The organism is Lentilactobacillus sp. TOM.63 (assembly GCF_030361045.1).
In the GTDB taxonomy this organism is placed as follows: Bacteria; Bacillota; Bacilli; order Lactobacillales; family Lactobacillaceae; genus Lentilactobacillus; species Lentilactobacillus dabitei.
In genome coordinates, this window is sequence record NZ_JAUCAP010000013.1 from 1 (window position 1) to 47,089 (window position 47,089).

General features: G+C 42.1%; 44 protein-coding genes and 1 riboswitch. Of the genes, 8 read left to right on the top strand and 36 right to left on the bottom strand.

Annotated features, from left to right (window positions below):
- Nucleotides 1-138 precede the first annotated feature (138 nt).
- From QUF07_RS03895 to QUF07_RS03915, 5 genes are all read right to left on the bottom strand, one after another.
- On the bottom strand, nt 139-846 hold the full coding sequence (locus QUF07_RS03895; RefSeq protein ID WP_217161262.1) for a DnaD domain-containing protein: 708 nt from the start codon (nt 844-846) through the stop codon (nt 139-141).
- 36 nt (nt 847-882) lie between these two features.
- Nucleotides 883-2,178, bottom strand: a complete 1,296-nt coding sequence (gene asnS, locus QUF07_RS03900; protein WP_217161263.1) for an asparagine--tRNA ligase — start codon at nt 2,176-2,178, stop codon at nt 883-885.
- On the bottom strand, nt 2,165-3,385 hold the full coding sequence (locus QUF07_RS03905; RefSeq protein ID WP_217161264.1) for a pyridoxal phosphate-dependent aminotransferase: 1,221 nt from the start codon (nt 3,383-3,385) through the stop codon (nt 2,165-2,167). The genes asnS and QUF07_RS03905 overlap by 14 nt, the downstream gene beginning before the upstream one ends.
- Nucleotides 3,386-3,406: 21 nt before the next feature.
- Complete coding sequence (locus QUF07_RS03910) at nt 3,407-3,793, bottom strand: cell wall elongation regulator TseB-like domain-containing protein (RefSeq protein ID WP_289426833.1); 387 nt, start codon at nt 3,791-3,793, stop codon at nt 3,407-3,409.
- 185 nt (nt 3,794-3,978) lie between these two features.
- A complete protein-coding gene (locus QUF07_RS03915; protein ID WP_289426834.1) occupies nt 3,979-6,813 on the bottom strand; it encodes a helicase C-terminal domain-containing protein in 2,835 nt (944 codons plus the stop codon).
- Nucleotides 6,814-7,008: 195 nt separating this feature from the next.
- On the opposite strand from QUF07_RS03915, the gene mvk reads away from it, so the two are divergent.
- From mvk to fni, 4 genes are read left to right on the top strand one after another with little or no spacing between them, the layout of a single operon-like run.
- On the top strand, nt 7,009-7,986 hold the full coding sequence (gene mvk / locus QUF07_RS03920) for a mevalonate kinase (protein WP_217161266.1): 978 nt from the start codon (nt 7,009-7,011) through the stop codon (nt 7,984-7,986).
- Complete coding sequence (gene mvaD, locus QUF07_RS03925) at nt 7,967-8,953, top strand: diphosphomevalonate decarboxylase (protein WP_249778639.1); 987 nt, start codon at nt 7,967-7,969, stop codon at nt 8,951-8,953. Before mvk ends, mvaD begins: the two co-directional genes overlap by 20 nt.
- A 19-nt stretch (nt 8,954-8,972) precedes the next feature.
- Nucleotides 8,973-10,058: a phosphomevalonate kinase gene (locus QUF07_RS03930; RefSeq protein WP_249778390.1), complete on the top strand. Its 1,086-nt coding sequence runs from the start codon at nt 8,973-8,975 to the stop codon at nt 10,056-10,058.
- 3 nt (nt 10,059-10,061) lie between these two features.
- On the top strand, nt 10,062-11,096 hold the full coding sequence (gene fni, locus QUF07_RS03935; protein WP_217161267.1) for a type 2 isopentenyl-diphosphate Delta-isomerase: 1,035 nt from the start codon (nt 10,062-10,064) through the stop codon (nt 11,094-11,096).
- Nucleotides 11,097-11,298: 202 nt separating this feature from the next.
- Here fni and QUF07_RS03940 read toward each other — a convergent pair whose 3' ends face one another.
- Complete coding sequence (locus QUF07_RS03940; protein ID WP_217161268.1) at nt 11,299-12,663, bottom strand: RsmF rRNA methyltransferase first C-terminal domain-containing protein; 1,365 nt, start codon at nt 12,661-12,663, stop codon at nt 11,299-11,301.
- A gap of 78 nt (nt 12,664-12,741) precedes the next feature.
- Between QUF07_RS03940 and QUF07_RS03945 the strand changes: the two genes are divergently transcribed.
- Together QUF07_RS03945 and QUF07_RS03950 are read left to right on the top strand one after the other, a co-directional pair.
- Nucleotides 12,742-13,569: a Cof-type HAD-IIB family hydrolase gene (locus QUF07_RS03945; protein WP_217161269.1), complete on the top strand. Its 828-nt coding sequence runs from the start codon at nt 12,742-12,744 to the stop codon at nt 13,567-13,569.
- 473 nt (nt 13,570-14,042) lie between these two features.
- Complete coding sequence (locus QUF07_RS03950; protein ID WP_289426835.1) at nt 14,043-14,504, top strand: hypothetical protein; 462 nt, start codon at nt 14,043-14,045, stop codon at nt 14,502-14,504.
- Between the two features lie 223 nt (nt 14,505-14,727).
- On the opposite strand, the gene glpK is transcribed toward QUF07_RS03950, so the two are convergent.
- Together glpK and thmT are read right to left on the bottom strand one after the other, a co-directional pair.
- On the bottom strand, nt 14,728-16,236 hold the full coding sequence (glpK, locus tag QUF07_RS03955; protein ID WP_289426836.1) for a glycerol kinase GlpK: 1,509 nt from the start codon (nt 16,234-16,236) through the stop codon (nt 14,728-14,730).
- Between the two features lie 322 nt (nt 16,237-16,558).
- Nucleotides 16,559-16,747: a 2-hydroxymuconate tautomerase gene (gene thmT / locus QUF07_RS03960; RefSeq protein ID WP_054746629.1), complete on the bottom strand. Its 189-nt coding sequence runs from the start codon at nt 16,745-16,747 to the stop codon at nt 16,559-16,561.
- A gap of 157 nt (nt 16,748-16,904) precedes the next feature.
- Here thmT and QUF07_RS03965 point away from each other — a divergent pair, with 157 nt between their 5' ends.
- Complete coding sequence (locus tag QUF07_RS03965; protein WP_289426837.1) at nt 16,905-18,338, top strand: C69 family dipeptidase; 1,434 nt, start codon at nt 16,905-16,907, stop codon at nt 18,336-18,338.
- A 92-nt stretch (nt 18,339-18,430) separates the two neighbouring features.
- Here the strand turns inward: QUF07_RS03965 and QUF07_RS03970 are convergent, their stop codons facing one another.
- The 13 genes from QUF07_RS03970 to QUF07_RS04030 all read right to left on the bottom strand — a co-directional run bounded on the left by QUF07_RS03970 (nt 18,431) and on the right by QUF07_RS04030 (nt 32,193).
- Nucleotides 18,431-19,852, bottom strand: coding sequence for a C69 family dipeptidase (locus QUF07_RS03970; protein ID WP_217161274.1), 1,422 nt, complete (start codon nt 19,850-19,852; stop codon nt 18,431-18,433).
- A 172-nt stretch (nt 19,853-20,024) separates the two neighbouring features.
- Nucleotides 20,025-22,142: a type I DNA topoisomerase gene (gene topA / locus QUF07_RS03975; protein ID WP_056982765.1), complete on the bottom strand. Its 2,118-nt coding sequence runs from the start codon at nt 22,140-22,142 to the stop codon at nt 20,025-20,027.
- Between the two features lie 94 nt (nt 22,143-22,236).
- Nucleotides 22,237-23,112 carry a DNA-processing protein DprA gene (gene dprA / locus QUF07_RS03980; protein ID WP_217161277.1) on the bottom strand — a complete coding sequence of 292 codons (876 nt, stop codon included), beginning with the start codon at nt 23,110-23,112 and terminating at the stop codon, nt 22,237-22,239.
- A gap of 43 nt (nt 23,113-23,155) precedes the next feature.
- Entirely contained in the window at nt 23,156-23,917 is a 762-nt protein-coding gene (rnhB, locus tag QUF07_RS03985) for a ribonuclease HII (RefSeq protein ID WP_217341748.1), read from the bottom strand.
- Nucleotides 23,898-24,776: a ribosome biogenesis GTPase YlqF gene (gene ylqF, locus QUF07_RS03990; RefSeq protein ID WP_217161279.1), complete on the bottom strand. Its 879-nt coding sequence runs from the start codon at nt 24,774-24,776 to the stop codon at nt 23,898-23,900. Before ylqF ends, rnhB begins: the two co-directional genes overlap by 20 nt.
- Nucleotides 24,777-24,787: 11 nt before the next feature.
- Nucleotides 24,788-25,006 (bottom strand): YozE family protein, encoded by a 219-nt coding sequence (locus QUF07_RS03995; RefSeq protein WP_217161280.1) that lies wholly within the window; start codon nt 25,004-25,006, stop codon nt 24,788-24,790.
- Between the two features lie 13 nt (nt 25,007-25,019).
- Entirely contained in the window at nt 25,020-25,628 is a 609-nt protein-coding gene (locus QUF07_RS04000; protein ID WP_217161281.1) for a YpmS family protein, read from the bottom strand.
- 9 nt (nt 25,629-25,637) lie between these two features.
- Nucleotides 25,638-26,531: a GDSL-type esterase/lipase family protein gene (locus QUF07_RS04005; protein WP_289426838.1), complete on the bottom strand. Its 894-nt coding sequence runs from the start codon at nt 26,529-26,531 to the stop codon at nt 25,638-25,640.
- 97 nt (nt 26,532-26,628) lie between these two features.
- A complete protein-coding gene (locus QUF07_RS04010) occupies nt 26,629-27,477 on the bottom strand; it encodes a DegV family protein (RefSeq protein ID WP_289426839.1) in 849 nt (282 codons plus the stop codon).
- Nucleotides 27,478-27,576: 99 nt separating this feature from the next.
- Nucleotides 27,577-28,065 carry a dihydrofolate reductase gene (locus QUF07_RS04015; RefSeq protein ID WP_217161283.1) on the bottom strand — a complete coding sequence of 163 codons (489 nt, stop codon included), beginning with the start codon at nt 28,063-28,065 and terminating at the stop codon, nt 27,577-27,579.
- 12 nt (nt 28,066-28,077) lie between these two features.
- A complete protein-coding gene (locus tag QUF07_RS04020; protein ID WP_217161284.1) occupies nt 28,078-29,028 on the bottom strand; it encodes a thymidylate synthase in 951 nt (316 codons plus the stop codon).
- A 21-nt stretch (nt 29,029-29,049) separates the two neighbouring features.
- Nucleotides 29,050-30,969 carry an ABC-F family ATP-binding cassette domain-containing protein gene (locus tag QUF07_RS04025; protein ID WP_289426840.1) on the bottom strand — a complete coding sequence of 640 codons (1,920 nt, stop codon included), beginning with the start codon at nt 30,967-30,969 and terminating at the stop codon, nt 29,050-29,052.
- A 3-nt stretch (nt 30,970-30,972) separates the two neighbouring features.
- Nucleotides 30,973-32,193 (bottom strand): CCA tRNA nucleotidyltransferase, encoded by a 1,221-nt coding sequence (locus tag QUF07_RS04030; RefSeq protein ID WP_217161286.1) that lies wholly within the window; start codon nt 32,191-32,193, stop codon nt 30,973-30,975.
- A gap of 131 nt (nt 32,194-32,324) precedes the next feature.
- Between QUF07_RS04030 and QUF07_RS04035 the strand changes: the two genes are divergently transcribed.
- Nucleotides 32,325-33,209: a YitT family protein gene (locus QUF07_RS04035; RefSeq protein ID WP_217161287.1), complete on the top strand. Its 885-nt coding sequence runs from the start codon at nt 32,325-32,327 to the stop codon at nt 33,207-33,209.
- Between the two features lie 89 nt (nt 33,210-33,298).
- Here QUF07_RS04035 and QUF07_RS04040 read toward each other — a convergent pair whose 3' ends face one another.
- The 15 genes from QUF07_RS04040 to QUF07_RS04110 all read right to left on the bottom strand — a co-directional run bounded on the left by QUF07_RS04040 (nt 33,299) and on the right by QUF07_RS04110 (nt 46,915).
- A complete protein-coding gene (locus QUF07_RS04040; protein ID WP_217161288.1) occupies nt 33,299-34,561 on the bottom strand; it encodes a tetratricopeptide repeat protein in 1,263 nt (420 codons plus the stop codon).
- A gap of 69 nt (nt 34,562-34,630) precedes the next feature.
- Entirely contained in the window at nt 34,631-34,906 is a 276-nt protein-coding gene (gene hbs, locus QUF07_RS04045) for a non-specific DNA-binding protein Hbs (RefSeq protein WP_054746621.1), read from the bottom strand.
- 204 nt (nt 34,907-35,110) lie between these two features.
- Nucleotides 35,111-36,418 (bottom strand): ribosome biogenesis GTPase Der, encoded by a 1,308-nt coding sequence (gene der / locus QUF07_RS04050; protein WP_217341751.1) that lies wholly within the window; start codon nt 36,416-36,418, stop codon nt 35,111-35,113.
- Between the two features lie 115 nt (nt 36,419-36,533).
- Nucleotides 36,534-37,766, bottom strand: a complete 1,233-nt coding sequence (gene rpsA, locus QUF07_RS04055; protein ID WP_217341752.1) for a 30S ribosomal protein S1 — start codon at nt 37,764-37,766, stop codon at nt 36,534-36,536.
- A gap of 76 nt (nt 37,767-37,842) precedes the next feature.
- A complete protein-coding gene (gene cmk / locus QUF07_RS04060; protein ID WP_217161291.1) occupies nt 37,843-38,526 on the bottom strand; it encodes a (d)CMP kinase in 684 nt (227 codons plus the stop codon).
- A gap of 37 nt (nt 38,527-38,563) precedes the next feature.
- Complete coding sequence (locus tag QUF07_RS04065; RefSeq protein ID WP_217161292.1) at nt 38,564-39,238, bottom strand: SAG1386/EF1546 family surface-associated protein; 675 nt, start codon at nt 39,236-39,238, stop codon at nt 38,564-38,566.
- Between the two features lie 64 nt (nt 39,239-39,302).
- Entirely contained in the window at nt 39,303-40,751 is a 1,449-nt protein-coding gene (locus QUF07_RS04070; RefSeq protein ID WP_289426841.1) for a RecQ family ATP-dependent DNA helicase, read from the bottom strand.
- Entirely contained in the window at nt 40,744-41,799 is a 1,056-nt protein-coding gene (locus QUF07_RS04075) for a helix-turn-helix domain-containing protein (RefSeq protein WP_217341754.1), read from the bottom strand. The genes QUF07_RS04070 and QUF07_RS04075 overlap by 8 nt, the downstream gene beginning before the upstream one ends.
- Before the next feature lie 96 nt (nt 41,800-41,895).
- A complete protein-coding gene (locus tag QUF07_RS04080; protein WP_217161295.1) occupies nt 41,896-42,480 on the bottom strand; it encodes an ECF transporter S component in 585 nt (194 codons plus the stop codon).
- 82 nt (nt 42,481-42,562) lie between these two features.
- A riboswitch (FMN riboswitch) is annotated at nt 42,563-42,682 on the bottom strand.
- A gap of 47 nt (nt 42,683-42,729) precedes the next feature.
- Nucleotides 42,730-43,455: a pseudouridine synthase gene (locus QUF07_RS04085; RefSeq protein ID WP_217161296.1), complete on the bottom strand. Its 726-nt coding sequence runs from the start codon at nt 43,453-43,455 to the stop codon at nt 42,730-42,732.
- Nucleotides 43,452-44,051 (bottom strand): SMC-Scp complex subunit ScpB, encoded by a 600-nt coding sequence (gene scpB, locus QUF07_RS04090; RefSeq protein WP_217161297.1) that lies wholly within the window; start codon nt 44,049-44,051, stop codon nt 43,452-43,454. Before scpB ends, QUF07_RS04085 begins: the two co-directional genes overlap by 4 nt.
- Nucleotides 44,038-44,787, bottom strand: a complete 750-nt coding sequence (locus QUF07_RS04095) for a segregation and condensation protein A (protein ID WP_217161298.1) — start codon at nt 44,785-44,787, stop codon at nt 44,038-44,040. Before QUF07_RS04095 ends, scpB begins: the two co-directional genes overlap by 14 nt.
- Nucleotides 44,780-45,142, bottom strand: coding sequence for a reductase (locus QUF07_RS04100; protein WP_217161299.1), 363 nt, complete (start codon nt 45,140-45,142; stop codon nt 44,780-44,782). The genes QUF07_RS04095 and QUF07_RS04100 overlap by 8 nt, the downstream gene beginning before the upstream one ends.
- A 17-nt stretch (nt 45,143-45,159) precedes the next feature.
- Complete coding sequence (gene xerD / locus QUF07_RS04105; RefSeq protein WP_217341755.1) at nt 45,160-46,047, bottom strand: site-specific tyrosine recombinase XerD; 888 nt, start codon at nt 46,045-46,047, stop codon at nt 45,160-45,162.
- A gap of 7 nt (nt 46,048-46,054) precedes the next feature.
- Nucleotides 46,055-46,915: a CvfB family protein gene (locus tag QUF07_RS04110; RefSeq protein ID WP_217161301.1), complete on the bottom strand. Its 861-nt coding sequence runs from the start codon at nt 46,913-46,915 to the stop codon at nt 46,055-46,057.
- Nucleotides 46,916-47,089: the final 174 nt, after the last annotated feature.

Here is a 47,089-nt window from a genome sequence, read left to right on the forward strand (position 1 = left end):
TCTAACGAGAAACAAAAAATCTGTCATCAGTAATAGATAAAATCTATTACCAACAACAGATATTGTAGAACCTTTTTGGAATGCTTGTCCTTTTCATCAAATCGTAGAATATCTCGGTTTTAAAATTTAGCAAGCGAATTATTTTTGTTCAGGATTTCCAGACAAATCAATAAACGGAATCTTGGGGCCCTGATATCTGGCTGGGGCCTCATTATCAGCTGATTTACGTTGATGCTGATAGGCTTCTACCTGTTGAGGTGACCTCAGGTTCTTTTTCTCCCAGCTCACCAAAATTCTGTCCATATATTTCAGATTGTAAACCTGACTTAAAACCGCCTCTTTTAAAGCCAATTGAATGATTTCCGGGGTGTAATGGTCTATATCCAACCATTGACTAATCGTTTCCATCTCCAGGGGTGATAACGTTCGGCCAAACTCTTTCTCGATACTTTCAAAAACGGTCTGCCGCTCGCTTACTTTGACAGGTTGAGCGGATGGCTGATTTTGCCCATGTTCAGCTGACTTGAGAATCCCCAATTTGTCATACATCTGCGTAAAGTCATAAGCATCGACTTTTTGGCCTTCAATGCTCAATTGGGTAATAGCCGCCAACTTTTTCTCGATCATTTGGTGAAACAAGTTAAAAAGCTGCTGTTCACTCAACCCCGTCTGTCGTTGTAAATCACCAATTTCAGGCATTGGCACAATTAAGTCATGATTTCCCTTTATTAACAGATATATCAGTAGTTCTTCATTGCTAAGACCAATTCGGCGATAATTTTTTAACAGATCGTTATTAACGGTTGTTTGACCCTGGTTGAGAAGTTCGCGTGCGTAATCATCCAATCAAATTACCTCACTCTCAATTTAACAAATTCTAATTTATGGGTAAATCCGGTTCAACAATCTTGGGAATGGAATGGCTTCTCGAACATGATCCTCACCAGTTAACCAGGTCAGACAGCGTTCGAGACCAAGCCCGAATCCAGCGTGAGGAACACTTCCGTATTTTCGGAGGTCCAAATACCAGGAATACTCATTCGGATCAAGATCGTGTTTAACAATTTGATCATACAAATAATCATAATCGGTCGCCCGTTCTGAACCACCAATGATTTCACCATAGCCTTCAGGTGCTAATAAGTCGGCACAGATCACGACATCATCCCTGGTTGGATGCGGCTTCATATAAAACGCCTTAATGGCTTTAGGATAATTCAACACAAATACGGGTTGTTTAAATTGGTCGGCCAGATAAGTTTCTTCCGGTGATCCAAAGTCAACGCCCCATTCAAGGTCAAAACCACCCTTTTTGAGCATATCAATCGCCTCATCATAACTAATTCTTGGATAAGGAAGGACGGTATACTTCTTAAGGGTGTCGATATCACGATCAAGTGTTTGCAGCTCATGCTTGCAATTTTCGATCACTCGAGTAACCAAATAAGCAATGTATCGTTCTTGAATCTCCAAACTTTGTTCTTGATGCATAAAGGCCATTTCGGGTTCGATCATCCAGAATTCAATCAAATGACGACGTGTTTTCGATTTTTCAGCTCTAAAGGTAGGCCCAAATGAAAACACTTTACCAAATGCCTCAGCGCCGGCCTCTTCATATAACTGGCCACTCTGGGATAGATAAGCATCCCGATCAAAATACTCCGTATGGAATAAAGTTGTGGTGCCTTCAGGTGCGCTACCTGTCAAGATCGGCGCATCAATTTTGACAAAGCCCTCATTGTAGAAAAAGTCATAACTAGCCTTGATAACTTCATTTCGGATCCGCATCACAGCGCTTGGGCGGCTAGATCGTAACCAAAGATGACGATGATCCATCAAGAAGTCGACCCCGTGTTCCTTAGGCGTGATTGGATAATCATGGGTTTCAGAAACCACTTCAATCGTTTCAACCTCGATCTCGTAGCCAAACTTTGAGCGGCTATCTTCATGAATAATCCCAGTAATCCACATACTGGTTTCCTGCTTAACTTCCTTAGCTAATTCGAAAGTTTCAGGAGAAACGTTGTTCTTAACCACAACCCCTTGGAAAAACGCCGTTCCATCCCGCAACTGTAGAAAAGCAATTTTTCCACTGGATCGTTTATTGGTGAGCCAAACGCCCATCTTAACTTTTTCGTTTACATACTTGGGTGCATCGACCATACTAATCTGCTTCACTACTAATTCCTCCAGACAACTCTTTCTCTAAATATTGATCCATAAATACTTTAATTCTTGTAATGCCAATCTTTAAATCATTCAAGCTGGTTGCATAACTGATTCGTAAATAACCAGGCATTCCAAACGCAGAACCATCCACGACTGCAACGTGGGCCTCATTCAATAAACAAGCGACGAGTTGTTCGGAACTTGTCACCCCAACTAACCCCATGGCGTCAGTGACCTTTGGAAACAGATAAAAGGCTCCCTGTGGCTTTTCTGCAACTTCAAAGCCGGGGATTTCGTTGACTAATGGATACACGGTATTGAGGCGATCCTCAAATGATTGCCGCATGCTTTCAACATCTGCTTGATCTGATTGAAGCGCGGCGATTGCTGCATATTGACTAACCGTTGCAGGATTTCCTGTCATGTGGGATAACACGGAATTGACCCGTGAAATTAACTCAGTTGACCCGGCAATATAACCAATCCGCCAACCAGTCATTGAATAAGCCTTTGAAACCCCGTTCACTAAAATGGTTGATTGGGCAATCCGACCACCTAATTGGATTGGGGAATAAAACCGGTTATTATTATAAATTAATTTGCCATAAATATCATCAGAAATAATCACGATCCCGTGATTAACTGCCCAATTGCCGATGTCTTCAAGCTCGTTGCTCGAATAGATGGTTCCAGTAGGATTCTGCGGCGTGTTAATCACCAACAGCTTTGAATGGGCATTAACCACACAATCCAAAGTTTCTGGGGAAATTTTGAAATGATCGTTGGTTTCAACCATCACAGGCTTGCCACCAGCCAAAATAACTTGCTCTTGATAACTCACCCAGCTTGGTTTAGGCATCAAAACTTCATCGCCTGGATCCACCAATACCTGCATTAAAGCGTACAAAGCGGTTTTAGCACCACAAGTGATACTAATCTGGTCGGATGAATAGTCGGTCCCATAATCAATATTGGTCCGATCGGCGGCGGCTTGCTTGAGGTCATCTAATCCACTAGCCGGAGTATAAAAACTGGTTTTCCCAGTTCGAATGGCTTCGATTGCCTCATCAGTGATCACAGTGGGGGTTTTGAAGTCTGGTTCACCGATACTGAGATTGATCACATCGATCCCGTTTCGAACCATTTGTTTAGCCCGATTCGAGACCCCAATTGTTGCAGAGGGGGTGATGTGCTTGATCCGTTTTGAAAATTTCATATTAATTTCCCTTCAGTTAGTTTAGATGTTGTTAATTGATCGATAGACATTGCCGGTTTTGAAATTCAATGTGGCAAAGCACAAATTGTTGCTGGAATTCAAATAGCTGACCACCCAATATGGTTTGCCCTTGATAAGCGTCAGGCTAATACTATTGATTTTTTTCGGAGATTTTTTCTCTTGGACAACATTTCGAATCGCATCAACGGATAACCCGCTGCTCTGGTTGACCACAGTGATTGTTCCGCCTTTCTTGGCAATAATGGCATAAATCTTTTTGCCCTTATTGTCAGTCCCAGCGACCGAATAGTACGTTTTATTCAGATTAGACGAATAAAACGAGCTCACCGTCGTCAACCCGGCGTACTTCTTAGCCATCGATACCGTTTGGCTTCTCGCCGTCCTCATCGGTTTTTCAGCTTGGTGAAAAATAATAAAAACGGAGAAAAGCAGGACCAGAATAACGGATGTGACAATCCATGACACCTTTACTTTTGATTGTTTTTTAATGCGACGCTGCCTTTGCATAATGTTTTCCTTTCACATCAGTATTGTTATTTATTATAGCAAATAACCGCCCTATTTGAGACGTTCTAGGCCTTGCTTTCGAAAAATTTAACCATATCAGCAATACATTCATTAATATCGCCCCTCACAATTGGGATCTCATTGCGTAAATTGGCAAGAACAATACTGCCGTAGCGTTTCGTCAACAATCGTGGATCAAGGATAAAGATCGTCCCAAAATCATCCCTGGTACGCAGTAGTCGCCCCATCCCTTGTCGCAGTCGTAACGTCGCTTTTGGCAGCGTGATACTGTAAAATGGATTTTTACCTTTACTGCGTTCAATCGAATACAAAGCGTGGTTATAGGGATCTGCCGGTGTGTCAAATGGCAGTTGAGCCACCACCAAATTTTCCAGCAAATGCCTTGGAAAATCAACTCCCTGCCAGAAAGTATTTGCTCCAAGTAAGATTGCCGGTTCGTGATGAACAAATTGCTTGCTGATCTTAGTGGCAGTCCCATGAACCCCCTGGGCCAAGACAAAATGATTAGCTGTGAAGCCACTCTCTTGAAGCATTCGGTAAGTGCGTTCAATTGCATTCAACGAATTGAACAGTACAAGGGTTTGCCGGGGTCCTTTTCGATAAATTGCTTCAATATTGTTGGCAGTTTGCTGCAAATAGGTATCCGAGTTAGTCGCAAACTTCCCATCGTTCTCACCAGTGACCAAGTAAAGTCGTGCTTGGTCAGCCGGGTTAAAATCACTCTTTAACCGTTTAACTGCTGATTTTTTTCGGTCAATGCCCAACAAATCATAAATAAACTGGGAGCGTCGAGATGAGAAAATAGTTGCTCCCGTAAAGGTTGTGGGTTCAAACGAGGAATAAATGTGATCATTCAAATAGTCTTCAGTCTTTAAGATCCCTCGGTTCAAATTCAAACTGTTCACGTCTTTCGCATGGTTAATCGTAATCCAAGTGACATGCTGTTCAATGGAATGATCATCAACATCGATAATTCCTAACATCTCAGCGAGTCGATCATTAAAGTCATTATAATTCTCAAAGAACGAATAGATTGCCATAAAATTCTGATTGGTAAATGAATCTGAAGTATGATCAACTTCTCGATTGAGCTTAACCAACAAATCATCAGTATGATCTTTCAATCCCCGGAGCCGCTGAATCAATGCTTGATTGGCTTTAGTTGCATCCTTCATTTCAGTAATCGGAATTAATCGTTCAAAAAAATCAACATTGCGATGAAGCTTTTTGTGATTAACAACTTGATCATAAAAGGTACGAATGATCGCATTCACCAGTTCTTTAATTGCTTCAAGCTGACTTTCCAGTTGATTGGTCAAGTCACCCAAGATGGCATTGCCGGCAACGATATCGCGAATATTCTCGCCGTGACTTTGGTTAATGCTGGCAAGAATCTTATTGATTGCCGAAATTAACGATAAGGGTTTAATCTTTTCTTGATTATTTCGGATCGCCGTCTCAGCAAATTGCTGGGTCTCATCAATCAAAAGATACGGTTTAGCTGGTAAGGCTTTAAAATACTGCCAATTTTTAATCAAATACGTGTGGTTAACAATCATAAAATCAGCCATTTCGGCTCGGCGCAAATTGTAACGGAGAAAATCATCTTGATAAAAGGGTTCATTGGGATCCAACCACTTCACGCCGGTGTGCTGAATTTTCCAAACAAATGGCGTCTGGTCAACATTCAAATGTAATTCATCTAAATCGCCTGTTATGGTAATCGTCAGCCAAACGAGCATCTGGGCTTTGATAAACGGGGTTTGATTCGAATTATCCGGCACAAATAAGAGATTTCGGAATTTATAGAGATCCAAATAATGTCTGGACCCTTTCAAAGTGACGCTGCGAACGTTAAACGGCAATTCTTGGTTCAGCATTGGCAGTGTCTGGTTTTGCAATTGAAATTGTAAATAAGTGGTCGACGTACTGATCACAACCGGCTTCTTCGGGGTTGCAAGGTATGAAAATGGCAAACAATAGCCTAAACTTTTACCAATTCCAGTCGGGGCTTCGATCACCATTGTCTTAGCTGAATGATGCGCCTGGTCCGCGTAATTGTTGTAGATTAAGTTCATCATCTTGTTTTGCTCAAGCCGCGATTCCAATTGATCAGGCAATACTTTAGATTTAGCTTTGCGGGTTTTCGGGTATTTTGCCTCCGGCTGGCGAACATTGAGATTGTCAGCAACTTCCCGCCGGCGAATCACCAACCCGGATGACAATTTCAAGTATGCAGGCAGTTCCCGTTTTCGGGGGTTCTTTTGATTCACTTCGTTTGCGTCCAGAAAGACTTTCAGTGTATCCTGTGGCAATGACGGACTGACATTAACAATTTGTTCCAAAGTAATGCTTGGCAATTCTTTAATTTGCCGCAATAAAATGAGTAATAATTTGGCAGTTGCCAAAGCATCGCTATCAGCCGTGTGGGGATGGTCATGCTTAATATTGAAGTAGGCACTAAGGTCCTGCAGCCGATAACTTGCCAACGTTGGCAAGAGAATCTGGCTTAACGTAACCGTATCAATCGCTTCAATTTGAAGTTCGGGATATCCCACCCGCTGGAATTCAGCATTTAAAAATGGGAAATCAAAATTAACGTTATGCGCCACAAACACAGTCCCGCTCAGCAAGCCATAAAGTTTAGCAGCTACTTGATCAAACGTCGGGGCCTTTTTTAAGCGATCATTGTTAATTCCCGTTAACTGGACAATCCGGTTGGGAACCTCGCACTGCGGATTAATGTCAGTCACGAAGGTATCAATTATTTTATTGTCTGAAACCAAACAGCAGCTGAATTGGATGGTCCGGTTACCTGCTGCTAGGTCAGTCCCGGTCGTTTCAATGTCAACAACTGCAAAAGTTGTTTTTGAATTCATAGTGTTCACCAATCTCATGAATATCGTGATTTTTCTTAAAAGTTCACTAATGTTAATAATACTACAAGCTCATTGTGATAATCTACCATATAAAATGACTTCTAATTTTTATAAAACTCTAAAAATATGATGAAAAGCTTCTTCCAACGGTTAATTATGATAAAATTGGAATGTTTGAAAGTGAGAGGATAAAGATTGAAAGAAAAAGCAACCGGCACAAGTTACGCAAAAATTATTTTTTTCGGGGAACATAGTGTGGTTTATGGAAAGCCGGCCATTGCCATTCCCCTCTATTCGGTTGATGTAAATGTCGCCATCAGATTAACGGCCATCGGGCAAACAATCCATTGCCGATACTTCGATGGACCGATTTCCGAAATGAACGATAACCTCAAAGGCGTTGGCGTTTTAATTCAACGGCTATTAAGTCGATTTCATGCGCCTGATCTACCATTTGAGCTCTCAATCACCAGCAAAGTTCCCTCAGAACGAGGAATGGGCTCGTCTGCTGCTACTGCAGTTGCACTGGTTCGCGGCTTTTTTGACCTCTTTGAAAAGTCACTAACTCGAGCAAAACTACTGGAATTAGCTGATATTGAGGAAAAAATTACGCATGGCAACCCAAGTGGATTAGATGCTGCAACGGCTAGTTCAGAAGCACCCATTTGGTTTATTAAAAATCAAATTAATGAGCAAATCGAATTTCATAGTTCTGACCTGTGCCTGGTCATTGCCGATAGTGGCCTTAAAGGGAAGACCAGCGAGGCAGTTTCATTGGTTCATAACAACGTTGTTGAAGATGCCGAAATAGCCGTCCCAATGATCGATCAACTCGGACGAATTGCCAATACAGCCAGAGATGCGTTGGCCGATTCAGATGAAGACTTACTAGGAACATTAATGAATCATAGCCAGGTGAACCTTGCGCAATTGGGTGTTAGTACCAATACACTTGATAAATTTTGCCAAATTGCAGTCACTAATAAGGCTCTCGGTGCCAAGCTTACCGGCAGCGGCCTTGGCGGCTGTATGATCGCTTTGGCCCGCAATCAACGGGATGCCCAAGTAATTTCCACCAAGCTTCGCCAAGCCGGTGCAACTCAAACTTGGATCCAATCATTCAAAAATTACGAATTTTCTACGGGAGAACGTCATGACAACCTTGTCAAATGATCCAGTGAGTGCCTTAGCCCATACCAACATTGCTCTGATTAAATATTGGGGCAAAAAAGATGAGCGGCTCATCATTCCTTACACGAGCAGCTTGTCACTGACCCTTGACCAATTTTATACAGAAACTTCAGTTCGATTTGATCAATCACTGTCAGCAGACAAAGTTGAGATCGACGGTGCCGCAGTTTCCGGAAAAAGTTGGCAGCGGGTTCATGATTTTCTAACCGTGGTTCGCCAGCTTGCCGGAATCAATGCTGCCGCCGAAGTGATATCCCTTAATCACGTACCAATTGCCGCCGGGTTGGCTTCCTCTGCGTCCGCATTTGCTGCGTTGGCTGCAGCCGCCAGCAAAGCAGCCGGCCTTCAATTGACATCAACAGATCTTTCCCGTCTTGCTCGCCGGGGTTCAGGTTCAGCTTGCCGTTCCATTTTCGGCGGCTTTGTTGAATGGCAACGTGGCCATGATGACACAGATTCATACGCTTTCCCCCTTCAGCAGACTGGCTTGAAAGACATTTCAGTCATTGCCCTCACCGTTGAAAGTAAGCCGAAATCGATTTCCAGCCGGGAAGGTATGAATCGATCAGTCACCACCTCCCCCTACTATCCAACTTGGGTCAATGTAGCTCAAAATGATTTGGTAGATATCAAATTGGCAATCGTCGCAAACGATTTTACCAAGTTTGGGACGATCAGCGAACTGAACGCGATGAGAATGCATGCCTTGACGCTTAGTGCGGCACCGGATTTTATGTATTTCAACAGTGAGACCCTAACGGCCATGAACCTCGTAAAGCGTTTAAGACATCAAGGCATTGAATGCTACTATACGATCGATGCCGGCCCAAACGTTAAAGTCATCTGCCAGCAAGCAAACAAACCGCAGATTGTGGGCGCATTTACTAAACTACTGGGGCCAAAACGAGTCACCACGTTGCAAGCGGGTCCCGGTGTTCAATATTTATAACCAGAAAGGAAATGATCGGTTGATTACGGTCAAAGCTCCAGGAAAATTATACATTGCAGGAGAATACGCGGTGGTCGAGACTGGCTACCCTTCTATTATTGTGGCATTGAACCAATTTGTAACCGTAGAAATTTCTCAGAGCAAATCTTATGGCAGTATCGTTTCCAAACAATATCGTGATGATTCAGTTCTTTGGCGTCGTCAAGGTGACCAAATGATCTTGGATAATCGTGATAATACTTTTAATTACATAATTTCAGCCATCCGCCTGACTGAGGAATATGCCCAAGCACTCGGTCGGCCGATGGAACTTTATGATCTACGAATCAATAGTGATCTTGACAGCCCAAACGGCAAGAAATACGGCTTAGGCTCCTCAGCTGCCGTGACCGTTGCAACGGTTAAAGCCCTGTGTCAGTTTTACAAATTACCACTAACCAAGAGCCAATTGTTCAAATTATCCGCAATTGCCCATTTAGACGTTCAAGGCAACGGTTCATTAGGCGACATTGCCGCCAGTGTGTACGGGGGTTGGATTGCCTACTGGTCATTTGACCGGGATTGGTTATTGGCTGCCCGGACCCAACAAAGTTTAACTGAATTGGTTAACCAACCTTGGCCATCCTTAAAGATCACCCAATTAACCCAACCTGATAACCTTCGATTGATTATCGGCTGGACCGGGACGCCGGCATCAACCTCTCACTTGGTTGATAAGGTGGCCATTCAGAAAAGTCGGCAACACCAAATTTATGCCGAATTCCTTCGGGACAGCAAGAACTGTCTTGAAGATTTAATCCAAGGATTTAAGGATGGCAGCTTGGAACGCATCAAGACGGGAATTAAACGCAACCGGGAAATTTTGCAGCAACTTGCAGACTTTACCAAGGTCGCAATTGAAACCCCAACTTTAAAAAAGATGTGCGACATTGCTGTAGAAAACACCGCTGCCGCTAAATCTTCTGGGGCCGGTGGTGGCGATTGTGGGATCGTTGTGATCGATAAGCAGGTCAACGTTGATTCAATGATCGAACGCTGGAAAGAAAACGGCATCACCCAGCTTGCACTCAATGTGCACCCGGTCATCGACCTGAATAAGGAGTAAACTATGATTTCAAAACACTCACATCGAAAAGATGAACACGTTTCATTAGCCGAGAAATTTTATCGGGATGATGTCGATTCTTTTGATGACCTCCGTTTTGTCAATACTGGACTGCCAAGGGTTTCTCTTGATGAAATTGATTTAGCGACCCACATTGGCCCAGTTGAATTACCGGCCCCATTTTATTTGGAGGCAATTTCTGGTGGTAGTGAATATACCAAAAAGATTAATGCCGCTCTCGCTGAGATTGCCGCTCAAACCGGTATTGCAATGGCAGTTGGGTCTCAAAGCGTGGCATTGAGTGACCCATCTTTAAAAGATACATTTGAAATCGTCCGCCAAGTGAATCCGGACGGCCCCATCTTTGCCAATATTGGTGCTAATCGTTCCGCTACCGATGCATTAGCTGCGATCGAGATGATTTCAGCGGACGCTCTGGAAGTTCACATTAATACGGCCCAAGAGTTGATTATGCCTGAGGGAGATCGAGAATTTCATTTTACTGAAAACATTGCTGAAATCATCGCCAAAGTTCAAGTTCCGGTCATCGTTAAAGAAGTTGGCTTTGGGATTAGTCAAGAAACGATTCATCAATTAATCAATATGGGTGTTAAATATATCAACGTGAGTGGTCGTGGCGGAACCGATTTTGCCAAGATTGAAAACTTTCGCCGACATTCAAAAGATATGGGTTACCTTGAAAACTGGGGATTAACGACGACGGAATCCTTATTGGAAAGCCGGCAATTCCAGAATCAAGCAACAATGATTGCCTCTGGGGGCATTAAGTCGCCACTAGATGTTGCTAAGTGCCTTGCACTTGGGAGTTCAGCAGTCGGCGTTGCCGGTTATTTTCTTAATCAGGTTATCAAACATGACAAACAGGAAGTGATTAAGACTATCAACAACTGGAAATACGGTTTAAAAGCAATCATGTTAATGCAAAATTGTCACACGATTAATGAGTTGAAAAGCAAAAAAATGATTTTATCTCCTCAATTGATGTCATATATGCAACAACGACATCTCAGCTACTAAAAACAAGCTAACAACAGGCGGGCAAAGGACTTATAAATGCAACTTGGTTTCCCATTTTGTTACTGATAAAACGTGCGACAAATGGCTGATTCCTGCCATTTAAACCAAAAGAAGCAGTGCATTCCAAAATCAGAATGCATTGCTTCTTTTGGCTCAAATTCGAGGCTCAAACCGTCTATTGTCCGTATTTTAGATTGTTCTGTTATACGCTAAATCTTAACCCCTTAGGAAAGAAATTCTTGGCGGTGCCATTCACAACCTTTACAAACCCAACTGGGAGGTCCTCACACACAATTTGATACCATCCCTTCATTAATTCTCGATCAACTTGGAAAGTATCCCCATGAACGTATTTAGCCCAATCTTCATCATTAATGTTAATGGTGTGTTTTAACTCGCTCGGTTTCAACGCTAAGGCAAGTGCATAGCTGGGTTCAAACCGCTTTTTCTTGAACGTTCCCAATTTTAATCCTAACCGCACAATTTTAATGCCGTCCAAGTTAGGTGTGATTTCTGGAACAGCATATAAATCATCTTTAAAGCTAACCAACCGACCAAATGAAGCCGAGTTCAGCGTTTCTTTCTTAAACGCCTGCCAAAGTTGCTGCTGATCACGGGATAAGTCAGAAATATTCCGACTAATCTTAGCAGGACGATCACGCGTCTCCTGGTTGACGGGGTTGCCCAACTTTCTTAACTTGGCAATGAAGTGCCCTTCCCCCTTGAAATGATGGGGGAAAATTCGGACACAGTTCCGTAATGCTTCGTTACCATCAGCCCACTCTGGAATTCCAGAGTCCATCCCCGGGAATTTCTTGACCGGTAAAATTTCGAAATCATAATTAGTAACTAACCAAGAAATGATTTGTTCGTCTTCTTCTGGGGCAAAGGTACAAGTTGAATAAATAAGCTCCCCGCCAGGCCGCAAATTCTTCACAGCTGCGGCTAAAATTGTTCGCTGTCGGGTTGCACATTCAGTCGGATAATCCTTATTCCAATATTGGACAGCTTCAGGATCCTTACGAAACATCCCTTCCCCCGAACACGGTGCATCCACTAACAATCGATCAAAATAACCAGGCAACTTTTCAGCCAAAGCATCGGGATTAGTGTTCGTGACAATCGTGTTGGTGAACGAAAAACGTTCCACATTCTCAACAAGGACTTTCGCCCGCTTGGAATCAATTTCGTTGGCAATAAGCAATCCCGCATTCTGCAAATAACTGCCCAAGTGAGTTGTTTTTCCACCTGGTGCCGCGCATAAATCAAGCACCTTTTCATTCAGTTGTGGATGAGCAACTTCCCCAACATACATAGCGCTGGGTTCTTGACTATAAACTGCCCCTGCTTGGTGGCCAACGCTTTTTCCGCTAACAGTTCCACGGTACCCAAATTGGCAATGGTCGGTCGGATAACGATAATCCAAATCTTTAGGCTTCACATTCTTTAATGGATTGAGTCGGAAACCGTGATTAGCCGGTTCTGAGAAACTTGCAATAAATTTGTCAGCTTCCGGCTTGCCCATTAATTTTTGATACTTGTTAATAAAGTCAGTAGGTAAATCCATTCTTATCTTCCTTTTCGGTGTCAATGATTGACGAAGTATTAATAATCAGATAACATAAAGCAATACGTAATTAAAGGAGTGAGCATCATTACAAAGAAACTAATTGCGCTTGATTTAGATGGGACGACGTTGAATAACGACGGCAAAATCAGCCCTCAAACAAAAACAACAATCAATCAGGCAGTTAAAGCCGGTTGTGTTGTGAGTCTGGTTACTGGTCGTCCTAACCGAATATCTGAAAACTTTTATGATGAACTTAATTTAAATACACCAATGATTAATTTTAATGGTAACCTTGGCATTTTACCACATCAACAGTGGCCTCGCGAATATCAGTACACAATTGACAAAGAAATTGTGATGGAGTTGCTTGAAAAGAGCCAAGAACTTGGCCTGTCATTAATTGCTGTAGAAGGGCGGAATCTGTTTTTAGCCAATCACGGTCTGAAAAGTGGCTTTGGCTTCTTCCCGAGCACTTTGAAAACCAACCAAATTCTGAGTCAGCAAAGCTTAAAAGACAACCCCATCAGCATTACCGTTGAAGTTAAGCCCGAGTTAAAGGCTGGCTTGATTGATTTCGTTAAGAATCAATTTGGCGACCAAGTAGAAGTATCGCCTTGGGGTGGCCCCCATCCCATCGTAGAAATCGCAACAAAAGGCGTCCACAAGTCAACCGGCCTCAAATTTCTAGCGGATTATTATGGCATCCTGCAACGTGATATTATTGCGTTTGGTGATGAAAGTAACGACGCTACCATGATGGCGTTTGCTGGAACAGGCGTTGCCATGAAAAATGCCAACTCACAAATTAAAGAATTGGCGGACGACGTCACGGAGTACACGAATGAGAACGACGGCGTTGCCCGTTATTTACAAGAACATTTAGATCTGGCAGTCAACCAATGACTTCTATCGGCGATCGGAATCGTCAGTGAAAAGTACCTCAATGATTTAAATTCTATTGATAATCGGACGTTAGCGATATAATCCCAAAAATTACGCAAATAGCGCGGTCATTCTATTTTTTGAATGATTGCGCTATTTGCGTACATGGCAGTAATTCCACCACGGATAAGCACTTTTAGGCCATCCAATCAAACCATCGTAGCCAAATTCGGAATATCTGGACAACCTACTGACATTTTGGACACTAACCGCTTAGTAACCCCTTTTTGTCGCCCAGCTCATCGTTAAAATACCATCAATTAATTTACCATTAAATCCTTCTAAAAAATTTCTAAGCATATTTATACCAAAAAACAAGTGATGGTTTTATACTTTTGTTGATTGAAAGCCCGTTGACTAGAAATCAAGTTCAGGTTGTTTTTACGTCACAATTTTGAAAGTTTCAAGGAATGCCGAGAACTGGAGGGATGGCCATGAATGATTTGCTCAAAATATCAGATTTTGCATTTATTTACATGCTAATCGGATTATGGTTCGGTGACTTCTTTGCCATGCGTAACATTGGTAAAACATCAAAGTACGTATCTCAACTGCTGAAAAAAGATGCTGCTGGACTTCAGGTTGCCCTATCTGGCGCGCCTAATTTGTCCCCAGAAACACGTCGACTGGCTATCAAAAAAGTCCGAGTCATCAAGCGTTGGTACTTTTTAGCCAGCAAAACTGGCTCAATGATCATTTTACTGGCTATTGAACAATGGTTGCTGTTCACTGCGAAACAAAACTGGGGATTAGTCACAATTGAGATTTCCATGTTGTTTCTTTGTGCGATTATTTTAGCTGCTGATTTGAGAATTAATGTTGTTCGGACAAAACTGGAAGAGATTTTGAAGCCCTATGAAGATAAGTTGTGGTTCGAATATCGACTGAGGAGTTGAACCGACTGGGACAATAAGCGTTTTGATCTCAGAATTCAACGAAAAGAACCAATTATTCCTGATTTTGGAATAGTTGGTTCTTTTCGTTGAATGGCCGGGATTAGTCGTTTGGCACAATATTAATCCAAAGATTAGTCGCAATCCAAGTTAATGATGACCGATTGAAATTAACCCATATCCCGGTGCCTCACTTTCAGTTCTCAAATCATTAAACGATTTTCAGTTAATCTTCTTCTGGGTGAAACTGTATCGTTGCATTGACAGCTCGTTTCCAGCCTGAATACAGTTGCTTTCGCTTCTTGTCATCCATGTCTGGCTTAAATTCGTCTCGAGCCTTGATCGTTTCCTTAATTTCATCAACAGAACTCCAAAAACCAACGGCCAATCCGGCCAAATATGCTGCGCCAAGTGCTGTGGTTTCAGCAATTGATGCCCGTTGAATTGGCGTTCCCAAAATATCTGCCTGAAATTGCATGAGGTAGTTATTATTAGCCGCCCCACCATCAACGGCAAGTTCTTTCAAATCAATCCCAGTTTCGCTCACCATTGTATCAACAACATCCCGAGTCTGATAAGCCAAGGATTCAAGCGTGGCTCTAATGAATTGATTCTTCGTTGTTCCACGAGTTAAACCAAATACCGCGCCCCGGGCATTCTGATCCCAATAGGGCGCCCCTAAGCCGGTAAAGGCAGGTACGACGTAAACGCCATCGCTCGTTTTAGCGTCAACTGCAAGTTGTTCTGATTCTGGGGAGGTTTTGATCATTTCCATCGCATCTCTTAACCACTGAATTGCAGAGCCAGCAACAAAGATACTACCTTCCAGAGCGTAATTGACTTTACCGTCAATCCCATAAGCAATGGTTGTTAATAAGCCGCGTTTAGAAAGGGTTGGTTCCTCACCAGTGTTCATCACAATAAAGGCACCGGTTCCATAAGTATTCTTGATCATTCCGCGTTGCAATGCCATCTGACCGAACAATGCAGCTTGCTGGTCCCCAGCAATTCCTGCAATTGGCACCTGAACGCCTGAGAAGGAGTAACCTGATGTATAGCCATAAATTTCTGATGATGAATGAACCTCAGGCAACATGCTTGCGGGAATATCAAGTAACTTAAGGATGTCTTGATCCCACTGAAGCGTGTGAATGTTAAACAACATTGTTCGACTGGCATTCGTATAGTCAGTCGCATGAACTTTACCCCCGGTCAATTTCCAAAGGACCCAAGTATCAGTCGTGCCAAATAAAAGGTCACCATTTTCGGCCTTTTGGCGGGCACCATCAACATTGTCCAAGATCCACTTAATTTTAGTCGCAGAGAAATAAGAATCAATGATTAACCCAGTCTTGTCATGAATCATCTCATCATAACCATCATTCTTCAGCTGATTAGCTAAGCCGGCAGTTTGTTTTGACTGCCACACAATTGCATGATAGATTGGCTCACCAGTGTTTTTGTCCCAAATAACGGTCGTTTCACGCTGATTGGTCACCCCAATTCCCCGAACTTTGTATGGTGGCACATCTGCATTGATTAAGGCTTCAGAAATGACTGATTGAACCGCATTCCAAATTTCATTGGCGTCATGTTCAACCCAACCAGACTTTGGGAAATACTGATGAAATTCACGCTGCGATTTACCAACGATATCGCCATCATGATTAAAGAGAATCGCCCGGGTACTCGTGGTCCCCTCATCGATTGACATTATGTATTGTTGATCATTCATGTAAAGGTCTCCATTCATATTATTCCTGCGTTTGTCGTAACTGTAACATCTTAAGTTAGTATACAATATTCTTGATCGACAAACCAACTCGTTTGTAAATTTTAGAAAAGTACAAGAATTACCCTGGACATTTGGGGGATTACCCGAAAAGTATTGAGATTGAGACTAACGGCCTTTTAAGCACAAAATTTCAGCAAACGGTTTAGAGGTGCTTCGATCGGTCGAAATTAAAACTTAAGGACAGACAGCAAAAATCCCAAGGTCAAAAATTCCTGCCTTGGGGTCTCATATCTGGATTCTTAAACGCTTGGTTTGGCACCTTTTACTTTTGGTCGCTACTCAACACGCCACCCACACTATAACGATCTTTTTGCATTTCACTCAAAATAACGTGAACATGTTCAGCTGGCGCACCAGTATTTTTGACAACAGCGGCGGTAACATCTTCGACCAAACCCTTCAATTGAGCTTGAGAACGGCCGGCAATTAAATGAATATCAACAATTGGCATATCGATTCCTCCAAATTTTTAAATTGAAAAAAGTATACCCTATTTTATTTTTGACCGCAATCTAAATTTCATAAGCCAAACAGTCATTTCACCATCTTAACTTGAAAAATGATACAATATATCAGACAGAATTCAGTATTGATAGGAGACATAACTCATGATTCCAACTAAAAATTATTCCGCATGTACCAGTATGATTGTTGGCAAAAATGCCAGTATCGATGGGTCGATCATGATCGCCCGAAATGAAGACAGCAAATCTTCATGGCCGAAGAACTATGTCATTCATCCCCACCAAGAATTTGACACTGAACAGGAATTTTCCTCTAACGATAATGGTTTTAAACTCCCGCTTCCAAAAGTTCGGGCAAAATATTCGGCGACTCCGGAATGGACCGCTAAATTTGGGCTATTTGAAGAGGACGGGATTAATGAATACGGAGTTGCAATGAGCGCTACCGAAAGTACCTACACGAACGAGTACGTCCTGGGTGCCGATCCACTTGAGAAGGATGGAATTGGTGAAGAGGCCATGATTACCGTCGTGCTGCCCTACATCAAAACTGCCCGTGAAGGCGTCAAACGGCTTGGCCGCATCATTGAATACTATGGCACTTCCGAATCTAACGGTATTTTATTTGCTGACAAAAACGAAGCCTGGTACATGGAGACTGGCGGTGGCCATAATTGGGTGGCCGTCAAGATTCCTGACGATTCCTATGCCGTGATCGCAAATCAGACAGCTATTCAATACATTGACTTTCAGGATCCAGAAAATTATCTCTGGTCAACTCATATTCGGCAGTTTGTTGAAGACCATCAACTGAATCCAGATCCAACCGGCAGCACGTTCAACTTCCGTCAAATTTTCGGAACAGCCACTCTCTCTGATACTTACTACAATACTCCCAGAGTTTGGTATGGACTCAAGTTATTCTCACCTGACCAACAACATACTCCCGTTGATCAGGATATGCCATTCTTAAATCAAGCCAATCGGAAACTCAGTGTCTTTGATGTTCAAGACTTTTTAGCATCTCATTACCAAGGCACCCCCTACGATCCAATTGGTGAAGGATCTGAAGCCGATAAGCATCGTTTCCGACCAATTAGTCTAGCTAAGACCCAGGAAGCCCACATCCTCCAAATTCGGCCCTCTATGCCGACTCCAGCGGCCGGCATCCAATGGCTAGCCATGGGGGTTGCTGCCCAGAGTTCATTTGTGCCGTTTTATGCTGGTGCCACTGACACCCCTAAGCAATATCAGAATGCCACTGGTTCTTATTCCGCCGATCAAGCCTATTGGACGTACAAGCTCGCCGGAACACTCGTTGATCCACATTATGTGAAGTTTGGGCCAAAACTGAGTGAGACCCAAAAACAATTGCGAATTGCGTTTCAACAATCAATTCAGGCTGCCGACAAGGTTGTTCGCGGGTTATCCAATGTTGAACAAGCTGACTTTCTGACCAAGATTAACTTTGAAAACAGCCAGGAAGGACTGAATGCCTACAACAGCTTAATTTCGGATCTGGTGACCAATGCCACCGATTTATCGCCATTGAACTTTAAACAGGATGTCAATTTATAGACCTAACCTCACGCAAATTAAAAAACGGGATCATCAACTCACTGCCCCCAAGCAATGAATTGATGATCCCGTTTTAATTTTCTTAAGCTTCTTTAGTAATGTTCACGGGTAAAAGCACCACGACTGTTATCACTTGCTCGGGTCACTAATTTGGTTAATAGCTCTTCTGTATCTTTCATGATTCGATCGGCAGTGCGTTCATTTGCCTGACTCAAAGCTTGCATGAGTTCGCCACCCTTTTTACCGCTCACTGCTTTATCCACCTTTGCGATCCGTTGATGCCCACATGCCAATGATTTAAGCTGGAAGTCCTCAACGTCTGCCATCAATTCCTGATAATGATCAGCAACGATTAGCGAAATCAATCGATTTGCCCAATAAGCATTGTGACTATCCAAAGTGGCTGTGGTATCGCGATAGCAATCCGGTGTGTCGAGAATATGGGTGTAAAATGGCACAATCGTATTAAACGGATTGCCAGCAAAAGCCAACCATTGAATTGCGGCATGATCTTCAGCAACATATGGCCGCAACTGTAAAATTGACAGTTCTTGATTCCGATTGAACCCAATTGGTCGGTAGGGATTGGTTTTGTAATCAGCTCCGGGTGCAAATGGATCGTATGGCGTATCCTGATAATGAGAACTCAATACAAACTTAAGGTCCTCAATGGTGATTTTTCGATCGGCATAATTGATAAATGGCAATTTGTTACTCATGGGTGACAGATCCTTAACCGATTCAGGATTAAAGTAACGCTGACCGTACCAGGCACGAGGGGTATTGTAATGATGATCAAGCTGGGTATCTGAACCAAAGATCTCCCGGAAGTTAAAGTTACTCGTTAAATTCAAGTGGTTTTTCTCAACAAACTTCAGTAAATCCTTAGAAAACATGAAGTTATCAGGGTCATCAAACTTAACTTCCTGGATTCCAGTTTGATTGGGGGCAATCACATAGGCATCATCTGGAATCCGTTGGGCAACCCAATGATGACCACCAGCCGTTTCCATATACCAAATTTCGTTGATATCTGAGAAAATGATCCCATTTGATTCATAAGTCCCATATTTCTTAAGTAGACCGCCAACGCGTTCGACGCCGTCTCTGGCTGAACTAATGTATGGTAACGTGATCGTTAATAGATCCTCCTCGCCTAGGCCATTCTTAACCAAGGGGTCAGCTCCTAGGACCCGAGAATTTGTGGTAATCGTTTCGGTGGCACTCATTGCGACATTATGGGCATTGACACCCGCTTCACCCCAAACACCTTCGTTAGTCACAGCATCTGGCACTGATGTATAGCGAACCGGATTATCAGGTAATTGAATCGAAAACTTGGATAATTTTGAATGATACTCACTTGGTTGGTCTTCGTGATGGATGACAACGAATTTTTTCGGATGGACCGCTTCGCCAGCGTCTTCATTCCTGGCAATTAACGTCGAACCATCATAGCTGGCATTTTTACCAACCAAGATGGTTGTACAACTACTATGTTTTGATGCAAACATGATGAAGCCTCCTTAATAGCTCTCTTGATAATCATCTTACACCCAATTGGATGTAAGCGTATTACTAAAAATGATCAAAAAAGAGGTTGTTATTTCGAACAACCTCATTGGACTTGGATGATATAGTTTGAAAATGCATTTTGTGACCAAACTGGGTCTCTTTAGATACTCGCTATTTTTGAGCAGGTTCTTCATAGTCACCATTTGGACAGACAACTTGAGTGCCGCCCTTGACCTTCTTCTCGACTAAGAAGTGCCCATCCTTTGGACAATCTCGGCCGACTGGCTTATCCCAAGAAACAAAATCACAATCTGGGAATCGAGAACAACCATAGAAAATTCGATGACGTTTAGATTTCCGCTCAATGACCTGACCTTCGTGACACTTTGGACAAATCACGCCGATTTCTTTAACAATTGCTTTCGTGTTTCGACAATCTGGGAATCGGGAACAGGCATAAAACTTACCGTAACGACCCATTTTAATCACCATTGGGGCGCCACAGATTTCACAGTTAAAACCGGCTGGTTCATCTTTAATCTGAACCTTTTCCATATTCTTAGTGGCTGATTCAACTTCGGTTGAAAATGGTCGATAGAATTTATCAACTAGCTTAATCCAGTTTTCCTTACCTTCTTCAACTTGGTCAAGCTTACCTTCTAAATTGGCAGTAAAGTCGATGTTAACAATGTCTGGGAAATATTCCACGATAATTTTGTTAACAATTTCGCCTAATTCCGTTGGTTCAAATCTTCTGCCAACTTCTTTAACATAATACCGTCGTTGAATCGTATCAATAGTTGGTGAGTAAGTGGATGGTCGACCAACGCCCTTTTCTTCAAGAGCTTTGATCAAATTCGCTTCACTATACCTTGCAGGTGGCTGAGTAAAATGCTGATCAGGATTGCTGTTAACGAGTTTGACTTGATCACCCGTTTCCAAATCTGGTAAAAGATTATCCTTTTCTTTGCCATCGCCGTAGACCTTCAAGAAACCATCAAACTTCATCTTCGAACCATTGGCTTTAAAAGTAACCCCGTTTTGTTCAATGGTGACAGCCATTGTATCCATAATTGCAGGTGTCATTTGGCTAGCCATGAAGCGAGACCAGATAAGTTGGTACAATCTAAACTGATCTTTAGTTAGGTATTTTTTCAAGCTGGCAGGCGTTCTGAAAACTGAAGTGGGTCGAATTGCCTCATGGGCATCTTGAGCACCTTCAGGTAACTTGCCCTTGATTGGTTTGGTAGCAGCATATTCCGCTCCGTACTTCTCATGTAGGAAAGTAGAAGCTTCGTGCTTGGCAATGATCGAAATTCGAGTTGAATCCGTCCGCATATAGGTAATAAGGCCCTGGCTGCCTTCTTTACCAATATTAATACCTTCATACAACTGCTGAGCCGCCATCATCGTTTTACGAGTTCGGTAATTCAACTTCCGGTTAGCTTCTTGTTGCATTGTACTTGTGGTAAATGGAGGCTGCGGTTGACGCTTACGTTCACGACGGGTCACTTTGGTAATATCAAAGTCACCTTTTGGATCAAGGCGCTTCATCACGTCTTGAACCGCATCGTTATTAGGCAAATCGTGTTTTTTTCCGTTCAAGCCATAGAAACTGGCCTTGAACTTTTTACTCCGCCCCTTTTTAAATTCAGAATCAATTGACCAGTACTCTTCAGGGGTGAAGTTTTTAATTTCGTTTTCCCGTTGAATGATTAACCAAAGCGCAATTGACTGAACCCGGCCGGCACTTAAGCCCTTCTTCACCTTTTGCCACAATAACGGTGAAATGGAATAGCCAACCAGTCGATCGAGTACTCGACGAGCCTGCTGGGCGTCCACTAAATTCATGTCAATATTGCGGGGATGCTTAAAGGATTCCTTCACAGCATCTTTGGTAATTTCATTAAACACAACCCGATTGTCTTCCTTCGGGTCCAAATCTAGGATGTGTGACAAATGCCACGCAATCGATTCACCTTCACGATCCGGATCGGCTGCCAGATAGACTTTTTTTGCCTTCTTTGCAGCAGAACGTAACTCTTTAATCGTGTCGCCTTTTCCTCGAATCGAAATATAATGAGGTTCATAGTCGTGATCAATATCGACACCCATTTTACTCTTGGGTAAATCACGAACGTGACCCTTACTGGCAACAACTTTGTAAGAACGGCCAAGATATTTTTCAATCGTCTTGGCTTTCGCAGGAGATTCAACAATCACCAAGGTCTTTTTAGGCGACCTTCGTTTTGCTTTACTCTTGGCTTTAGGTTTCGTTGTAGTAGCCATGTGTTCTCCTTTCAACATTACTTCTTATTTATTAGTTAAGCGTTTAAATTATCTGCACAAATCTACCATATCATATTGCAAGTGTTTTTGAGTGTCAACTAATGAATTCTTCCAAAATATCATCAGCACACAGAATTGGCTTGGCCCCAGCAGCAATTAATTCATTAGTTCCAACCGACAATCTACTATTGATCGGTCCGGGAACTGCGAGAACATTTCGATTATTTTGCAACGCTAAATTGGCTGTGATCAGACTGCCAGAATGATGCTTAGCCTCAGTCACGAGGACACTTTGCACCAGTCCGGCAATGATCCGATTGCGCTCGGGAAAATGGCTTCGAAAGCCACGGGTTTGATTAGGATATTCACTTAGCAGTAAATGGTCCCGGGCAATTTGTTCTTGTAAATATTTGTTTGCACCTGGATAAGCAATGTCCAATCCAGTTCCAATAACCGCAATCGTGCGGCCTTGGTTCGCAATTGCACATTGGTGAGCAAGTTTATCAACACCTTTTGCAAGGCCTGACACAATTGTCATTCTATTTGAAATTTTGCCAGGAATCAACTGTTTTAAGACTTCAGTCGAGTAACGAGTTGCCTCTCTGGCACCCACGATCCCTAACAACTCGCCGTTAATCAATTCAAGGTGACCACGATAAAATAGCACAATTGGTGCGCTGTAAGCTTCTCTGAGGATTTTAGGGTAACTCGGATCGCAAATTGCCAACCAGCTTTCGCCGTCAACTAACTGATCGACCAGTTGATCATCCGTCATCATTTGTTGATAGCTAGCGCAAAAAGTTGCAATGTTCCGACCTTGAATCCCTGCAATGGCCAGTAAATGGTCAGCAACTGGCAGATGCTGGTCATCCCATACTCCCTGAGAAAGCCACTCATAAATCTTTGTCTTACCCACAATTCCAATTCCCTTACACAAATGAAGTCGTAATAAATAATCCCTTAACAGCATCTAAATTCTCCCCTTTTAAGAATAAATACGTAAAAGGGAATCATTATTTCGAATTTTTTTCGACTGGTGAAAAAGTCATCCGGTGGATGGGGGTTGGGCCGAATTTCTTAAGGGCGGCCAAATGTTTCGCGGTTCCGTAACCAGCATTATGTTCGAAGTCATACTCAGGATACTGTTTGGCAAATTGTGCCATTAACTCATCCCGATAAACTTTAGCCACAATGCTTGCAGCAGAAACACTAATACTTTTTGCATCCCCCTTAATCAATCTGGTTTGATGAATCGGCACAGCAATCTGCATGGCATCAACGATAATTTCGTTGGGCTGTGGACTAAGTTGGTTAACCGCTTGCTTCATTGCCACTCGAGTTGCTTCATAAATATTCATCCGGTCGATTCCAATATTATCAACAACCCCAACCCCGATGCTTAATGCTTCTCGGCGAATCAATGGTGCCAATTTTTCTCGCATAACAGGAGAAAGCTGTTTGGAATCATTGACCGCAATGAGATCAAAATCATGCGGGAGAATGGCTGCGCAGGCGACCACTGGCCCAGCAAGCGGACCACGGCCGACTTCATCGACACCAGCTACATATTCAACCCCACGCTGCCAGAACTGGTGCTCATAGCGAAACCGTTGATGAAAAGCGGCCAAGTACTCCTGTTGGCGGGCCAGCCTTTTTTGGGTTCTTTGAACGGCTTGTTGAACGCCTTTTCTTGGGTCAGTCATGAATCGGGCAATTCGTTGATCATCAGGATTCGTGATCGCCGCCAATAATGTTTTAATTTCTGTGATCGTCATTGTTTTCTGCTGCCACCATTTCTGGAGTATCTAATGTATAAGGGCCAACTTTGCCGGACCGGATATCTTGAATGATCCGATTAGAAGCACGTTCATAATCATCGCGCATGCCAATTTTAGCTGTAATCTTCAATAGCAAATCAACATCAGACAACTGCAAGTCCTCATCATTTAAGTGATAACGTTGTCGGAGTTGGTCTGGTTGTGAGACCCGGAAAAGTTTTAAGGCAAACAACGCAACATCATCACTATGAAAAACGCTGTCTTTAATAGCACCAGTCAGCGCCAGTTTATTGGCAATTTCTTGACTGGAAAATTTTGGCCACAAAATCCCTGGCGTATCCAAGAGTTCTAACTTACTGCCGGATTTCAGCCATTGTTGCCCCTTAGTAACGCCAGGACGATTCCCAACTTGGGCTGCCCGGCGATTGACTAATCGATTTAAAACAGTTGATTTGCCGACATTTGGGACGCCGACACTGATCGCCCGGATTGGCCGCTTTTTCATGCCTTTATCCTGCTCTCGCTGTAATTTATCTCTTAAAATTGGTGAGATGACTGAAATGACATTATTAATCCCAAATTGCGTTTTAGCATCAATCGCAATTGCCGGTTGGTCGTTATCTTTGAAATACTTCAACCACCTGGCCGTCATTTCAGGCTCAGCAAGATCTCGCTTTGTCATAATGAACAAGTGAGGCTTATCAGCGCTGATCCGCTTAATTTCGGGATTTTGTGATGAATAAGGAATCCGGGCATCAAGAATTTCAAACACAATGTCGACTAATGAAAGATTCTCTTCAAACTGGCGAATTGCTTTTGCCATATGTCCAGGGAACCATTGAATTGTTATTGCCATATTTTCACTTCCTACATGCTTTCTTCATACATTTTCCAAACCTCATCAAATATTTCCATATTGGGTAAGTACGACGCATTTTCTTCCAAATATTTTGAAAGTGAATCAAATTCATCCAGTTGTTTGGGAAATGATTGATCGTAAAAGGCGTTATTGGCAAATTCCGCAATTGGATCTGTACTCCCTGGATTGCGTTGGGTCATTAAAAACTGGTAAAAGGTTTTGTTCAAAATTCAATACTCCTTACTGTTTTGGCAAAATGATTTTAAATACGAATTTTCCTTTGCCGTTCATATCAATTGTTTGGGCACTGTAGTTGAGACCGTGCTTGGTCATATGATTGATGTCCAGTCGAATAAGTTTCTTTTTTGGCACCAATTGAACCCATTTGGGTAATTCATAAGCATTTTTAACATACGTCAAAACAAAACTGATGGGAACCGGAAATCGGCCTAATGCTAATTTAGTGGCATGTAATTCAACGTTGCCGTTCGAGAGGACCTTTGGGGTAAAGAAAACCGTAAAGTCAACCGTACTACCTAAGAGCTTCATTGACCCATACACGATCCCTTGGTCAGCCACTTCAAAATGATACTTGGCATTATCACTGCCATCTTGAAGCTTGTCAAGATAATAATCTGATAAGGTGTTCAGCTGGTCCTTGTTGAGTTGCACCGAAATCGGCGTCGTTCCGGTATTTTTGGCTTCACTATTAAAGGTACTGTCAGCCTTAGAGGGCATATGAACAATCACCATCAGGGCAACAATCGCCAAAACAATAAGTCCTGCAAGTGATATAAAGGCAACTTTCCAAGGATTTCGCCGTTTATTCTTGGTTCTAGATTTCTGCATAAAAATTAATCATCCCTTCGCCCAGTCTGTGTGGTCAACCAGTTGTTTGTATAGCAAATTGGTCATGATTCGGTAGCCCTTCGTATTTGGATGGAAATGATCATCCGTTGACAAATAAGCGTTCGATTGTGCTGTTTGCCCGGTTAATAACGCCTCAATTTGTGTCGCGTTATAGTGGCCATTTCCAATCACATGAGCTCGTTTTCGTAATCGTTCACGGGATTGAACCGTTTTAAACTGCCCATCAGACATCCGCTTATTGATTGGAATGAAGTAAATCCGTGATTGATGATTAACAACAGCTTGGGTTGCGGAATTATTTTGGGCAACGGCTCGGCTGATGAAGGAAACTTGAGGAAAATAAACGTACACCGGATTATAGATTCCAAAAACAAAGATTGGTGAGTGCGGGTTAAGTTGGCGAATATGATTAAATAACCGGGTAACCCGCTTACTGTATGCGGTTCGGTAATTAGCGAGCTTTGAATCGAGTTTATGGTCACTGGGATCAGTCACATTCTGTTTTAAAAAGTGCAGCAGATCGTTCCCACCGGTTGTCACTGTGATCACATCTGCATGGCTTAAACTAGTTCGCAATTTTTTTGAAGTCATGACTCGATGATCAATTTGATCCGTTGTTTCCCCTGATATTCCAAAATTAGCGGTGGACATGTGAACGTGAGGATTATTTTGATTGACTTTGTTTGTGATCATGTACGTATACCCACCACGGTTATTAGGATCGCCAACCCCTTGGGTCAGTGAATCGCCAACTGCCGTTAATTTAACCTGTTTTGGCGGTCGATTCTGGTAATGATTGTATGTCACATAACCGACACCTGCCACAATGATGACCGCAATGATCATGAGCAAGTATTTCAGTTTATGGCTTCTTTTTTTCACTAACGGACACCCCCCCTGCCGTCAAAGCACTGACAATATAAAAGAGAGCATCGACATCATATTCTCGTCTCAGCCCTTCTCGCATAACGAAGCTATTTTAATCTGGATCACTATAATAAATCAAGGCAAATCCACCTTGGCCAACATGGGTCGCAATAATTGGGGAAGTTGTTCGGTAAAACAACGGTACATTAGGAAAGAGTTCTTTTAATTGTTGAACCGTTTCTCGTAACACATCGGTTTCGGTTACATAAGAAATTCCGATCATTTGAAGCGCCTTGGTATTCTTCATTTCATCGAGAACTTTGCCGAAGAATCTTCGAAGTGACTTATCACCCCGTCCCTTAGAAATGACCTTCAACTTGCCATCAGCAACCTCTAGCCCCAATTTTAAATTTAAGAAATTGGTAATTGCCCCGGCAATCGGATGAAGCCGGCCGCCTTTGACAATATTGTCAAGCGTCATCACGCACAGATAAAGTTTGGTATTATCTCGAACTTTGTTAATCTGCTTTACGATTGTATCACGGTCGGCCCCTTCTTGGGCAAGCTTAGCAGCTTCAAGGACTTGAAAGCTCAAGCCCCGATCGGTAAAAGTACTGTCAATAACCGTTACATCACTCTTGCTCAACGTTGCCGCCTGTTCTGCAGCGTGAACAGTTCCGCTGATAGCTTCCAGCATATCAATACAAAGAACTTGGCTGCCGTCTTTACCAGCTTCGTCAAACGCTTCAAGGAACTTACCAACAGGCGGTTGACTGGTCTTGGGAAGATCCTTGGCTACCATCATTTTAGGAACAAACTGTTCATTGTCGATTGTGTCACGTTCAATATAGACCGTGCCATCGATCATGACTGTTAAGGGAACGATTGTAATATCATATTGTTTAACTTCCTCATCGGATAATTGAGCAGATGAGTCCGTCACAATTTTTACTTTTGCCATTTACGCCACTCGTTTCTTTACAAAATTGATAATTGTTTTGTTACTCAAAGATAATTATATCAAAGTTTTTTGTTAACTTACATGATCATTTTTGTTCAATTAAGCTTTTCGATCATAAACTTCGAATGTGTGTGGAAACGGATTCTTTTTATCCACCATGCCATCAACTGACTTGGTTAACTTAAAATCCCCATAATTAATTTCAGGCATGTAGGTATCTCCCGTGAAGGCATGATCAATCTTAGTTCGATATAGTTGATCAACTTTGTCTAATAATTGAGAAAAAATATTGGCGCCACCGGTCACAAAATAATTCTCATTCGGATTTTGATCAATCATTTCACATAACTCAGAAATTGATGAAACCACCAAAACCCCCGCTGGAAAATCAGTTTTTCGAGAGACAACGATGTTTTGTCGTCCTGGCAGCGGTCGATTATAACTCCGAAACGTATTGGCACCTGAAATGATCGGATGCCCCATCGTTGTGTTCTTAAAATACTTCATATCGTCAGCTAAATGCCAAGGTAGCCCACCTTTGGCACCAATCAAACCGTTAGCATCTTCTGCCCAAATATAAGAAATCATTGATTGAGCCTCCTAAACGGCCACTGGCGCTTGAATTTTGGGATATGGATCATAGTTCTCAACTTTAATATCGCCCATCGTGAAATCGTCAAGATGTTGCTTCTCCGGATTTAACCATAATTGTGGGGCATTATGTGGTTTCCGGGTTAATTGTTCCTTTACCTGTTCAATGTGATTGGAATAAATATGAGCATCTCCGAGCGTATGAACAAAATCACCAACTTCCAGACCGCATTCGCGAGCGATTAAGGACGTTAAAAGCGCGTAACTGGCAATATTAAACGGAACCCCAATAAAGATATCGCCTGAACGCTGGTAAAGCTGACAGCTTAATTTACCATCAACGACATAAAACTGGAACATTGTATGACAAGGAGGTAGAGCCATTGAAGGCACGTCCTCTGGATTCCAGGCGGAAACAATCATTCTTCTGGAATCAGGATGATTCTTGATCAAATCAATCACATTCTGAATTTGATCAATGGTTTGGCCCTTCGAAGTCTTCCAAGCGCGCCATTGACTCCCATAAATCAAGCCAAGATCGCCATATTTGTTGGCAAAGTCTTCATCGTCAAGAATTTTTTGACAGAACAAATTCATTTGTTCCTTGTATACTTTGTTAAATTCAGGATCCTTGAGGGCCCGATGAGAGAAGTCGGTCATGTCTGGGCCTTGATAATCAGCAGATTGAACGTAGTTTTGGAATGGCCATTCATCCCAGATATGATTCTTGTGTTGTAATAAGAACCGAATATTTGTGCCACCCTTTAAGAACCATAATAATTCGCTCTTAATCAAGCCGAATGGCACTTTTTTTGTCGTCAGTAACGGGAATCCTTCAGAAAGATCAAAACGCATTTGGTATCCAAAAGTACTCAAAGTACCAGTGTGGGTTCGGTCGGATTTCTTGTGACCGTTTTCCAAAACATACTTTTCGAGGTTTAAATAGGCATCTTCTAACATGACAATTCTCCTTTTAAATGGTTATTCAGCATATTCACTCAGGTATTCCCAACGTTTAATCTTTTGATCGATTTCTGCTTCTAATTCGTCCTTTTGCGCTTGTAAATCGGCAAGCTTGTCATAATCACTGCCATTGGACTGCATTTGCTTTTCGATTTCAGACTGTTGGCCTTCCAGAGTATCAATATCCTTCTCAATATGACCGTACTCAAGTTGCTCAGCATACGTTAATTTTTTCTTTTTGTCGTTATCTTTGTCGTTATCACTGGAATTCTCAGCGGAATCCGGCGCTTTTTCTTTAACCGAAACAGATTTAGCTTGACTAGTTTCTTTTTTTACGGACTGGTGTTTGCGAGCTAAATAATCTGTAAACCGGCCACGATGCTCTTCGATGACGCCATCACCATCGAATATCAACAATCGATCGGCCACTTTATCCAAGAAATAACGGTCGTGAGAAACGGTAATGACCGTTCCTTGAAATTTAGAAATATAATCTTCCAGCACCGTCAAGGTTGCAATGTCCAAATCATTGGTTGGCTCATCCAACAATAAAACATTTGGTTGCTGCATCAATAACTTTAACAGGTAAAGACGCCGCTTTTCACCACCGGATAATTTCCGAATCAGTGTCCCGTGCATGAATCTTGGGAATAAAAATTGCTCCAAAAGTTCAGTCACACTGATTTTTTGACCATTCTTGTCAGTGACTTGCTGACCAATTTCATTTAAGTAGCTAATCACCCGCTTATCTTCTGGAATCGGTTCCGTTAACTGGGTATAATACGCCATTTTAACCGTTTCGCCAATCTTTATGATGCCCGAATCCAGTTTCAACCGCCCGGCAATGACATTCAGTAGGCTGGTCTTGCCGGCGCCGTTCTCGCCGCTAATTCCGATCCGTTCGTTGGGCTGAACCAAAATATTAAAATCTTTCAGGATGGTTTGACCGGCGATACTCAAGTTGGCGTCCTTCATCTTAATAACTTCTTTACCTAGTCGGGCTTGACCAAGTGAAATATCAACGTCCTGATCAAGCTTGAGCGTATTCACATTTTCTTTGAGATCATTAAATCGATTAATCCGAGCTTGTTGCTTGGTAGAACGGGCTTTCGCACCAGTCTTCATCCAAGCCAGTTCCGACTTGTAAAGCTGTTGGGTTTTGTGTTGGGCATCAATTTCTCCCTGTACCCGAGTGGCTTTTTGCGCAACATAATCTTGATAGTTTCCCTCGTATTCGTAGAGCTTACCAAATGACAGTTCCCAAATTTTATTAGCAACCTGATCCAGAAAATATCGATCATGGGTTACAACAATCAGGGAGCCCTTATAACCAGCCAAGTAATTTTGCAACCAGTCAATGGAGTCAAAGTCCAAATGGTTAGTCGGTTCATCCAGCAACAAAAGGTTGGGCGATTGAATCAACACCTGAGCCAATCCGACACGTCGGCGTTGGCCACCGGAAAGTTCACCAACTTTTTGGTTATAATCATCGATTTTTAACTGGGTCAAAATCGTTTTAACATCACTTTGAGCGTTCCAGGCATCTTCTTCATTCATTCGCGCTTCAGCCTTGGTATAGCGCTTTTCTGCTGTTTCATCCTCTGGATGGGCAGAGTATTCTTTCAACGTATTTTCATAATTTCTGATTGTTTGATAAACCTTCTGTGAACCCGAAAAAACGGCATCCATAATCGATAAATTGTCATCAAGTTCGGGATCCTGGGTCAAATAGCCGATCGTATATGACTTGGAAGTAATGATATCGCCAATCGAATCATGATCCATTCCAGAAATTGCATTCAAAAGCGATGTTTTGCCACTTCCGTTTGTTCCAATCAACCCAATTCGATCATGTTCATTGATCATAAAACTGAGATTATCAAAAAGCGTTTTTTCACCATACGTTTTGGTTAATCCTTCAACCCGCATTGTTTCCATTAATTAATCATCCTCGTTTATAAAACTTTTTGTCGCACTGATGAGCGCCGGTCGGGTGTTGGCCACCTTAGCGTCAACCACAGCTTTTTCTAAATAATTTAACGTTTCACCCAATTGTGGGCTGGGTTTTAAAATCCCATCCTTAATGAGTTGGCCGCCGGTAATTTTAAGTTGTTTTTTGTCCGTGATTGGTAAGTGGTCATAGTCAGCCACGTACCCGGAGAAATCACTGGTGGAAATGGCATTCAAAATATTAACAGCGTTTTCAACATTTTCCCGGCCAGCTCGGTATAAATCCCAGTTGGACAGTTCATTCGAACTCATTCTAAAAAGTAATTCAGTCGTTAGTATAACATCATTGATCACTTTATTGGCGGTCTTCCACCTTTTCAAAAATGTGCGGATCGCTTCGGCTGACAAGTTGAAATAAAGGGCTAGTAATGACCAAACCTGAGGCTCATTAGTCAGTCGAAAATGGCTGTTAACGATCGCTTGTAACTGAGCCAGTTGATTGCCTAATTCCGGCATATATTTATAAAGGTTTGTTTCAATAGCCAAGTTCAAGCCATTTTGAGCATCAACCCCCATCATCATTTTGACAAACTCGGAATGGGTTCGTTCCACAGCAATTTTTGCCAGTAACTGACTATGACGTTTAATGCCGGCAAGGGTTTTTGCTTCGATTTTAAAGTCTAACTGGCTGGCAAACCGGATTGCCCGCATCATTCTCAAAGCATCTTCATTAAAACGTTCGTTAGGATCACCCACCGCGCGGATAATCTTAGCCTCCATATCAGCCAAACCGCCGAATAAATCAGTGATCTGTCCGCTCTCACTCATTGCAAGCGCGTTGATTGTAAAATCTCGGCGTTTAAGGTCTTCTTTTAGCGACCTCACAAAGTTCACTTCGTCCGGTCGGCGATAATCTTGATAGCCCGACTCGGTCCGAAAAGTCGTCACTTCATAACCATTTCCGTGATCAAGAATCATCACCGTTCCGTGTTCAATTCCGGTATCGACTGTTCGCTTAAATAAGCTCTTAACCTCGCTGGGATAAGCACTAGTGGCAATATCAACATCATGAATTGGTCGATGCAAGAGTGTGTCTCTAACGGAACCGCCAACAAAATAAGCCTCATATCCTGCGGCCTCAATCTTTCGTAGGATTGGTAAAGCTTCTTGAAATTCAGTTGGAATTTTACCCATTTTCACGCTAATCGCCATCCAATTTCTTTTTACTCCTTTAATAATTTTAACAGAATTAAGGCCAGAATAAAAAAGAATGTCGCAATGATTGCCATTTGGCAACGAAACTTGCTATGATTAGTCGGTGACTATTTCGGGGAGGTAAAACGATGGCACAAAAACAAACTCATTTAAATATTTCGTTGATTGATTTGATCGTAATCGCACTTGGAACGGCAATTTATTCATTTGGAATTGTTTTCTTTAACATTTATAATCACCTTGCTGACGGCGGGGTAACTGGTATTACATTGATCTTGAGAGCTTTATTCCACATTGACCCCGCCTATTCAACCATCTTGGTCAACATCCCACTTTTTATCATTGGCTATCGCTTTCTTGGTAAAAAGGATATGTTTTATACACTGTATGGCACGATTGTGTTGGCTGTCTTCCTGTGGATCTGGCAACGGGTCCCCCTCGTGATTAATATTGATCATGACTTATTATTATCAGCAATCGGTGCTGGCTTATTCGGCGGTTTTGGCTGTGGAATTGTTTATCGTTTCGGTGGCACAACCGGCGGTGTCGATATTGTTGCTCGCCTATTTGAACGTTTCAAAGGAATTCAAATGGGGCAAACCCTATTAACAATTGATGTTATCGTCCTCTTGTCATCACTGATTTATCTGGATGTCCGCCAAATGGCCTACACTTTAATTTACGTCTGGATCTTTTCGGTCATCGTCAACTTTACCCAACAGGGTGCTTACACCGCCCGAGGAATTCTCATCATCAGTAATGAATCAAACGCCATTTCGACGGCCATCCAGAGCGAACTGAGCCGTGGCGTCACCTTTTTAAATGCGGAGGGCGGCTATTCGCATCATCCCAAGCAAATCATCTACTGTGTGGTATCCCCGAGTGAGTTGCATAGTTTAAAACAACTGGTGGAATCGATCGACAAGGAAGCGTTTATTTCAATTTTAGATGTTAACGAGGCCATTGGTGAAGGATTTACGTATAAGCGGCCAAAGAAGTTCAAAATACTGTAATGTGAGTGTACTTCCGATCAGTTCAGTCTCGTCCAACTCAAAAAGCATCCTCCCAGAAACTCAATCTGTCTCTGTGGGGATGCTTTTAGTTATAAATCAATGTCCTCATCGTACATCGATGCCATCTCCAAATCATCCGGCACCAATTCAAGATACTTCTTCAGATATTGCTTCTCTTTCTCAACATCAGCTGCTTCTCGATAGAACAAGGCCGCATGTTTCAAGAAACTTGGGTTATCACTCAATTCATGGGCAGCAATTTCATAATTATTGGCAGCCAACTTCGTCTTACCAGCATTTTGATAAGATTGGGCCAAATTATAGGCTAAATGGGCATCAAAAACATGATCTTCGACGACTGGCTCTAAAAGCTTCAGATTATCGCTGTAACGCTCATGGGAAATATACCAGTCAGATACTAATGTCAGGATTTCCATATCGTCAGGAGCGATTTCTCGACCTTTTAGCAAGTATTTTAACGCGAGATCATCCTCATTAGCCATTGTTGCAATTTGACCAGCCTTCTGCCAGATCTTTTCGTTGTACTGATCAATCGCAATTCCTTCCTGAATCGCTGTCAAGGCTTCATCCACTCGCTTCAGGTTAACAAATGAATCAGCTAGATATGGATATAAGGAGCTGTATTGGGGATCGGAGTCACGAAGATCTTCAAATGCTTTAATTGCTTTGGTGTAATCTTTTAAATTAAAGTAAGTAAATGCTAACTCAAATTTAACGTCACTACTCATTTTGACAGGTTTAATTTGTTCCAAATAACCAACGGCCTGCTCAAACTTGCCAATTTCCGCATAAGAGACTCCTAACCGTTCAACCAGATCAACGGCGGACATTTCAAGCGTTCCGGATTTGATGAGGGTCAGATATAAGTTAATCGCTTTTCGATAGTTGCGGGTTGTAAAGTAAAACTCAGCTAACGCAAATTGAATGACCGGCTCGTCAGGAGCTAATTTTTGGGCTTCTAAGAGCTTTTGCTCACTGATCTCAAACATACCCTGGGTTTGGTAGAGATCGGCGGAGACCATCAATGAGCGTACATATTCCGGTGATTCCGGTGATACATGGGACAAATAATTCAGTGCCTTGTCATCATCGTCTTTATCAATTGCCAATTCCGCCAAATTAATTTTTAAATTATCGTCATCTGGAAATTTTTTGAGTAACTTTTCATAAATAGTAGTTGAATCATCTGAAAATCCCAACGAATACAATTCCTCGGCAAGTGAATAAAGCATGTCGTCTGAATCGTTAGCCAATGCTAATTGAAATGATTTTTTGAAATCATCTAATTGACCACTTTCAAGTTGGTCAAGGGCGGTTTGTGAATAAGTCATGTCAGTCCTCCATAGGTATCAAAAAAGCCAGCCCGACATATGCCGTTCTGGCTTAACAGATGAATAATACTATTTAACAGCATCCTTAAGCGCCTTACCAGGTTTGAAAGCTGGTACCTTGCTTGCAGGAATTTGAATTTCTTGACCTGTTTGTGGGTTACGACCCTTACGAGCGGCACGTTGACGTACTTCGAAGTTACCGAAGCCGATCAATTGAACCTTGTCGCCTTTTGCTAAACTGCTTTGGATTGAATCAAATACGGCATCCACAGCTGCTGTAGCATCTTTTTTAGTTAAACCAGTTGCTGATGCAACATTGCTTACTAATTCTGCTTTATTTGCCATGAGTGTATTCACCTCCCTCGAAGATAGGTATGTAAAACATCACAAACTTGATTCGTTGGAATCCAGAATTGCTAAAACAATACTTTTCGTATCATTTCTTGTTCCAAGATAGCATAAGAACGCCGTCATTGCAATGTTTTATTCGAATTTAGTGCCCAAATCCGCCTAATTAAGACAATATTGTAATAATTGGGGCAAAATGCACTACTTTCGGCTTCTGGTGATGATTTTGATCGGTGTTCCACTGAAGTCAAAATTTTCTCTAATTTGGTTCTCTAAAAATCTGACATATGAAAAATGCATCAGATCCGGATTATTCACAAATACGACAAAAGTTGGTGGTCCCGCTTTGACTTGAGTTGCGTAATAAATCCGCAACCGTTTACCATTGACCGTTGGTGTTGGGTGAACAGCAATGGCATCCATGATCACGTCATTCAGTGCAGATGATTGAACCCGCTTTTCATGGTTATCGTAAACGCGTTTGATCAACAGTGGCAGTTTTTCAATTCGCTGCTTAGTCACTGCCGAAACAAAAATGATTGGGGAGTAAGCCATATACTGGAACTCGTTTCGAATCAGGGTTTCAAAATCTTGCTGGGTATGATTGGTCTTCTTCAGCGTATCCCACTTGTTTACAACGGTGATAATGGCTTTACCCGCCTCATGAGCATAACCCGCAACCTTCTTATCCTGTTCGCGAATGCCTTCCTCAGCATTCATCACAAATAGGATCACATCACTTTGGTCGATCGCTTTCATGGCCCGCATCACACTGTAACGTTCAGTGTTTTCATAGACCTTTCCACGTTTTCGAATTCCGGCAGTGTCCACCATTGTGAACTTAATTCCATCAGCTTCAAATCGGGTGTCAATTGCGTCACGAGTTGTTCCGGCAATATCTGAAACAATGACCCGGTCTTCACCGAGAATCGCGTTGACCAGCGATGACTTGCCCACATTCGGCCGACCAATGATACTGAAACGAATATCATCATTGGAAGCCGTCTCATCGGTTTTAGGGAACTTCTCAACAACTTTATCAAGCAGATCGCCAAGACCTAATCCATGGACCCCAGAAATTGGCATTGGGTCGCCAAATCCAAGAGAATAGAAGTCATAAATATCTTCTCGACCTTCTGGATTATCGACTTTGTTAACAGCTAACACAACTGGTTTATCACTTCGATAAAGGATCTTAGCGACTTGCTCGTCATCAGCAGTCAACCCTTCTTTACCACTGACGATAAAAACGATTACGTCGGCTTCATCAATTGCAATTTCAGCTTGATTCTTAATCTGGGTACTGAAAGGAGCGTCACTGATTTCAATACCACCAGTATCAATCATCGCAAACTTGGTTGTTAGCCATTCTCCATGTGAATAGATTCTGTCACGAGTAACCCCAGGGGTATCTTCAACAATTGAAATTCGATCTCCTGCGATTCGGTTGAAAATTGTTGATTTTCCAACGTTTGGACGACCAATAAATGCGACTGTTGGCATTGCCATAAAATAGCCTCCTTCTTTTCACTCATTCATAAGAAAAGTGGCTGAGACAAAACTTGGTTTTGTCACCATCCACTTTGTGTTCCCGTTTATCTAACTTGGGTTGATTGATACATGATTACTTATCTTCATGCTTCTTAAGTTCATCACCAATAATATCACCCAAAGTAAATCCAGTTTCTTCTTCAGGAGCATTATTGTTGTTAGAACTTTGACGAGGCTTACGTGATGAACGCTTAGGTGCTGATTCCTTCTTTGGCTTATCTTCTTCAGGAGCATCAGTTAAAGCCTTGATTGAAAGTGCTAAACGTTTTCTTTCTGGATCAACATCCAAGACTTTCACTTGAATTGTTTCACCAACTTTTAAGACATCACCAGGAGTGGCAATATGTTCATGAGAAATTTGTGAAATATGAACTAAGCCTTCAACGCCAGGGAATACCTCAACAAAGGCACCGAAATCAACTAAACGCTTAACAGTTCCTTCAAGGACACTGCCAACGGGTGCCTTTTCTTCGATTCCGTCCCAAGGTTCTGGAAGAGTTTGTTTAATTGAAAGTGAAATTCGGTTACGGTCGAAGTCAACTGATAATACCTTAACTTTAACTTGTTGGCCAACTTTAAGAACATCTGATGGCTTTTCAACCCGTTCGTAAGCGATTTGAGAAACATGAACCAAGCCGTCCATGCCGCCAAGGTCTACAAAGGCACCAAAACTTGTCAAACGAGCAACCGTTCCTTCAACAATGTCACCTTCATGAAGAGTTTCCATTAATTTTTCACGTTCTTGAGCCTTTTCAGCCTGAACAATTGCTTTATGTGAAAGAATTAAACGGTTTTCAACTGGATCAATTTCAATAATCTTCAATTCAAGTTCTTGACCCTTGAATTGATTCAAATTATCAACAAAATGATCTGAAATCATTGAAGCTGGAATAAAGCCACGAACACCAGCATCAACAACTAAGCCACCCTTAACAGCCTGGGAAACTTTTGCAGTGATTGTTTCATCATTCTTTGACTTTTCAGCCAATTCATCCCAAACTTTACGAGTTTCAATCTGACGTGATGAAAGGACAAAACTGCCGCCCTCTTTGTCACTACCAATTCTAGAAGTAACAATTAACTTTAACTTGTCACCCTGTTTGATATCCTCAAACTTTTGGTTGGCACCTAATTCACGTTCAGGAACAACGCCTTCAACACCGGAACCTTCAATACCAACAATTAATTGACGATTATCATCAGTGGCTAAAACTTCACCAGTGACAACATCGCCCACTTTTACTTCATTAACGCTATTTAAAGCGTTTAATAAATCATTTTTATCGTTATTTGCATTTTCACTCATCAAACAATTCCTCCTTGAAACAACTCTATTCATAATTTTATCTTAAATTCACTAAGATTACCAGTTAATTGAACAATTAGTTCGCATTCAATTTTTGGTTGATCACTTTTGCGATCTCAGAAACCACCTGTTGAATAGAAAGTGAAGTGGTGTCAATTTCGACCGCATCCTTAGCCTTAGTAAGCGGAGAGATCTTTCGATGAGAATCTTTATAGTCCCTGGCTTCAATTTCCAGCTGCAATTCATCAAGTGGCGTATTAATGCCTTTTTGAATATTTTCTTTGTATCGTCGTTGGGCCCGTTCTGCAACACTTGCAATCAAGAAGATTTTGACCTCAGCCTTGGGTAAAACAGCCGTTCCAATATCGCGGCCATCCATGACAATCCCACCGTCTTTTGCAATTGACTGCTGCTGAGCACTTAGTTCTTGTCGAACATCGCCAATTGCAGCAACTGCTGAAACCGAATTGGTTACATCCTCTTGGCGGATGGCTTCAGTGATTTCTTGGCCGTCAATAAAAACCTTTTGCCCGCCTTGATCGGGAGCAAAAGTAATTGAAGTTGTCTTGGCAATTTTAGAAATTTCAGAATCATTATCCAAGGAAATTCCTGCTCGAATTGCTTTCAGGGTGATTGCCCGATACATTGCACCAGTATCACAGTAGATATAGCCAAATTGTTTGGCAACTAATTTGGCAACCGTGCTTTTACCCGCGGACGCGGGACCATCAATCGCAACTTGTAATCCATTTTTATGCATTTTAACATTCCTTACCTGACAATATTTTAGTAAATCTTTATCGAACCCGTAATTGCTGACCAGGATGGATTGATGACGTTGTGCTCAATCCATTTAACCGCATCAGTTCTGCTAAACTGATGCCGTGGTTAACGGCCACCCGATAAAGGCCTTGCCCCGGCTCAACAGTCGCATACCGACTTCCTGAGGCCGATTTATGTGTCGCTGTTGTCCTCTTAGCAGCTGAAGTTCCCGCGGGCTTTTGGGCAATTGATTCGCTAGGGGCTGCTGTGATACTTGAACTAGTGGATGCCTTTGCTTTCATTGTTGGAGACGATTCGGCAGCACTCGCTCGTTTCTGTTCGCGTTTTGAGCGCTCGGCAGTTTTGGCCTTACTAACTGAAGACTGCTTTGCGTTCTCTTTTTTCACATCAGAGTGAGCTGAAGACGATTTTTTTTTTGCATTATCTTGTCTGACAACTCTAACTGACGAAGCAGACTTACTTGAATCAGCCTGTCCCATTGCACTTTGGCGAATCAATCCATAAGCTAAAGCGACCAGCGCAACAATAATAATTAACGCCGCAAGGATGATCGTAATCAAGTGATGATTCTGGCTTTCTTTTCGTAGTTTCACTCGAGATAAATTGCCGTTTTCATCACGATCCTCAGAAAATGTTTGATTCCACGGTTGGTCATCCGCCGATTTCTTTTGTGGGTCATTCGTATTCATATTAACCCCTCCCTCATATGGATATAGACATTTTTATTTTATCATTATTTTCGGTAAAGTTTTCTTAATTTTTTAATAAAAACAATTTATCAATAATTTGGTGCCAATCCGTCGATTGAACGCCTTGATCCGTTTCTGAAGATTTCAAATATTGCTGATTGAACTGCCGCCAATTTCCCCAAAAATCGGTATGAAAATCACAGCAAAATTCTGGATCGACATGCTCAACCGTTTCATCGAAATGTTGAAGCAGTAACTTCCGACGGCAGCCCGTTGTATAAATATACTGAATTAACGCATTCAACTCGCCGATCCGCCGAGATTTAGCCTGATCAAAAATAGCCAACGTTTGATCCACGGTTTTGCCAATATCGTAATAATACTTAATCACTCGAAAAGCATCGTTGTTCTGCAACTTGTCAGGATGTTGGTAAAGGTATCGGAGAGGCTGTTCTTCAGGAATTGTGTTAGCAATCAGGTTCTGTTGGAGATACTGATCGTTGGGCTCGTAAAGCAAAATTGCGAGGCTGGGCTGCTGATCTCGTCCACAACGACCAATTTCTTGCACGTAACTCTGAATATTATCTGGAAGGTGATAATGAATCACATAACGGACATTCTCCTTGTCAATTCCCATTCCAAAAGCACTGGTCGCACAAACAATATCAATGTCACCGTTCATAAATTGCTGCTGAATCAAAAAGCGACGCTGATTGTCCATCCCCCCATGATAGGCCATCACCCGTTTATCGGTCTTTTGGCTTAACATCGCGGCAATCTGCTCAGTCTGCTTTTTACTGGAAAAATAAATGATGCCGGCACCATTTAACTCTTTGACAAGCGTTTCCAACTGTTCATTTTTCTCTGGCAGATTTGCACAAATTTTAGCGCTCAAGAAAATGTTTGAACGGTTGGTCGGCAATACCAATTGCTTGACGCCTGTGGCCGTAAACCCCATCCGGTTTAAAATATCATCCCTGGTTCGTTGAGTGGCCGTTGCAGTCATCATCAACGTGAGTGGATTTTCAAGCTGATGTCGAATTCTACCAAGCCGCAGATAATCAGGCCGAAAATCAGGGCCCCATTCAGAAATACAATGTGCTTCATCAATGACAAACAAGCCGATAGATTGTCTCGCAATCATTTCAAAAATATTTCGATTACTTAGCATTTCAGGCGACACATAAATGTACTGATAATGATTGAGATTGCGTAAAATTGCTGCCCGTTCCTGAAAATCCATAGCCGAAGTAATGGCAACCACGCGTTTTGACCCTAAATACTGCAATCTGCTGACCTGATCTTGCATGAGGGAAATCAAGGGAGAAACAATGACAACCCGCTGATGGGTAATGGCCCCATATAATTGATATAACAGAGTTTTACCGCCACCAGTTGGTAAAATGGCCAAAGTGTCTCGACCAGCAAACAGATTTTCCAACACTTCTCTTTGTCCAGGCCGAAAGGAGTCAAAGCCCAAATATCGATGCAATTCAGCGGTTAAGTCAATCATTGTCACCCTTCTTTCGTTCAGAAATTTGAAAAAGTCGAAATTCAAAAAATTGTAAATCAGCTATCTGAGCCTTAGCAGCTTTGAATTGCCACTCACCAACATTTACAGGGGCAGCTTGCCGTAAGTTAGTAATGGTCTGTTTGTGGAGTAATCGTTGATATGGAAATTGCTCGAGCGGCAGCTCAATCGCTGCTTCAATCAGATGTTCATAAACAGTTGTCAACTTAATTTTACGTAACTGGGCAATTGTGGCTGGATCCGGTTGTCGGACAGAAACGAATAAATCAAAGGTTTGCTTGGCACTCCCTGACATCAGAGGTTTGGTAAGACCTGTCAACAGCAATTGTAAAGGTGTTTCCGGATCTTTGTTTAATAGTAAAAATAATCGAGAATATAATTTTAACCAATTCAGCTGAATAATTGTCGGTTCTAAATCTGTTTGAACTGCCAGCTGATCTTCCGTTAGCCCAGAAAAACCGTGACCTGTTAAACTGGCCGCAAAGATGTCTGCCAGTTGATCGTTTTCCAAACCACTCAAAAATTGCTGCAACAGTTGGTGAAAATAATTAGACAAATTTCGCTGCTTATTTTGAATAAACCAGCGTTTAATTAATTGATCGTCAAAGAAACCAATTGTTTGCGGATAATACCGATTGTTTGAATAACTATACTCCGAAACCACCTGAACAGCAAAAATAAACCGGCGCGAAAACCGGACAATGTCATATTGAGCAACAGTCGCCAGCTCATTCAAGGGCGTTACTGAAGCTTGGAATTGGTTTTGCTGATCAACCCCTCGACTGCTCAGCCGATACAACAATCCATCACTCACTGTGGCCAAGCCGGCTTTGTTCAAGGTATCAACGGCTGCCTGTTCATCACCTAAATCGAAATCATGAAGGGCACCAAAATATGGCAATAACCCATACTCCAACCCCCAATAAAGATTGGAAACCGTTCGCCTACCATCTAAAATATTCTTGATTGCTTTAGCTCTGCGATCTTGATTGGCATCGCCAAAGATTAAATATAGTGTTGAAAGATCCATATTTTCTCCTAAAAAATAAGCCGAACCAAAACGAATCGTTTTGAAACAGCTCATTATTAATCTGATATCTATTATATACGATGTTCGTCAAGAAAATTATTTAATCTTTAACCTTGGCAGGAATTTATCTTTAATGGCATAGAACAACCCACCAACGACAATTCCCTTGATTAAGTTAAACGGTACGACCCCAGCCATAATGATTGTGGTTAATGGTAAACTGAGTTTTAGCCCAATCACGCTCATATACAGTGGAATCACAGCACTCCAATTAAGCGCAGACATGATAATCGCCAAACTGACTGCCATTGTGGTAATGACAAACAGTGCTTTTTTGAAACCTTTCATTCCGGAAAGTACCCGATTAGCCAGGTAAAATGCCCAAATCAAAACCAGCGACGAGATAAATGAGGAACCCACACCAATCAATCCTGGTACCGATGCACCGGTGGTCACCCAATACAGAATTGATTTCAATCCGGCGATGGTCATGCCGCCAACAGGCCCAAATAAAACTGTCCCAATCAAGATAGGCATGTCGCTAAAATCAATCTTCATGTACGGTACAATCGGAATGATTGGAAACGAAATAAACATTAGTACATATGAGCAGCCAGCTAACACTGACATCTCAACCAAACGGGTCGTCAGCACCTGACGATTGTTGCCACTATTTTCCATTGAAAAAACCTCTTCCCAATGGTCAATCTTCAAAAATAATACCCCAACATAGAATATGTCAGGGTATTATTAATCGCATAGAATTAATCTTCTGCATACCAGACTTTACTGTCGGTACTGGGATCACACCAGTTCAACGTGATAAATCACGGTCGCGGACTATACCGCCGGTCGGGAATTGCACCCTGCCCTGAAGATAAACCAAATTATTTAATTTCAATTACAAATATATCAGAAACTGACAAATTGTCAACGTTTTGTGTTGTCAGATAACTCTTTTAATTCTTCAACTTCATGGGGCTTAAGCCGACGGTATTCACCGGCCTGGAGCCCATGCAAATCCAAGAAGCCATACGTTTCTCGACTAAGCTTTTCAACTGGATGACCAATCTTTTCGAACATGTTTTTAACTTGATGATTGCGACCTTCATGAATCGTTAATGAAACGATTGACGATTCCTTATTCGTTCGAATTAACTTGGTCTTGGCCTTGGCAGTCTTTCGATAATCGATTACGACACCGGTTCGCAGTTGTTTCAAATCATCATTGGTCACAATCCCCTTAACCTTGGCAACGTAAGTCTTCTCAACTTCATACTTGGGATGGGTGAGCTTATTGTCAAGATCACCATCATTTGTTAAGAGTAACAATCCAGATGTGTCGTAATCCAACCGGCCAACAGGATAAATCCGCTCTGGGACTTCCTTGAGAATATCCACAACCGTTTTTCGATGCTTATCGTCGGTTACCGCGGTAATCACGCCCCGTGGCTTATACAATAAATAATAGACAAGCGTTTCTTTTGAAATCGGAACCTCGTCGACTTTAACCTCATCAGCTGAGGTCACTTTAGTCCCAAGTTCGGTCACAACTTCCCCGTTAACCTTGACATGTCCTGATGTAATCAGCGTCTCCGCTTTTCGTCTTGAAGCAATTCCCGCATGGGCAATCACTTTTTGCAATCGTTCACTCATTTGTTCATCTCCTGATCTTGATGATCAATTTCCTTGTTAAATCTTGTTAGCAGTGCGTCACTGGTATTTTCATCCAAGCCTTCATCCTTAGGTAATTCTGGCAGGTCATCCAGTGATTTGAGGCCAAAATAATCCAAACCAGAATTAGTGACCCCATACTGTTTAGGATTGCCGACTTCTTGTTTGACGCCGGTAACCTCAATCAGATCTTGGTTCAACAATCGATGAATAATTGCCGAACTATTAACTCCCCGAATCTGATCAATTTCAATTCTGGTAACTGGTTGATTATACATGATAATCGCAATCGTTTCTAAGGCAGCCTGTGAAAGCACTCGTGGCTTGGCATCATTAACATAATCCTCAACCAGGCTGGCCAGTTCTTCCTTGGTACCTAAACGGTAGACATCGTTGCTAATAAATACTTTCAAACCACAATCGCCATCATTTATAAATTGTTCAGCGATCCGTTCGACTAGTTGGCGACAAGCAGCGACGGTCAGGATAGTTCGCTGTGACATCTGCCGCAACGTGATTCCCTGATCACCAGAAGCGTACAGCAGTGCTTCGACTTTTGCTAAATTACTCACTGTCATATGCGGGTCCCCTTCTAATTTGGATTGACTTATCTGGACTATCCTGCCTCAAAATCACTTCGTTGTACTTGGCCATTTCCAGAATCGCCAAGAAGTCAGTGACCACTTCTTCAGTTTTATGGGTGTGACTGACCAGCTTATCGAACGAAATGTGGGCAGCTGACCGCTGCAATAATTTCCGAACCAATTTTGTTTGACTTTCAATTGTAAATTCCCACTCATGAATCACAGTGGACATTGGTTGATTATAATGAAAATTCTTCAAAGCATCAACGTAACTTGCCATCAAATCTAATGAATTAAAAGGTGACGGAACCATCAGCGCTTCTTTTGATGGAGCAGCCACCATTTCTGATCGCGTAAAACTGCAACGCCGCTTGGCTTCAAGCTGCTTCAATTCGGAAGAAACCGCCTTATAGCGTTTGTAATTCAATAGCTGAGCAACCAACTCAGCTCGCGGATCGTCAGTCTCCTTGTCAGGATCAACCACATTTTCGGTTGGCAGCAGCATTTTTGATTTAATCACCATTAACTTGGCAGCCATCACAAAATACTCACCAATAATTTCCAAGTTCAACTTTTGAGCATCATAGATATAATCCATGTATTGCTCGGTGATTTTGGAAATCTGGATATCATAAATATCCATCTTGGACTGCTGAATCAAGTGCAGCAGAACTTCTAATGGTCCATCAAAATCATTCAAATGTAATTGGGGTTGTGTGGTTTCAGGCATGAGGCTTTGACTTCTCCCATTTAGCGCAGATCTCTCGGTTATCAAATCCACTAATAATCGTGTCGTCAGGATAGAGGGCTTGCAATTCGTCTAAAAGTTGATTGTAGTTTCGCTGATCAACACTTTGAGGCGTTAAAACCAATCGATGAATTAATAATTGTTTGCCTCGCAATTCAATGCCAACCAATCCTGACCAATTATTGTTTTGATCCCGCCAGAGGTAAATCATGCGATTATCACTGCCAGCGTACCAATTCATTTCTTGAGTCACGAGATCCATATTCTGAAGTTCGGATACGAGGGAAAAAAGACCCATTGTGATTTTTTCGTAATCTTTACGATATTGATATAACATGCTATTACCTCGTTCAATTAAGCTCTGGGATGAAATTTATCGTACACTTCTTTCAAATGTTTGTGAGAAATATGCGTATAAATTTGGGTAGTTGAAATATCCGAGTGGCCCAATAATTCTTGAACAATTCTCAGATCGGCACCATTTTCAAGTAGATGGGTCGCAAAAGAGTGCCGGAGGGTGTGCGGCGTGACATGTGTTTTAATCCCAGCCTGAGCCACATACTTCTTAATCATTTGCCAAATTGCTTGGCGGGTCAATTGCCGACCATGAGCATTCAAAAAAACATAGTCGGTATTGGTCCGGTTCTTCAATAATGTCAGTCGGGTTGTTTTCAAATACCGGTTTAGCCAATCCAAGGCAACGTCACTAATGGGAATAATTCGTTCACGGTCGCCCTTACCAATCGTTTGTAACAAATTCATCGAGAGGTGCAAATCAACCAATTTAAGGTTAATTAATTCACTGACCCGTAACCCGGTCGCATATAGCGTCTCTAGGATTGCTCGGTCGCGCACTCCCAGCTTCTTGCCGGTATCAGGGGTGGCCAACAGCAGATCTACCTGCTGCTCTGTCAAGACGTCAGGTAAGCCCTGAGCTTTCTTGGGAGAATCAACTTTGAGCATTGGATCCTCTTGGACAATCCCAAATTGAACCAGATACTGAAAAAAGCGTCTCAAGCTGGAAACTGTTCGAATGACAGTATTGCGAGCTTTATTGTCGTTTTGGAGCGTTTGTAAATAATCCAAAATCAAAAATTGATCAACTTGGCTGAACTTGGAAACTGTTTTTTTAAAGTAATGAACAGCTTCCAATAGATCTTGACGGTAGCTGGTTAATGTATTTTCAGATAAGCCACGCTCAACCCGCAGATAATGCAAATAGTCTTCGACTTGGTCAATCATGTTATCCCTACTTCTTTAACTTGATATAACCATCCTCTTGTTCGATTAATTGTCCTTTTAATAAGTGACCCAAGGCGCGTTTAAATGCCCCCTTGCTGATTCCGAAATAATCTTTAATTGAATCTGGGGTACTTTTATCGCTGAAAGGCAATTGTTTATCATCGGTATGGTTAATAGCTGCCAAAATCATCTGCGCATCTTCACCAATTTCTTGGTACGCCCTTGGCTTGGTCGAAATATTAATTGAGCCATCCCGCAAGGTCCCGATCACCCGACCACTCATTTCTTCGCCGAGACGAGGCTCGATTTGACGTTCATCGGGATGCAAAAATGCCAAGTGATAATCTTCAGTCAATAAGCGAGTGCCAGACATTTTCAGCCGGTAAACACGCGCTTTCAAATTCTTATTCTTGATGTCACCAGTAACTGGGCGAGAAATCGCTGCAAAAATTTCTTCATCGGCTAAGTGGCCCCAGATCCGATTCTTGTTGTCAACTGTCAGACATATCAACAGCTGATCACCAGCCTGTGGCCAAAGTGACCGAATGGTGGGCAATTCATCAATGGACACAACAACATCCTTGTTAGGCAGACCAATGTCAACAAACACACCAAGGCCAAATTTCTCCTTAACGACAGTTGCAAAGCCATAGTGATCTCGTCGAATCTTGGGGATATTCCGCGTGATTTGCATTTTATGTTGTTCATTTTCGTAGGTGAAGCCGGTAAAGCTGGCACCGATTTTTAAGGGCTTGTTAACTTCCGTCTTGTCCAAGAGAAAAGTTTCTCCTTCAATTTGAACATAGTAGTCCTTCTCATTTTCATCAATGACTTTACCGGTCACAACTTGCGCAATTATATTATTCATGGTTATCTCCGATCTAAAACTTCATGATCTTATTTTACACGTTTTAGCGGTAAATATCGAACTGATTCATAAAGTCAAAAGAGGATGGTAGCAAAACAGGTTCTACAATATCTGTTGTTGGTAATAGATTTTATCTATTACTGATGACAGATTTTTTGTTTCTCGTTAGAATAA

What these genes read in the sequence shown, in the direction of transcription:
- QUF07_RS03905 (WP_217161264.1), bottom strand. Translation starts at nt 3,385, where the DNA reads ATGAAATTTTCAAAACGGATCAAGCACATCACCCCCTCTGCAACAATT.
- QUF07_RS03910 (WP_289426833.1), bottom strand. Translation starts at nt 3,793, where the DNA reads ATGAGGACGGCGAGAAGCCAAACGGTATCGATGGCTAAGAAGTACGCC.
- QUF07_RS03915 (WP_289426834.1), bottom strand. Translation starts at nt 6,813, where the DNA reads ATGAATTCAAAAACAACTTTTGCAGTTGTTGACATTGAAACGACCGGG.
- mvaD (WP_249778639.1), top strand. Translation starts at nt 7,967, where the DNA reads ATGACAACCTTGTCAAATGATCCAGTGAGTGCCTTAGCCCATACCAAC.
- fni (WP_217161267.1), top strand. Translation starts at nt 10,062, where the DNA reads ATGATTTCAAAACACTCACATCGAAAAGATGAACACGTTTCATTAGCC.
- QUF07_RS03940 (WP_217161268.1), bottom strand. Translation starts at nt 12,663, where the DNA reads ATGGATTTACCTACTGACTTTATTAACAAGTATCAAAAATTAATGGGC.
- QUF07_RS03950 (WP_289426835.1), top strand. Translation starts at nt 14,043, where the DNA reads ATGAATGATTTGCTCAAAATATCAGATTTTGCATTTATTTACATGCTA.
- glpK (WP_289426836.1), bottom strand. Translation starts at nt 16,236, where the DNA reads ATGAATGATCAACAATACATAATGTCAATCGATGAGGGGACCACGAGT.
- thmT (WP_054746629.1), bottom strand. Translation starts at nt 16,747, where the DNA reads ATGCCAATTGTTGATATTCATTTAATTGCCGGCCGTTCTCAAGCTCAA.
- QUF07_RS03965 (WP_289426837.1), top strand. Translation starts at nt 16,905, where the DNA reads ATGATTCCAACTAAAAATTATTCCGCATGTACCAGTATGATTGTTGGC.
- QUF07_RS03970 (WP_217161274.1), bottom strand. Translation starts at nt 19,852, where the DNA reads ATGTTTGCATCAAAACATAGTAGTTGTACAACCATCTTGGTTGGTAAA.
- topA (WP_056982765.1), bottom strand. Translation starts at nt 22,142, where the DNA reads ATGGCTACTACAACGAAACCTAAAGCCAAGAGTAAAGCAAAACGAAGG.
- dprA (WP_217161277.1), bottom strand. Translation starts at nt 23,112, where the DNA reads ATGCTGTTAAGGGATTATTTATTACGACTTCATTTGTGTAAGGGAATT.
- rnhB (WP_217341748.1), bottom strand. Translation starts at nt 23,917, where the DNA reads ATGACGATCACAGAAATTAAAACATTATTGGCGGCGATCACGAATCCT.
- ylqF (WP_217161279.1), bottom strand. Translation starts at nt 24,776, where the DNA reads ATGGCAATAACAATTCAATGGTTCCCTGGACATATGGCAAAAGCAATT.
- QUF07_RS04000 (WP_217161281.1), bottom strand. Translation starts at nt 25,628, where the DNA reads ATGCAGAAATCTAGAACCAAGAATAAACGGCGAAATCCTTGGAAAGTT.
- QUF07_RS04010 (WP_289426839.1), bottom strand. Translation starts at nt 27,477, where the DNA reads ATGGCAAAAGTAAAAATTGTGACGGACTCATCTGCTCAATTATCCGAT.
- QUF07_RS04015 (WP_217161283.1), bottom strand. Translation starts at nt 28,065, where the DNA reads ATGATTTCTTATATTTGGGCAGAAGATGCTAACGGTTTGATTGGTGCC.
- QUF07_RS04020 (WP_217161284.1), bottom strand. Translation starts at nt 29,028, where the DNA reads ATGTTAGAAGATGCCTATTTAAACCTCGAAAAGTATGTTTTGGAAAAC.
- QUF07_RS04025 (WP_289426840.1), bottom strand. Translation starts at nt 30,969, where the DNA reads ATGGAAACAATGCGGGTTGAAGGATTAACCAAAACGTATGGTGAAAAA.
- QUF07_RS04030 (WP_217161286.1), bottom strand. Translation starts at nt 32,193, where the DNA reads ATGGCGATTAGCGTGAAAATGGGTAAAATTCCAACTGAATTTCAAGAA.
- QUF07_RS04035 (WP_217161287.1), top strand. Translation starts at nt 32,325, where the DNA reads ATGGCACAAAAACAAACTCATTTAAATATTTCGTTGATTGATTTGATC.
- QUF07_RS04040 (WP_217161288.1), bottom strand. Translation starts at nt 34,561, where the DNA reads ATGACTTATTCACAAACCGCCCTTGACCAACTTGAAAGTGGTCAATTA.
- hbs (WP_054746621.1), bottom strand. Translation starts at nt 34,906, where the DNA reads ATGGCAAATAAAGCAGAATTAGTAAGCAATGTTGCATCAGCAACTGGT.
- der (WP_217341751.1), bottom strand. Translation starts at nt 36,418, where the DNA reads ATGGCAATGCCAACAGTCGCATTTATTGGTCGTCCAAACGTTGGAAAA.
- rpsA (WP_217341752.1), bottom strand. Translation starts at nt 37,766, where the DNA reads ATGAGTGAAAATGCAAATAACGATAAAAATGATTTATTAAACGCTTTA.
- cmk (WP_217161291.1), bottom strand. Translation starts at nt 38,526, where the DNA reads ATGCATAAAAATGGATTACAAGTTGCGATTGATGGTCCCGCGTCCGCG.
- QUF07_RS04065 (WP_217161292.1), bottom strand. Translation starts at nt 39,238, where the DNA reads ATGAATACGAATGACCCACAAAAGAAATCGGCGGATGACCAACCGTGG.
- QUF07_RS04070 (WP_289426841.1), bottom strand. Translation starts at nt 40,751, where the DNA reads ATGATTGACTTAACCGCTGAATTGCATCGATATTTGGGCTTTGACTCC.
- QUF07_RS04075 (WP_217341754.1), bottom strand. Translation starts at nt 41,799, where the DNA reads ATGGATCTTTCAACACTATATTTAATCTTTGGCGATGCCAATCAAGAT.
- QUF07_RS04080 (WP_217161295.1), bottom strand. Translation starts at nt 42,480, where the DNA reads ATGGAAAATAGTGGCAACAATCGTCAGGTGCTGACGACCCGTTTGGTT.
- QUF07_RS04085 (WP_217161296.1), bottom strand. Translation starts at nt 43,455, where the DNA reads ATGAGTGAACGATTGCAAAAAGTGATTGCCCATGCGGGAATTGCTTCA.
- scpB (WP_217161297.1), bottom strand. Translation starts at nt 44,051, where the DNA reads ATGACAGTGAGTAATTTAGCAAAAGTCGAAGCACTGCTGTACGCTTCT.
- QUF07_RS04095 (WP_217161298.1), bottom strand. Translation starts at nt 44,787, where the DNA reads ATGCCTGAAACCACACAACCCCAATTACATTTGAATGATTTTGATGGA.
- QUF07_RS04100 (WP_217161299.1), bottom strand. Translation starts at nt 45,142, where the DNA reads ATGTTATATCAATATCGTAAAGATTACGAAAAAATCACAATGGGTCTT.
- xerD (WP_217341755.1), bottom strand. Translation starts at nt 46,047, where the DNA reads ATGATTGACCAAGTCGAAGACTATTTGCATTATCTGCGGGTTGAGCGT.
- QUF07_RS04110 (WP_217161301.1), bottom strand. Translation starts at nt 46,915, where the DNA reads ATGAATAATATAATTGCGCAAGTTGTGACCGGTAAAGTCATTGATGAA.